General features: G+C 70.6%; 45 protein-coding genes and 1 pseudogene (2 of these 46 only partly in view). 28 read left to right on the top strand and 18 right to left on the bottom strand.

Features of this window, described 5'->3' with window-relative positions; all coding sequences use genetic code 11:
* Together ACFVJQ_RS11070 and ACFVJQ_RS11065 are read right to left on the bottom strand one after the other, a co-directional pair.
* A protein-coding gene (locus ACFVJQ_RS11070) for a 4'-phosphopantetheinyl transferase (protein ID WP_385509991.1) crosses the window boundary here: on the bottom strand, positions 1–148 show its 5' end (the start). Its footprint begins 530 nt before the window's first position; 148 of the gene's 678 nt are visible here — the first part of the coding sequence; it begins with the start codon at positions 146–148; its stop codon lies beyond the left edge, outside the window.
* Positions 145–1005, bottom strand: a complete 861-nt coding sequence (locus ACFVJQ_RS11065) for a metallophosphoesterase family protein (RefSeq protein ID WP_385509990.1) — start codon at positions 1003–1005, stop codon at positions 145–147. The genes ACFVJQ_RS11070 and ACFVJQ_RS11065 overlap by 4 nt, the downstream gene beginning before the upstream one ends.
* A gap of 294 nt (positions 1006–1299) precedes the next feature.
* On the opposite strand from ACFVJQ_RS11065, the gene ACFVJQ_RS11060 reads away from it, so the two are divergent.
* The gene (locus ACFVJQ_RS11060; protein WP_385782752.1) at positions 1300–2424 is read left to right on the top strand and encodes an ATP-grasp domain-containing protein; all 1125 of its coding nucleotides are present in this window, start codon (positions 1300–1302) and stop codon (positions 2422–2424) included.
* A gap of 104 nt (positions 2425–2528) precedes the next feature.
* Here ACFVJQ_RS11060 and ACFVJQ_RS11055 read toward each other — a convergent pair whose 3' ends face one another.
* The 5 genes from ACFVJQ_RS11055 to ACFVJQ_RS11035 all read right to left on the bottom strand — a co-directional run bounded on the left by ACFVJQ_RS11055 (position 2529) and on the right by ACFVJQ_RS11035 (position 9986).
* Positions 2529–3401 (bottom strand): sulfotransferase family protein, encoded by an 873-nt coding sequence (locus tag ACFVJQ_RS11055; protein ID WP_385782749.1) that lies wholly within the window; start codon positions 3399–3401, stop codon positions 2529–2531.
* A gap of 163 nt (positions 3402–3564) precedes the next feature.
* Positions 3565–4815, bottom strand: coding sequence for an alpha-L-fucosidase (locus tag ACFVJQ_RS11050; RefSeq protein ID WP_385509987.1), 1251 nt, complete (start codon positions 4813–4815; stop codon positions 3565–3567).
* 3 nt (positions 4816–4818) lie between these two features.
* On the bottom strand, positions 4819–7863 hold the full coding sequence (locus ACFVJQ_RS11045; RefSeq protein WP_385509986.1) for an alpha-mannosidase: 3045 nt from the start codon (positions 7861–7863) through the stop codon (positions 4819–4821).
* 21 nt (positions 7864–7884) lie between these two features.
* A complete protein-coding gene (locus ACFVJQ_RS11040) occupies positions 7885–9225 on the bottom strand; it encodes a 6-phospho-beta-glucosidase (RefSeq protein ID WP_385782745.1) in 1341 nt (446 codons plus the stop codon).
* The gene (locus ACFVJQ_RS11035; RefSeq protein ID WP_385510089.1) at positions 9222–9986 is read right to left on the bottom strand and encodes a DeoR/GlpR family DNA-binding transcription regulator; all 765 of its coding nucleotides are present in this window, start codon (positions 9984–9986) and stop codon (positions 9222–9224) included. Before ACFVJQ_RS11035 ends, ACFVJQ_RS11040 begins: the two co-directional genes overlap by 4 nt.
* Positions 9987–10114: 128 nt before the next feature.
* On the opposite strand from ACFVJQ_RS11035, the gene ACFVJQ_RS11030 reads away from it, so the two are divergent.
* From ACFVJQ_RS11030 to ACFVJQ_RS10990, 9 genes and pseudogenes are all read left to right on the top strand, one after another.
* Positions 10115–11137: a carbohydrate kinase family protein gene (locus ACFVJQ_RS11030; protein ID WP_385509984.1), complete on the top strand. Its 1023-nt coding sequence runs from the start codon at positions 10115–10117 to the stop codon at positions 11135–11137.
* 40 nt (positions 11138–11177) lie between these two features.
* Positions 11178–12464, top strand: a complete 1287-nt coding sequence (locus ACFVJQ_RS11025; protein WP_385509983.1) for an extracellular solute-binding protein — start codon at positions 11178–11180, stop codon at positions 12462–12464.
* Positions 12464–13429 (top strand): carbohydrate ABC transporter permease, encoded by a 966-nt coding sequence (locus tag ACFVJQ_RS11020; RefSeq protein ID WP_385509982.1) that lies wholly within the window; start codon positions 12464–12466, stop codon positions 13427–13429. The genes ACFVJQ_RS11025 and ACFVJQ_RS11020 overlap by 1 nt, the downstream gene beginning before the upstream one ends.
* Positions 13430–13443: 14 nt before the next feature.
* Complete coding sequence (locus tag ACFVJQ_RS11015; protein WP_385259088.1) at positions 13444–14283, top strand: carbohydrate ABC transporter permease; 840 nt, start codon at positions 13444–13446, stop codon at positions 14281–14283.
* Entirely contained in the window at positions 14283–17201 is a 2919-nt protein-coding gene (locus ACFVJQ_RS11010; RefSeq protein ID WP_385509980.1) for a glycoside hydrolase family 2 TIM barrel-domain containing protein, read from the top strand. Before ACFVJQ_RS11015 ends, ACFVJQ_RS11010 begins: the two co-directional genes overlap by 1 nt.
* A gap of 39 nt (positions 17202–17240) precedes the next feature.
* The gene (locus tag ACFVJQ_RS11005; RefSeq protein ID WP_385509979.1) at positions 17241–19082 is read left to right on the top strand and encodes a LamG-like jellyroll fold domain-containing protein; all 1842 of its coding nucleotides are present in this window, start codon (positions 17241–17243) and stop codon (positions 19080–19082) included.
* Positions 19083–19098: 16 nt separating this feature from the next.
* Positions 19099–20763 (top strand): histidinol-phosphatase, encoded by a 1665-nt coding sequence (locus tag ACFVJQ_RS11000; RefSeq protein WP_385782739.1) that lies wholly within the window; start codon positions 19099–19101, stop codon positions 20761–20763.
* A 79-nt stretch (positions 20764–20842) separates the two neighbouring features.
* A pseudogene (locus tag ACFVJQ_RS10995) lies at positions 20843–21214 on the top strand (hypothetical protein); the annotation flags it as partial.
* Between the two features lie 33 nt (positions 21215–21247).
* A complete protein-coding gene (locus ACFVJQ_RS10990; RefSeq protein ID WP_385509976.1) occupies positions 21248–22078 on the top strand; it encodes a PaaX family transcriptional regulator C-terminal domain-containing protein in 831 nt (276 codons plus the stop codon).
* Here ACFVJQ_RS10990 and ACFVJQ_RS10985 read toward each other — a convergent pair.
* The 4 genes from ACFVJQ_RS10985 to ACFVJQ_RS10970 are packed head-to-tail and all read right to left on the bottom strand — an operon-like array spanning position 22069 to position 25850.
* A complete protein-coding gene (locus tag ACFVJQ_RS10985; protein ID WP_385509975.1) occupies positions 22069–22524 on the bottom strand; it encodes a MaoC family dehydratase in 456 nt (151 codons plus the stop codon). The two genes, ACFVJQ_RS10990 and ACFVJQ_RS10985, sit on opposite strands and share 10 nt — an antisense overlap.
* A 13-nt stretch (positions 22525–22537) precedes the next feature.
* Positions 22538–24046 carry an o-succinylbenzoate--CoA ligase gene (gene menE / locus ACFVJQ_RS10980; RefSeq protein ID WP_385509974.1) on the bottom strand — a complete coding sequence of 503 codons (1509 nt, stop codon included), beginning with the start codon at positions 24044–24046 and terminating at the stop codon, positions 22538–22540.
* 11 nt (positions 24047–24057) lie between these two features.
* On the bottom strand, positions 24058–24933 hold the full coding sequence (locus tag ACFVJQ_RS10975; RefSeq protein WP_385509973.1) for an amidohydrolase family protein: 876 nt from the start codon (positions 24931–24933) through the stop codon (positions 24058–24060).
* Positions 24933–25850 carry an SDR family NAD(P)-dependent oxidoreductase gene (locus tag ACFVJQ_RS10970; RefSeq protein ID WP_385509972.1) on the bottom strand — a complete coding sequence of 306 codons (918 nt, stop codon included), beginning with the start codon at positions 25848–25850 and terminating at the stop codon, positions 24933–24935. The genes ACFVJQ_RS10975 and ACFVJQ_RS10970 overlap by 1 nt, the downstream gene beginning before the upstream one ends.
* Before the next feature lie 220 nt (positions 25851–26070).
* On the opposite strand from ACFVJQ_RS10970, the gene ACFVJQ_RS10965 reads away from it, so the two are divergent.
* From ACFVJQ_RS10965 to ACFVJQ_RS10940, 6 genes are all read left to right on the top strand, one after another.
* Positions 26071–26499: a MarR family winged helix-turn-helix transcriptional regulator gene (locus ACFVJQ_RS10965; protein WP_385509971.1), complete on the top strand. Its 429-nt coding sequence runs from the start codon at positions 26071–26073 to the stop codon at positions 26497–26499.
* Between the two features lie 158 nt (positions 26500–26657).
* Positions 26658–27965, top strand: coding sequence for an MFS transporter (locus ACFVJQ_RS10960; protein ID WP_385509970.1), 1308 nt, complete (start codon positions 26658–26660; stop codon positions 27963–27965).
* The gene (locus ACFVJQ_RS10955; RefSeq protein ID WP_385782732.1) at positions 27962–29320 is read left to right on the top strand and encodes an alpha/beta hydrolase family protein; all 1359 of its coding nucleotides are present in this window, start codon (positions 27962–27964) and stop codon (positions 29318–29320) included. Before ACFVJQ_RS10960 ends, ACFVJQ_RS10955 begins: the two co-directional genes overlap by 4 nt.
* Before the next feature lie 90 nt (positions 29321–29410).
* Positions 29411–30598 (top strand): sensor histidine kinase, encoded by a 1188-nt coding sequence (locus ACFVJQ_RS10950; RefSeq protein WP_385782729.1) that lies wholly within the window; start codon positions 29411–29413, stop codon positions 30596–30598.
* On the top strand, positions 30595–31263 hold the full coding sequence (locus ACFVJQ_RS10945) for a response regulator (RefSeq protein WP_385782726.1): 669 nt from the start codon (positions 30595–30597) through the stop codon (positions 31261–31263). Before ACFVJQ_RS10950 ends, ACFVJQ_RS10945 begins: the two co-directional genes overlap by 4 nt.
* A 129-nt stretch (positions 31264–31392) precedes the next feature.
* Positions 31393–33495 (top strand): MMPL family transporter, encoded by a 2103-nt coding sequence (locus ACFVJQ_RS10940; RefSeq protein WP_385782723.1) that lies wholly within the window; start codon positions 31393–31395, stop codon positions 33493–33495.
* A 183-nt stretch (positions 33496–33678) separates the two neighbouring features.
* Here ACFVJQ_RS10940 and ACFVJQ_RS10935 read toward each other — a convergent pair whose 3' ends face one another.
* From ACFVJQ_RS10935 to ACFVJQ_RS10920, 4 genes are all read right to left on the bottom strand, one after another.
* Positions 33679–34551 (bottom strand): geranyl diphosphate 2-C-methyltransferase, encoded by an 873-nt coding sequence (locus ACFVJQ_RS10935; protein ID WP_385782720.1) that lies wholly within the window; start codon positions 34549–34551, stop codon positions 33679–33681.
* A 35-nt stretch (positions 34552–34586) separates the two neighbouring features.
* A complete protein-coding gene (locus tag ACFVJQ_RS10930; protein WP_385782717.1) occupies positions 34587–35915 on the bottom strand; it encodes a family 2 encapsulin nanocompartment cargo protein terpene cyclase in 1329 nt (442 codons plus the stop codon).
* The gene (locus ACFVJQ_RS10925) at positions 35872–37179 is read right to left on the bottom strand and encodes a family 2B encapsulin nanocompartment shell protein (protein ID WP_385782714.1); all 1308 of its coding nucleotides are present in this window, start codon (positions 37177–37179) and stop codon (positions 35872–35874) included. Before ACFVJQ_RS10925 ends, ACFVJQ_RS10930 begins: the two co-directional genes overlap by 44 nt.
* A gap of 436 nt (positions 37180–37615) precedes the next feature.
* Complete coding sequence (locus tag ACFVJQ_RS10920; RefSeq protein ID WP_385782711.1) at positions 37616–38419, bottom strand: aminoglycoside phosphotransferase family protein; 804 nt, start codon at positions 38417–38419, stop codon at positions 37616–37618.
* A gap of 171 nt (positions 38420–38590) precedes the next feature.
* Between ACFVJQ_RS10920 and ACFVJQ_RS10915 the strand changes: the two genes are divergently transcribed.
* Positions 38591–39988, top strand: a complete 1398-nt coding sequence (locus tag ACFVJQ_RS10915; RefSeq protein WP_385782708.1) for a glycoside hydrolase family 16 protein — start codon at positions 38591–38593, stop codon at positions 39986–39988.
* Positions 39989–40041: 53 nt separating this feature from the next.
* Here ACFVJQ_RS10915 and ACFVJQ_RS10910 read toward each other — a convergent pair whose 3' ends face one another.
* Complete coding sequence (locus ACFVJQ_RS10910) at positions 40042–40935, bottom strand: helix-turn-helix domain-containing protein (protein WP_385509960.1); 894 nt, start codon at positions 40933–40935, stop codon at positions 40042–40044.
* A gap of 170 nt (positions 40936–41105) precedes the next feature.
* Between ACFVJQ_RS10910 and tkt the strand changes: the two genes are divergently transcribed.
* Genes tkt through ACFVJQ_RS10870 form a run of 8 tightly spaced genes read left to right on the top strand, consistent with a single transcriptional unit; the run spans position 41106 to position 51540 of the window.
* Positions 41106–43181: a transketolase gene (gene tkt, locus ACFVJQ_RS10905; RefSeq protein WP_385782705.1), complete on the top strand. Its 2076-nt coding sequence runs from the start codon at positions 41106–41108 to the stop codon at positions 43179–43181.
* Positions 43182–43200: 19 nt separating this feature from the next.
* Positions 43201–44346 (top strand): transaldolase, encoded by a 1146-nt coding sequence (tal, locus tag ACFVJQ_RS10900; RefSeq protein ID WP_385782702.1) that lies wholly within the window; start codon positions 43201–43203, stop codon positions 44344–44346.
* On the top strand, positions 44343–45977 hold the full coding sequence (gene zwf / locus ACFVJQ_RS10895) for a glucose-6-phosphate dehydrogenase (RefSeq protein WP_385509957.1): 1635 nt from the start codon (positions 44343–44345) through the stop codon (positions 45975–45977). Before tal ends, zwf begins: the two co-directional genes overlap by 4 nt.
* Positions 45974–46912, top strand: a complete 939-nt coding sequence (opcA, locus tag ACFVJQ_RS10890; protein WP_224735448.1) for a glucose-6-phosphate dehydrogenase assembly protein OpcA — start codon at positions 45974–45976, stop codon at positions 46910–46912. Before zwf ends, opcA begins: the two co-directional genes overlap by 4 nt.
* Positions 46905–48551, top strand: coding sequence for a glucose-6-phosphate isomerase (gene pgi / locus ACFVJQ_RS10885; RefSeq protein ID WP_385782699.1), 1647 nt, complete (start codon positions 46905–46907; stop codon positions 48549–48551). The genes opcA and pgi overlap by 8 nt, the downstream gene beginning before the upstream one ends.
* 6 nt (positions 48552–48557) lie before the next feature.
* Positions 48558–49436 carry a phosphogluconate dehydrogenase (NAD(+)-dependent, decarboxylating) gene (gene gnd / locus ACFVJQ_RS10880; protein WP_385509955.1) on the top strand — a complete coding sequence of 293 codons (879 nt, stop codon included), beginning with the start codon at positions 48558–48560 and terminating at the stop codon, positions 49434–49436.
* 6 nt (positions 49437–49442) lie between these two features.
* On the top strand, positions 49443–50030 hold the full coding sequence (locus ACFVJQ_RS10875) for a histidine phosphatase family protein (RefSeq protein ID WP_385509953.1): 588 nt from the start codon (positions 49443–49445) through the stop codon (positions 50028–50030).
* Between the two features lie 46 nt (positions 50031–50076).
* Complete coding sequence (locus ACFVJQ_RS10870; RefSeq protein WP_385782694.1) at positions 50077–51540, top strand: membrane-associated oxidoreductase; 1464 nt, start codon at positions 50077–50079, stop codon at positions 51538–51540.
* Here the strand turns inward: ACFVJQ_RS10870 and ACFVJQ_RS10865 are convergent.
* Together ACFVJQ_RS10865 and ACFVJQ_RS10860 are read right to left on the bottom strand one after the other, a co-directional pair.
* On the bottom strand, positions 51527–53308 hold the full coding sequence (locus ACFVJQ_RS10865) for a bifunctional sugar phosphate isomerase/epimerase/4-hydroxyphenylpyruvate dioxygenase family protein (protein WP_385782692.1): 1782 nt from the start codon (positions 53306–53308) through the stop codon (positions 51527–51529). The two genes, ACFVJQ_RS10870 and ACFVJQ_RS10865, sit on opposite strands and share 14 nt — an antisense overlap.
* A gap of 14 nt (positions 53309–53322) precedes the next feature.
* Positions 53323–54198 carry a shikimate dehydrogenase gene (locus ACFVJQ_RS10860; protein ID WP_385782689.1) on the bottom strand — a complete coding sequence of 292 codons (876 nt, stop codon included), beginning with the start codon at positions 54196–54198 and terminating at the stop codon, positions 53323–53325.
* Positions 54199–54347: 149 nt separating this feature from the next.
* On the opposite strand from ACFVJQ_RS10860, the gene ACFVJQ_RS10855 reads away from it, so the two are divergent.
* The 3 genes from ACFVJQ_RS10855 to ACFVJQ_RS10845 all read left to right on the top strand — a co-directional run.
* Positions 54348–55013: a TetR family transcriptional regulator gene (locus ACFVJQ_RS10855; protein WP_385509949.1), complete on the top strand. Its 666-nt coding sequence runs from the start codon at positions 54348–54350 to the stop codon at positions 55011–55013.
* A 156-nt stretch (positions 55014–55169) separates the two neighbouring features.
* The gene (locus tag ACFVJQ_RS10850; RefSeq protein WP_385782686.1) at positions 55170–56516 is read left to right on the top strand and encodes an MFS transporter; all 1347 of its coding nucleotides are present in this window, start codon (positions 55170–55172) and stop codon (positions 56514–56516) included.
* A 124-nt stretch (positions 56517–56640) separates the two neighbouring features.
* A protein-coding gene (locus ACFVJQ_RS10845) for a hypothetical protein (protein WP_385782683.1) crosses the window boundary here: on the top strand, positions 56641–57671 show its 5' portion. Its footprint extends 739 nt past the window's final position; only the first 1031 of its 1770 coding nucleotides appear in the window; the start codon lies at positions 56641–56643; the stop codon falls past the right edge of the window.

The raw sequence follows: 57671 nt of genomic DNA, 5'->3' as shown, positions 1-57671 counted from the left end.
AGCCGCGTACGACGGCGAACTCACGCCGGCGCTTGGCGACGGCCCGCACGACCACCGCCGCCTCCTCCGGGTACAGCGGCGCCGGCTCGGTCCCGTCGTCGTGTGCCTCGACGGCCACCACGGAGTCGGGCAGCAGCTCCTCGATCACCGGGTCGCTTCCTCTCTCGGCAGGATGCGGCGCAGCCGGCCGGGCGGCTGCGGGCGCCCCCGCCATTCGCGCGGGTAGCCCACGGACACCTCTTCGAAGCGGACGCCCTCGTGCCAGGTGGTCCGCGGGATGTGCAGGTGCCCGTAGACCATGGTCTCCACCCGGAACCGGCGATGCCAGTCCGCGGTCAGCCGGGTGCCGCACCACATGGCGAACTCGGGGTACCAGAGGACCTCCGTCGGGTGCCGGTCCAGCGGATAGTGGTTGACCAGGACGGTCGGCAGGTCATCGGGGAGCTCGGCGAGCCTGCGCCCGCTCTCCGCGACCCGGGCCCGGCACCAGTCCTCACGTGTGGGATAGGGGTCGGGGTGCAGCAGGTACTCGTCGTTGCAGACGATGCCGGTCGAGTGCGCGTACGCCAGGCCCTCGTCCTTGGTCGTGCAGCCGGAGGGCAGGAAGCTGTAGTCGTACAGCAGGAACAGCGGCGCCACGGCCACCGGCCCGCCGGGGCCGTCCCAGACCGGGTACGGGTCCTCGGGCGTCGTCACGCCCAGCTCACGGCACACCTCGACCAGGTGCTCGTAGCGGGCGACCCCGCGCAGGGTGACGGGGTCCGACGGGTGGGTCCACAGTTCGTGGTTGCCGGGCGCCCAGATCACCTTGCGGAAGCGGCCCGCGAGGGTTTCCAGCGCCCAGCGGATGTCGGCCACGGTTTCGGCGACGTCACCGGCCACGAGCAGCCAGTCGTCGTCGGAGCCGGGGCGCATCTTCCTGACCAGATCGCGGTTCTCGGCGTACCCGATGTGCAGGTCGCTGATGGCCAGCAGCTGCCCGGCACCACCGGCCGTCGATGTCACTTGTCGCCCCCTTACGATCACACGGACGGGACCACGAGAACACAGCCGCGGCTCGTCAGGCAAGGGCGACCCGAGCGTACCGGCGGGGTATCAGGCACCCGCGCTGCGGGTGGGCACGACCGGAGAATCCGTAACACGCACGTTGCACGCAGCGGGTCCGCGAAGCCGTATGATCGCCCCAACACCACCGCCACGAAACTCCCTTCACGCAGGGGCGGTTCGGTGTCCCTCCAACCACCCCAGGCCGGGCCGGCCTCGCTCCGCCGTGCCCGCGAACCGTGAAAGGCGGCCTGCATGGTCTCTCGCGTACGCGTCTGGCTCAACCGCACGTACGCGGAGAACGTGTTCTTCATGGATCAGCTGCGGAGAAATCCCAGCGACCGGGCCGTCGAGATCCACGCCACGCACGGCGACCCCGACTCGCCCGTACTGGCCGCCGCCGACACGGCCGAGCTGGAGCCGGAGGGCCTGTCCCCGGCCGCGTACGTCGAGTTCGCCCTGGACCTGTGCGCCAGGCGCGGTATCGACGTGTTCGTGCCGCGGCTGCACCAGGCGGCGATCGTGGCGCACCGCGCCGAGTTCGAGGCGGTGGGTACGGCGCTGCTGGCGCCGCCGCCGGAGGCCGTGGCCGTCTTCCAGGACAAGGTGATCGCCTACGAGGCGGTCCAGGCGATCGGCGTGCCCGTGCCGCCGTGGTGGCGGGTGCGCAGCGCCGACGAACTGGTCGCGGCCGTCGAGGAGTTGGAGGCGGCCGGGCACAGGGCGTGCTTCAAGCCGGCGTCCGGGGCGGGCGGGGTGGGCTTCCGTGTGATCACACGCGCCCCTTTCTCGCTTCTGCACCTCAGCGGGTTCCCGAGCCCCTACGTGCCGCTCGACCTGGTGCTCGAGGCGGTGCGACAGGCCGACGAGCCCGTCGACTGGCTGGTGATGCCGCGGCTGGAGCAGCCGGAGGTGTCCGTGGACTGCCTCACCGGCACGGACAACCAGGTGCGGCTGATCGTCGGACGGACGAAGAACGGGCGCCGGCGCGGTTTCACGCTGCACGAACAGTGGCTGGAGCCGGCGCGGCGACTCGCGGAGGGTTTCGGGCTGCACTATCTGTCCAACATCCAGTTCCGGATGTTCGACGAGCAGCCGGTGCTGATGGATGTCAACGCGCGTCCGGCGGGTGGGTTGCACCAGCTGTCGCTGTGCGGGGTCAACGCGCCCTGGGCGGCTGTGCGGCTGGCTCTCGGGGATGATCCCGGGGAGATCGTGCCGCCGTTCCTCGGGCAGGACTACACGGTGGTGTCCGCTCCGCGGCCGCTCAGGCCGGTGGCGGTTCCGCAGCAGCGGGAGGCACCGGAGACGCTGCCGGCGGTTCCTTCTCCCACGCCGGTTGACTCCGTCGGTAGTGCGGCTCAGGTACTGCCGCTTTAGGGCTTCTGCCGGGTGCGGGTTGTTCGTGGCTTGTCGCGCCCACGCGGCGGAGCCGCATATTGACACGGCCCCGCGCCCCTTTACGTCGGCACGCCCTCCCGGTGTTAGACCCGGTAACCCCACGCCTTCGCCAGCTCCGCCAGTCGAGGCGGGAGTTCGGTGGAAGGGTCGGCCGGCCTGGCGGGCTGGATGCGGCCCGACTTGATGGTGCTGCTCCAGTCGCCGAGCTGGGGGCGGAACGTGCCGTGGTCCCGGCTGCCGTAGTCGAGCATGTCGCTCTCCCACTCGACGCCGAGGTACTCGCACAGGCCGCGCGTCGTCTGCTCCGGCTCGGCGGTGAGCTCCTCGTACGTGATCACGTGCGCGTCGAGGGTCCGGCGCGCCTGCTCCAGCTTCTCGGCGTACCCGAGGACCTCGGCGTGGATGGACCGAAGGTCGGGATCCCGGCGGCGCTCGGTGAGGGACGCGATGACCGCGCCCGGGTGACGCAGCAGGAGGATGTAGCGGGCGTTCGGCCAACATCGGTGCAGCCGGGGCCAGATGAGGGTGTTCGGCGGCGTCTTGTCAACGATGACGTCCTTGCCGCTGCGGGTGAGCTCCAGGTGCAGCACCCGGTCCCACAGCAGGTGCTCCAGCTCGGTCTTGTCGAGTTCCAGCGCCTTCATGGCCTCCGCGCTGAAGCTGCGGGTCAGCTGGACGTGGACGGTGCGCAGATGCATCTCGTGCGGGGCCCGGATGCGGCTGTGGCTGTTCAGCAGCACCCGCAGCAGGGTCGAGCCGGAGCGCACCGAGGACAGCACGAACACCGGCGAGTCCACGAGCCGCGGGGCGCGCGGGGCGACGTACGACGACTCACGGGGCCCCCGCGGGGCCGGCATGGCGTTCAACTGGCGGCGCGGCGGGCTCACCGCCTGGACCATCAGCCGGCCGCGGCGCTTCAGCCCTTTCCCGATCGCGGACATACGCGGGTCTCGCACAGTGCCACCTTTCTCTGCTCCTTGCTCCGGCATCCCAGGGGTGACAGGCAAACTTCAGATGTCCAGGAGGCAACGAGTCCGGTTCACGGCGGCTGCCAGAGCCGCCGTGACCAGGTGATCTACCACTTCCTTAATTCTTCATGGGAACGGCTTCGGTCCGCCCTCAGAACCGGCCCGAGCCCCGGTACAGCTCCAGCTCGCCGTCCAGTTCGACCGCGAGCACCGTGGCGTGCGGGTCGAGGTCCGCCGCGGCCGGCGGCTGGATCCAGAGCACGCCCGGTGCTTCGTGCAGACCGCCGATGACCCGGTGGGACAGTTCGGTCCCGCTGCCGAGCACGGTGACCCGGCGTACGGAGCTCAGCAGTCCGCGTACGCCGATCTCGGCGCGCGGAGCGTCGAAGAGGGTCAGATAGAGCGTGCGGCGGTCCTTCGAGAGGGTGCTGGGGCCGTAGTGATGGCCGGCGGGCAGGCCGCGCACGGTCCCGTACACGGCCTCCGCGTGTCGGGCGATCCAGGCGCCGAGGCCCTCGAGCCGTTCGGCGTGCTCGACGGGGATGGTGCCGTCCTCCCGCGGGCCGACGCTGAGCAGCAGATTGCCGCCGCCCCCGATGGTCTCGGTGAAGTAGCGGATCAGCTGGTCGACCGACTTGTGGTTGTGGTCGTGGTGTTGGTGACCCCAGGAGTCGTTGATGGTCAGGCAGAGTTCCCAGGGGCCCTCGGGCGGTACGACGGGTGCGCCCTGTTCGGGGGTCGCGTAGTCGCCCTCGCTGAGCATGCGGGCGTTGAAGACGACGTCCGGCACCTCGGAACGGATGAGCGCGGCGAGTTCCGGGATGCGCCACTGTTCCTCGCTGCGGTCCCACTCGCCGTCGAACCACATCAGGTCGGGCTTGTAGCGGCTGGTGAGTTCGCGGATCTGACCGTCGCGGTAGGCGATGAACCGCTCCCAGGCGGCCAGGTCCTCGAACTCGGCCGCGACCTCGGAGTAGCGGTTGTCCTCCAGTTCCGGCGGGCGGCCCGGCTTGCGCGTGGAGGCGTAGTCGGGGTGGTTCCAGTCGGAGTGCGAGTAGTACAGGCCGACCTTGAGGCCCTGCTCGCGCAGGGCGTCGGCGTAGCCGGCTATCAGGTCGCGGCCCACGTTCAGGTCGCCGTGGGCGGTGTCCCACAGGGCGACGCCGTCGTGGTGGCGGCTGGTGAGCACGGCGTACCGGGCGCCGGCGCGGGCGAAGAGCTTCGCCCACTCTCGCGGGTCGTACCGGGACGCGGTGAAACGGTCGAGCTGGGACATGTACTGGTCGTGCGGCACGATGTCGTCGTAGAACGACCAGGATTCCTGGACGCCGTCGACGGCGTAGATGCCCCAGTGGACGAAGATCCCCAGCTTGGCGTCGGTGAACCAGGGTTGTACGGGCACGCGTCAGCTCCTCTTCAGCCGCAGCGTCAGCACCTGGAAGGGTCGCAGCGTGACGGAGACCCCGCCGTCGCCGGTGACGTCCGCGTCGTGGAGCGGTCGTTCCAGCAGGTCGGTGACCTGGGCCCCCGCGAACGGGAAGCCGGTGCGCAACACGCCCTGGGCCCGGCCGCCGCGGGACTCGTAGAGGCGGACCACGACGTCGCCGGACCGGTCGTCCGCAAGCTTCACCGCCTCGACGGTCACGCCCTCGCCGGCCACGGACACGACCGGCTCCGGCGTGCCCGCCGCGTCGGCGACGCGCAGCGGCAGGTTGAGGGCGTAGCCTTCGGCGATCGCGTCCTCGATGCTCGCGCCGGGCAGCAGCGAGTACGTGAACCGGTGCCGGCCCTGGTCGGCCTCGGGGTCCGGGACGCGCGGGGCGCGGACCAGGCTGAGGCTGACCGTGGTGGTCGTACCTCCGTCCTCGCGGACTGTACGGGACACGTCGTGGCCGTACGTCGAGTCGTTGATCACCGCGACGCCGTAACCGGGTTCGCCGATGTGCACCCAGCGGTGGCCGGAGACCTCGAAACGGGCCGCCTCCCAGCTGGTGTTGGTGTGGGTGGGGCGCTGGACGTGGCCGAACTGGATCTCCGCGGAGGAGTGCTGGGCGCGGATGTCGACCGGGAAGCCCGCCTTGAGGATCTTCTCGGCCTCGTGCCAGTCGATCTCGGTCTCGATGTCGATGCGGGAGCTGCCGGAGCGGAGAGTGATCGTCTGGGTGATCCTCGATCCCCGGCCGAAGGAGCGCTCGACCTTGAGCGCCCCGAGCAGCGGGTCCCGCTCCACGACGGTGATGGACTCGGCGTCCAGCAGGTCCGTGTAGCGGTTCTTGTAGTGCTTGTCGATGTCCCAGGCGTCCCAGTAGTTGGGCAGGTCCGTGTGGAGGCGGAGCAGGTTGCCTTTGCCGGCGAGGACTTCACGCTGCGCGCGCAGGTCGCGTACGGAGGCGAGGGTTCCGTCGTCGGCCAGTTCGACCCGGACCAGGCCGTTGTCGATGACGCGGTCCGTCACCACAACCATGTCCTGGGTCAGGGCGTTGCCGAGCGGAGCGCTCCCGTTCGCCGGCACGTTCACGACGGTGGTCTCACCGTCGGCCCTCCGCACCACCTCGGCCCGGTCGAACGGACTGGTGTTGAAGGCCCGGGCCTCGCCGGTGCCCAGCGCAGCGAGGGCCTCCCCCGTCACCGCCTCCAACTCCCCTGCCACCCGCGCATACTCTGCCTCCGCCTCCCGGTGCACCCATGCGATCGACGACCCCGGCAGGATGTCGTGGAACTGGTGGAGGAGGACCGTCTTCCACAGGCGGTCGAGCTGCTCGTACGGGTAGGAGTAGCCCGGCGCGTGCAGCGCGGCGGTCGTCGCCCACAGCTCGGCCTCGCGCAGCCGGTGTTCGCTGCGGCGGTTGCCCTGCTTGGTGCGGGCCTGGGTGGTGTAGGTGGCGCGGTGCAGCTCCAGGTAGAGCTCGCCCGCCCACACCGGCGCGTCCGGGTACTCCTCGCGGGCAGCGGCGAAGAAGGCGTCCGGGTGCTCGATCCGGACCTTCGCCGAGCCCTCCAGGTCGGCGAGGCGCCGGGCCCGCTCCAGCATCTCGCGGGTGGGGCCGCCGCCGCCGTCGCCGTGGCCGAAGGGCGCCAGGGACGTCGTACCGCGGCCCTTGTCCTGGTAGTTGCGGACGGCGTGGGCCATCTCCTTGCCGGAGAACTCGGCGTTGTAGGTGTCGACGGGCGGGAAGTGGGTGAAGATGCGGGTGCCGTCGATGCCCTCCCACCAGAACGTGTGGTGGGGGAACTTGTTGGTCTGGTTCCAGGAGATCTTCTGGGTCAGGAACCAGTCGTTGCCGGCGAGCTTGGCGAGCTGCGGGTAGGCCGCGGTGTATCCGAAGGAGTCGGGCAGCCACACGCCCTTGGTCTCGATGCCGAAGTGCTCCATGAAGAAGCGCTTGCCGTGGATCAGCTGCCGGGCCATCGCCTCGCCACCGGGCAGGTTGCCGTCGGCCTCCACCCACATGCCGCCGACCGGCGCCCAACTACCGTCGACGACCGCCTTCTTGATCCGCTCCCACACCTTCGGGTAGTTGTCGCGCACCCACTCGTACTGCTGGGCCTGGGAGCAGGCGAAGACGAACTCCTCGTACTCCTCGGCGAGTGCGGTGACGTTGGAGAAGGTGCGGGAGGTCTTGCGCTTGGTCTCGCGGATCGGCCACAGCCACGCGGAGTCGATGTGTGCGTGGCCGACGGCGGAGAGGGTGTGCGCGCTGGCGTGCGCGGGCTTGGCGAGGACGGGCTGGAGAACGGCGCGGGCGTCGGCCGCCGTGCCCGGGATGTCGTCCAGGTCGAGGGCGTCGAGGGAGCGGTCCAGGGCGTGCGCGATCTCGTGGCGGCGCGGCTCGTGCTCGCCGAGCTCCAGCATCAGCTCGCGCAGCACCTGGACGTCGAGCGAGAGGTGCCAGACCTCCTCGTCGAGGACGGCGAGGTCGGCGCGGCGGAACGTGTAGAGGGGCCTGTCGCCGGCGGTGAGGACGTCGCCGAGCGGGGTCGGGGCGGCGAAGTCATTGGCGAGGATGTCAGGGTTGGAAGCCGCCTCCACCAGATAGTGGATCTCCTCGCCGCCCGCTGCCGAGCGCGCGATCGGCACGTACTGGTTCTGCGGGTTGACCGCTTTCAAGGGCGTCCCGTCGGGCAGGTGGACCAGCGCCTCGGCCTGGTTGCCCGGCCAGTCGCCGACGAAGCCGAGGTCGATGACCGCCTCGACGCGCCGGCCGGCCCAGTCGGCGGGCACCTGGCCTTGCATACGGAACCAGGTGGTGCCCCAGGGCGGGCCCCACGGGGTGTCCATCGCGAAGGGCTCGTACGTGGCCGCGGCGGCGTCCTCGAACGGGACCGGCTCCCCCGGCGCCTGCCAGGCCGCCACCTGAAGGGGGACGGTGGCCGCGTACACCGCGGGCTTGATGCGCTGGTTGTGGACGCGTTCGACGCGCTCCTCGATCCGGCGGCGTTCGTCGTGCATGGGACAGCTCTCCTCAGGGCTCTACTTGAGGTACGAGAGGCCGGGGTGGACGGCCGTGTAGCCGTCGACGAGCCGCCGGGCCACGTTGACCGAGTCGACAAGCGGGTGCAGGGCGAAGGCCTTCACGGCCGTCGTACGGGAGCCGGAGTCGGCGGCGGCGAGCACCTCGCGCTCGACCGCCTTCACCGCGCAGACCAGGCCGGTGGCGTGGTCGGGCAGCGGATCGACGGCGACCGGGTGCGCGCCGTTCGCGTCGACCAGGCACGGGACCTCGATCACCGCCTCGGAGTCCAGCACCGAGAGCGTGCTGCGGTTGCGGACGTTGAGGATCAGGGTGGTGCGTTCGTCGCGGGCGATGGCCCGCATCAACGCCAGCGCCACCTTCTCGTAGCCGCCGGACAGGTCGTCGGCGTCGCGCTCACCGGCGCCGGCGGTCTCGCGGTTCTCGGCCATGTAGGTGGCCTCGCGCTCGGCACGGGTGGCGTCCCAGGCCTTCAGCGCCGAGGCGTCCGGGTTCCTCATCTCGGCGTAGAAGCGGGCCTGTTGGTCGCGCAGGAAGGCACCGCGGGTCTGCTCGGCCTCCTGGTAGGCGCGTACGGCTTCCCGGTTGAAGTAGTAGTAGTGCAGGTACTCGTTGGGGATCGCGCCCAGCGACCGCAGCCAGTCGGCGCCGAAGAGCTTGCCCTCCTCGAAGGAGCCGAGCAGGCCGGGGTCGGCGAGCAGCCGCGGGAGTTCGTCGCGGCCCGCAACGCGCAGGCCGCGCACCCAGCCGAGGTGGTTCAGGCCGACGTAGTCGATCCATGCCTCGGCCGGGTTCTGCACGCCGAGCACACGGGCGATACGGCGGCCGAGTCCGACCGGCGAGTCGCAGATGCCGATGACGCGGTCGCCGAGGTGGCGGGACATGGCCTCGGTGACGAGGCCGGCCGGGTTGGTGAAGTTGATGACCCAGGCGTCGGGCGCCAGGCGGGCCACGCGCTGCGCGATGTCGACGGCGACGGGCACGGTCCGCAGGCCGTAGGCGATGCCGCCCGCGCCGACCGTCTCCTGGCCGAGGACGCCCTCCGCGAGCGCCACCCGCTCGTCGTTCGCCCGTCCCTCCAGCCCGCCGACGCGGATCGCGGAGAAGACGAAGTCGGCACCGCGCAGAGCCTCGTCGAGGTCCGTCGTGGCGGCCACCTCGGGCGCGTCGGGCACGCCGGCCGCCTGCTCGGCGAGGACGCGGGTCACCGCGGAGAGCCGCTGGGCGTCCAGGTCGTGCAGCACGACCTGGGTGACCCGGCCCTCGGCGTGGTCCCCGAGGAGCGCCCCGTACACGAGCGGCACCCGGAATCCGCCGCCGCCCAGAATCGTCAGCTTCACGCCTGCACCCTTCCCACCACGATGACCTCGACGCCCGCTTCCCGCAGCGCGGTCCGGGTCGCCGGCTCCACGGCCGCGTCCGTCACCACCACGTCCAGCTCCTCGGGGCCGCAGACCTTTGCCATACCCGTACCCGGGAACTTCGCCGAGTCGGCGAGCAGCACGACCCGGTCACTGGCCTTGATCATGGCCCGCTTGACCGGCACCTCGACGACCGTCGTGTCCATCACCTGCCCGCCGGGCCGCACTCCACTGGTGCCGAGGAAGAGCCAGTCGGCGTGCAGCTGGCGCAGGTTGTCCTCGGTGAGGAAGCCGACCAGGGAGCGGTACTCGCGGCGGACCATGCCGCCGAGCAGCACCAGCTCGATGCCCTCGTCGTCGGCGAGTTCCTCGTACACCACCAGGTTGCTGGTGATCACGGTGAGCCGGCGGCCGTGCAGCTGCCGGGCCAGCCGGTAGGCGGTGGTGCCGATGTCGAGCAGCACCGACTGACCGTCCGCGATCATCGCCGCCGCCCGCGCGGCTATCGCGTCCTTCTGGGGCACGCGCACCTCGGCGACCTCGGCGAAGGGCTGGTCGCCCTCCTCGACGACGGCGCCGCCGTGCACCCGGGTGAGCAGCCCGTCCTCCTCGAGTTTGAGCAGGTCACGCCGGATCGTGGCGGGGCTCACCCCCAGCTGCTCGGAGAGATCGGTCACGGCCGCGGGGCCGCCCGAGCGCAGGGCCCGCAGGATGAGTTGGTGTCGTCGTTCTGCCAGCACGCCGTGAACACTACTCGTCATCTTCAATCATTTCTATGCTCACTTCTGCTCGGGTATTGACCAAACTCCCGGAGCGGCGCACGATTCCGGTCACTGAAATGAAGAGTTTTGACGGAGAGGATGTCCGCGTGGACGACGACCGGCCCGATGTGCTGCTGACCGGGCTGCTCTTCTACGACCTCGTCCTCACGGGTCTGGGCAGGCCCCCGACGCCGGGCGAGGAGATCTGGACGGCCGGCATGGGCAGCAGTCCCGGCGGCATCGCCAACCTCGCGGTCGCCGCATCGCGGTTCGGCCTGAAGACGTCCCTGGCGACGGTCTTCGGCGACGACTTCTACGGCATGTACTGCCGGGACGTCCTCGCCGGCCAGGAGGGCGTCGACCTGTCCCTCTCCCGCACGGCGGACGGCTGGCACACCCCGGTCACCGTCTCCATCGCGCACGGCTCCGACCGGGCCCTCGTCACCCACGGCCAGGACCCCCCGTACTCGCAGGACGCGCTCATGGGCGACCCGCCCGAGGCGCGCACCGCCCTCGTGCACCTCGAGGCCGAACCCCACGCGTGGCTCGCCAAGGCGGCCGCGAACGGCACACAGATCTACGCCGACGTGGGCTGGGACCCCACCCAGCAGTGGTCCACCGACCTCCTCGACCAGCTCTCCCTGTGCCACGCGTTCCTGCCCAACGAGGTCGAGGCGATGGCGTACACCCGCACGGACAGCGCGGTCGCGGCGCTCGGCGCACTCAGTGAGCTGGTGCCGGTGGCCGTGGTCACCCGCGGCGGCGAGGGCGCGGTCGCCGTCGACCAGACCACCGGCGAGTACGCGGACGTCCCCGCTCTCGACCTCGACGTGCTGGACGCGACGGGCGCCGGGGACGTCTTCGGCGCGAGTTTCGTCGCGGCTTCGCTGGGCGGCTGGCCGCTGGCGGAACGGCTGCGGTTCGCGGTGCTGGCGGCCGGGCTGTCCGTGCGGCACCACGGCGGGGCGCTGGCCGCACCCGGCTGGTACGGCATCGACCGGTGGTGGCGCGCGCTGAACGACCCCGAACTCAGGAGCGCGTACGGCTTCCTCGACGACCGCATCCCGGCGGACCCGGGCCCGCCCGTCCACCACGCCCCCGTCACACCCCCGAACGGCATCCCCGACTGACCACTCGCACACGTCATACATCCGAAAGGCGGTGGGAGCTGTGCGGCTCTCACGAAGAGGCCTGCTGCGCGCGGGCCTGGCCGGTACGGCCGCCACGGCGCTCGGCGGCCTCACATCCGGCTGCGCCGTCCCGACCGGTTCGACCGGCCGGAACATGGTCCTGTGGTACTGGAGCGGCGGCCTGAGCGACACCGTCGTCAAGGAGGCCACGGCCCGCTATGACAACGTCGTCAGCCTCAAGGCCCAGCAGATCGGCGGCTACTACCGGTCCAAGCTGATCACCACGATGGCCGGCGGCGCCCACATACCCGACATCGCGGGGCTCAAGGGCGAGGACATGGCCTCCTACCTGCCGAACGCCGACCAGTTCGTGGACCTGCGCACGCTCGGCGCCGACAAGCTCAAGAGCCAGTACCTGGACTGGAAGTGGCAGCAGGGCGTCGCCCCGGACGGCAGCCTAATCGGCTTCCCGATCGACGTGGGTCCGGTCGTGCACTACTACCAGAACGCCGTCTTCGAGAAGGCGGGGCTGCCGTACGAACCGGAGGACGTCTCCAGGGAGCTGGACACCTGGGAGAAGTTCTTCGCGGCGGGCGAGCAGTTGAAGAAGCGGATCCCGGGGGCGTACCTCCTGATCGACGTCGGCAGCGTCTTCGAGATGTCGATCGGCCAGGGGACCACCCGGTTCGTGGACGAGGACCGCAACTTCATCGGCGACGGCGAGCACGTCCGTATGTGCTGGGACCGGGCCGTGGAGGCGAAACGGCGCGGGATCGTGTCGAGCATCGTGTCGGGCACGCCCGACTCGATCTCGGCCAAGGAGAGGGGCCTGCTGCCCAGCGCGCTCAACGCCTCCTGGGCCGCGGGCGACCTCAAGCTGGAGGTGCCCAAGACCGAGGGCGAGTGGCGGGTGGCCGACTGCCCCGGCGGTCCCTCGAACGTAGGTGGCTCGTTCCTGTCGATCACCAAGGCGTGCCGGGAGCCGGAGCAGGCGTTCGAGATCATCACCTGGATCCTCAACGCCGACAACCAGGCCCAGGGGTTCGTCGAGGCCGGGCTCTTCCCGTCCACCCCCGCCTCGTACGAGATGAAGAAGCTGCGCGAGCCGGACCCGTTCTTCGGCGACCAGATCACGATGGACGTCTACGGCCCGGCGGCCGAGAAGATCCCGGTCGCCTACAACAGCCCGTACGACGTCGCACTCGGGCAGCCGATCCGCGACGAGATCAAGAACGTCGGCGTCCTCGGCAAGGACCCGGAGAAGGCCTGGAGGGACGCCATGAGGAAGTGCCGGCGTATCGCGGACCACCTGGGGGTGAGTCACTGATGGCTACCGTGCCCGTCGTCGAGCAACCCCCGCCGACAGCCGTGGCCGAGAAACCGGCCGTCCACCCCAGGAAGGGCATCCTCAGCTACTGGCGGCTGTACGCCGCGATCTCCCCCTTCTATCTCCTCTTCCTCGCCTTCGGCCTGATCCCCGTCGGCTTCTCGCTCTACCTCTCCTTCCACCGCTGGGACGGCCTGGGCTCGATGGAGTGGGCGGGCCTGGCGCAGTACCAGTACCTGCTGACCGACAGCGACTTCTGGCAGTCGATCGGGAACACGATCGTCATCTGGGCGCTGGCCACCTTCCCCATGATCTTCCTGGCGATGGTGACGGCCGTGATGCTCAACTCGGCGGTGCGCTTCAAAAACGTCTACCGCTTCGCGTACTTCCTGCCGAACGTCACCTCGATCGTCGCCGTCGCGATCATCTTCGGCTCGGTGTTCTCCACCAACTTCGGCCTGATGAACGCCCTGTTGCAGGCCGTCGGCCTGGACCAGGTGGCCTGGCTGAACACGCCGTGGGGCATCAAGGTCGCCATCGCCACGCTGATGACCTGGCAGTGGACCGGCTACAACGCGATCATCTTCCTCGCCGGGCTCCAGACGATCCCGAGCGATCTGTACGAGGCCGCCCGCATCGACGGCGCCGGGCCGGTGCAGACCTTCTTCCGGGTCACGCTTCCCCTGATGCGGCCGGTACTGCTGTTCGTGCTCGTCGTCTCGACGGTCACCGGACTGCAGAGCTTCGCCGAGCCCCAGGTACTGCTGCAGACCACCGCGAACGAGTCCACGTTCTCGGGCGGCCCCGACCACGCCGGCCGGACCATGGTCCTCTACTTCTTCCAGCAGACCTTCGACAACAACGACTTCGGCTACGGCGCCGCCGTGGCATGGGGCATCTTCCTCGTCGTCGTCCTCTTCTCGATCATCAACTGGCGCCTGGTGCAGCGCCGGGGCGAAGAATAGGCAGGCCGGTCACCATGGCATCCACCATCAAGGGCTCCCGACGCCGGGGCATCGCCCTGCACGCCGTTCTGGTCCTCGGCCTGCTGCTGTCGGCCTTCCCCTTCTACTGGGCCGTGATCATGTCGACGCACACGTCGACCGAGATCTTCTCCTACCCGCCGAAGCTGCTGCCCGGCCCGCACTTCCTGGAGAACGTCCGCAACCTCTTCGACAACATCGACTTCTTCGGGTCGATGCTCAACTCGCTGCTGGTCGCGACCTCGGTGACCGTGCTGGTGCTGTTCTTCGACTCACTGGCGGCCTTCGTCTTCGCCAAGTTCGAGTTCCCGGGGCGGAGGCTGCTGTTCGCGCTGCTCATGGCCATCTTCATGGTGCCGGCGCAGCTGGCGGCCATCCCCCAGTTCGTGATCATGGCGAAGCTCGGCTGGATCGGCTCGATGACGGCGCTGATCGTCCCGGCGGCGGCCAACGCCTTCGGCATCTTCTGGATGCGCCAGTACATGAAGGGCGCCATCCACGACGAGCTGCTCGACGCCTCCAAGCTCGACGGTGCCGGTTTCCTGCGCCAGTACTGGCACGTGGCGCTCCCCGTGGTCCGCCCCGGCCTGGCCTTCCTCGGCATCTTCACCTTCATGGGCCAGTGGAACGACTACGCCTGGCCCCTGATCGCCCTCACCAACCCGGACAACGTCACCCTCCAGGTGGCCCTCTCCCAGCTCAACGGCACCCATGGCACGACCGACTACGGAATGGTCATGACCGGCGCCCTGCTCGCCCTCGTCCCCCTGCTGATCGTCTTCGCGATCGGCGCCCGGCAGATCATCGGCGACCTCGGCAAGGGGGCCATCCGCTGATGGATCCCCTGCTGGGGCTCCGCCCCTGGGAGGCACCCGAGGTGACCTCCTGGGGGCGATTGCCCATGTGTGCCGTCGACCGGCGTGACCAGGCCGTCTCCCTGGACGGCGACTGGCGTTTCCAGCTGCTGCCGGCGCCGGACGCGCCGGTGCGGGACACCTGGTCCTTCTCGTACGTCCCCGGCGCCTGGACCCTCCAGGGCACGGACGACCTGCCGCAGTACACCAATGTCCGTATGCCGTTCGACGAGTTCCCGCCGTTCGTCCCGTCGGCGAACCCGACGGGCGTGTACGAGCGCGAGGTCGACGTGCCCGCCGAGTGGGCCGGGCGGCGGATCGTGCTCCAGGTCGGCGCGGCCGAGAGCCTGCTGCTGGTGCATGTGGACGGGCGGCCCGTCGGGATCTCCAAGGACTCCCATCTGGCCGCCGAGTTCGATCTGACGGATGTCGTACGCGCCGGGGAGCGGGCCGTCGTACGCCTGACCGTCGTCAAGTGGTCGGACTCCTCGCACATCGAGGACCAGGACCAGTGGTGGCACGGTGGGATCACCCGTTCGGTACTGCTGTACGCGACGGACCCGCTGCATCTGGCGGACGTGACCGTGCGGGCGCGTCGCAACGGTGAGCTGCTGGTGGACTGCCGGGTGCGGGACGCGGGCGGTGCGCTGCCCGAGGGGTGGTACGTCAGCGGGGAGCTGGACGGTCGGCCCCTCGCGCAGGACACCGAGTTCGACCGGGCCAACGCACAGGACGAGCGGGTCTCCGACTTCCTGGGCGAGGCGCGGCTGCTGACCACCGTCCCCGACGTGCGCACCTGGACCGCCGAGACGCCCGAGCTGTACGACCTGACGGTCCGGCTGCACCGCGCCGACGGAACGGTCGCCGACACCTCGCGGCACCGCACCGGCTTCCGCGACGTCGAGATCGTCGGCCGGGACCTGCTGGTCAACGGCGAGCGGGTGTTCATCCGGGGCGTGAACCGGCACGACTTCCATCCGCTGACGGGCCGGACCGTGTCGTACGACGACATGCGCGCGGACCTGGTGCTGCTCAAGCGCTTCGGCTTCAACGCGATCCGCACCGCCCACTACCCGAACGACCCGTCCCTGTACGACCTCGCCGACGAACTCGGCTTCTACGTGGTCGACGAGGCGGACATCGAGAGCCACGACCACGCCCACGAGATCGCCGACGACCCGCGCTATCTGAACGCCTTCGTGGACCGGGTCTCCCGGATGGTGCTGCGGGACAAGAACCATCCGTCGGTCATCATCTGGTCGCTGGGCAACGAGTCCGACTACGGGGCGAACCACGACGCGGCGGCGGGCTGGGTGCGGCGGCACGATCCGACGCGGCCGGTGCAGTACGAGGGCGCGGCCAAGCGCGGCTGGGCGGATCCGGACGTCGCCTCCGACATCGCCTGCCCGATGTACGCGCCGATCGAGGAGTGCGTGGCCCACGCGCTGTCCGGGAAGCAGACCAAGCCGCTCATCCAGTGCGAGTACTCGCACGCCATGGGCAACAGCAACGGCACGCTCGCCGACCACTGGTCCGCCATCGAGGCCACCCCGGGTCTTCAGGGCGGCTTCATCTGGGAGTTCTGGGACCACGGCATTCTCCAGCACGTGAGTGACGGAAGACCGGCCGGGCGCGCGGGCGCCGGGCTGTACGAGGGCGGCGTCGCCGCGCCCGGCCACCGCTGGGCGTACGGCGGCGACTTCGGCGAGGCGCTGCACGACGGCGCGTTCATCGCCGACGGGGTGGTGTTCCCGGACCGCACGCCCAAGCCGGTGCTGTACGAGCACCGGGAGATCGCGGCGCCGGTGCGGCTGGAGTGCCTGAAGCACGAGGGGCCGGTCATCGGCAACCACCAGCACTTCCGCGGCCTGGACTGGCTGACCGCCGAGTGGCGGCTGTCCCTCGCCGACGGTCGCACGCTGACGGCGCCGGCCGAGCTGCCCGATCTGCGCCCGGGAGAGACGGCGGCGGTGCCGCTGCCGTTCGATCTGCCGGCCGACGGGGGCGAGGCCTGGCTGACGCTGAAGGTCACGACCGCACGGGACGAACCGTGGGCGCCGCGTGGCACGGTGGTGTGTCTGCCACAGGTGCGGCTGCGGCCCGCACCCGTACCGCGGGCCGTCCCGGTGGCGGACCGAACGGTAGAGATCGATGCGGACGGGCTTCTGGTCCATCCCCTCCTCCTCGCCGCCCCCACGCTGTCGCTGTGGCGGGCGCCCACCGACAACGACGAACTGGGCGGGACGGCGGCCCGCTGGCGGGAGTGGGGGCTGGACTCGCTCGTGCGCAAGCTGGTCGCCGTGCGCCGGGACCGGGAGAGCGTCGGCGTCCTCGCGGAGTACGCCTGCGCGGCCGGAGTCGTCCGGCACGAGCAGGTCTTCACGGCCGTCGAGGGCGGGATCCGCGTCGAGGAGTCGGCTCAGCTGCCCGAGGCACTGGACGACGTGGCCCGGGTCGGGTCGGTGTTCGAGACGGTGGCCGGGCTGAACCTTCTGGAGTGGTTCGGGCAGGGTCCGTGGGAGTCGTACCCGGACCGCAGCGCCGGCGCGCCCGTCGGGCACCACTCGCTCCCCGTGGACGAACTGTTCACCCCCTATCTGCGGCCGCAGGAGAGCGGCGGGAGGCACGGCGTACGGCACTTCACCCTCTCCGCGCCGGACGCGACGGGGCTGTTCGTGCAGCTGGACCGGCCGAGCCAGATCTCCGTCACCCGGCACCGCGCCGCGGACCTCGCGGCGGCCGCCCACCATGACGAACTCGTGCCGCGCGACGGCTGCGTCGTACACATCGACGCCGCCCACCGCGGCCTGGGGACCGCCTCGTGCGGGCCCGACACCTCACCGGCGTACCTCCTCCCGACCGGCACCCACCGCTGGGGCTGGATCCTGCGCGTTCTCTGATCTGCTCTCCCTTCACCAGTCGCCACTGACGGAGCTGACGTGTGCACCGAGCATGACCACGACCGGGGCGAGGCCGCGCAGGCCGACGCCGGCAGACGCAACTTCCTGCGGGCCACCGCACTGATCGGCGCCGCCGCCACGGCCGGGGTCGCGTTGCCGACCGCCGCCGAGGCGGCACCGGCGGGCAGGTGGCGGCCCGACCCGGACAGCCGGCGCTTCACGCTGGCCGTCATGCCCGACACGCAGTACCTGTTCGACGGGCCGAGCATCGACCCCGCGCCGATCGAGGCCTCGCTGCGCTACCTCCTGGAGCAGGGCCGGGAGGAGAACATCGTCTTCCTGTCGCACCTGGGCGACCTCACGGAGAACGGCACCGAGGCCGAGATCGCTGCGGCGAGCAGGGCGTTCCGGATCCTGGACCGGCAGGGCGTCGGCTACAGCATGGTGGCCGGCAACCACGACGTCCGCTCGTCCACCGACGACCAGCGCGGCCCGACGCCGTACCTGGCGGCCTTCGGCCCGGAGCGCTTCGAGGGCAGGCGCACCTTCGGCGGAGCCTCCCCCGACGGCTACAACTCCTTCCACGTGTTCCGGGCGGCCGGGCGCGAGTGGCTCGTGCTGGCCCTCGACTGGCGGCTGTCGCCGAAGGGTTTCGCCTGGGCGAAGGACGTCATCGCACAGCACCCGAAGGCGCCCGTCATCCTCACCACGCACGAACTGGTGTCCGGCGACGACGCCCTCTCCTCGTACGGGCAGAAGCTCTGGGACCAGCTGATCGCGGACCACGACCAGATCTTCCTCACCCTCAACGGCCACTACTGGCCCGCCGCGCGCGCCGTGAAGAAGAACGCCGCCGGGAACGACGTACACCTGCACCTGACGAACTACCAGAACCGGTACTACGGCGGCGCGGCGATGATCCGCCTCTACCGCTTCGACCTCGACCGCAACACCATCGACGTCGAGACGGTCTCGCCGTGGATCCTGGGCCGGGCGGCCGAGGGGCTCAACGAGCTGGAGCGGCAGGAGATCGAACTGACGGGTCCGGAGGACCGGTTCTCCGTGCCGATCGACTTCGAGCAGCGTTTCTCCGCCTTCGCCCCCGTACCCGCCCGCCCGGCACGGCCGGCCGCCGGGATGCTGGTACGCGGCACGCTCGCCTACTGGCGTTTCGACGGACACGAGGAGGGCGCGGGCGTGGACGGCACGGTCCGTGACCTGTCCGGCCGCGGCAACGACCTGACCGTCGTCCGGGTCGGGGACGGCACCCTCACCTGGTCGGCCGACCACCACCCGGACCAGCCGGGGCACGGCAGCCTGCGCCTCTACGGGGACAAGTCGCCGCTGCGGGGCGCGTATCTGCGGACGGTAGCGGGCGCTCCGCTCAACTCGGCGACGTTCGAGCGCGGTTACACCGTCGAGGCCTTCTACAAGGTGCCTGGCACCTGGGCCGCGTCCCGCAACGCCTGGGGCGGGCTGGTGAGCCGGACCGGCACGGGCGGCGCCGCGGGCAAGACCGAGGGGGATCCGGACGAGCCGCTCGCCACGCTGTCGCTGTCCGACGGGCCCGGACCGCAGTGGGCGGTGCGGCCGCTCGACCAGCAGGGCATCGCCACCAACTGGGGCCACGAGACGGCCCGGGAGACCTGGTGGCATGTCGCCGTCGTCAACGACGGCAGCCACACCACGATGTACGTCGAGGGCTGCCCGGTCGTACGCAACCCCACCGCCCGCTCCGTCGGACTGACCTCGCTCGGACTGCCGTGGCTGCTCGGCGGCTACGAGTACGCGGGCCGGATCGACCAGATCCACCACGGCTGGCTCGGCGACGTGCGGATCGTCGACCGGGCGCTGCCCGTCTCCCAGTTCATGAACCACTGACCTGTTGAGGAACGTCATGACCGAGCAGCAGCTGCCCGAGTGGGCCGACCCCTCCGTCCCGCCCGCCGACCTGGATCCGCAGGGCCTGTCCAGACGCCAACTCCTCGCCGGTGCAGGCCTGTTCGGGACCGCCTTCGCCCTGGGGCCACTGCCCGCTGCCGCCGGGGAGCGGCACCTCGGCGGCAGCGACCCCCGCCTCGCCTATCTCGTCGGTGACCACCACATCCACACCGTCTACAGCCACGACGCGAAGTACACGTTCTCCCAGCTGGCCGGCGAGGGCGCCAAGTACGGCCTGGACTGGATGGTGTTCACCGAGCACTCCAACGTCGGGCACGCCGACCTCGGTGCCGCGCTGCAGCGCCAGGAGATCCTCAGGGCGCGCGCCGAGAACCCGCGCCGGCTGATCTTCCAGGGCCTGGAGTGGTACATCCCGGCCGCCGAACACTGCACGGTCTTCACCGCGCCCGGCCCGAACGAGGTCGACCTGCTCACCCGCTTCGAGCGGGCCTACGACGGCAAGCTGCTCGGCTACACCGAGGGCTCTCCGGGTCACGCCGACACCGCCCGCAACGAGGAGCACGCGGTCAAGGCCATCCAGTGGCTGGCAGAACAGCGCCGCACCGGCTACGTCGACGACGTGCTCGTCCTCGCCAACCACCCGATGCGCCTGGGCATCGACTCCCCGCACGAGCTGCGCGCGTGGCGGGACGCGGCCCCCGAGATCATGATCGGCATGGAGGGCGCGCCCGGCGCCCAGGGCGCGGCGATACCCGGCTGGCGCGGTACGAACTCGATCCGCGGCGAGTACGAGAACAAGCCGTCCGCCCAGTCCTGGCCGGGTTACCCGGCGGACGCCTACCTCACGTACGGCGGCTTCGACTGGGCGACGGCGACGGTCGGCGGCCTGTGGGACGCGATGCTCGCCGAGGGCAGGCTGTTCTCCATCACCACCAACTCCGACGCCCACCGGATCGTCTTCGACACCTGGCGGAACGGCGACTGGCAGCCGGGCCAGAACTTCGACAACACCGGCCGGCTGCCCGACCCGGTGAACACCGACACCCCGCAGCCCGGCAGCGACTTCTGGCCCGGTCAGTTCAGCCGCACCCATGTCGGCGTCACCCGCTACGGCTACCGCTCGGTGATGTCCGGCCTGCGCGCGGGCCGGGTCTGGGTCGACCACGGACATCTGCTCGACGGGCTGGAGGTCCGCCTCAAGCGGGACCGGGACCTCGGCCGAGGCGTCACACTGGGCGGACGGCTGCGGGTCCGCAGGGGCGAGCGGCTCACGCTCCATGTGACGGTGACGTCCGCCTCACGCCCCAACCCGTCCGGAATCCTGCCCGAGTTGGCGCATGTGGACGTCATCCGCGGCGCGGTGCGCGGCCCGGTCACCGACCGGGACAGCCGGCGGGCGCCCGACACCAGGGTCGTGCACACGAGGGACGTCGGCGGCCGGAAGGGCACGTACACCCTGCGCATTCCGCTCACCGCCGGCGACGAGTCGTTCTACGTCCGGCTCCGCGGCAGCGACGGCAACCGGCACGGCACGGGCTACTTCGGCGCCTCGGTCGACCCACACGGGCCGATCACTCATGCGCCCGGAAACGGTGACCCGTGGGCCGACACATGGTTCTATTCCAACCCCATCTTCGTCGATGTGACAGGAGGCCGATGAAGCGTCAACTCCTCACCCTCGCCGCGTCACTGGGTGCTCTCGCGCTCGGCGCGTCCACCGCGTCGACCGCCGGCGCGCCGCAATGGGCGGATCGCTGGCGGTGGCCGGGCAGATCATCCTCGACCGGCCGGTGCGGGACGTCCAGGGCTGCGACTTCGTGACGGACACCCGTCTGGTGTGCGCCTCGAACGACGCCACGGGCACACTGTTCCCGCAGATCCGGCCGCTGCTCCAGGTCGACCTGCCGCACCGGCTGGACGGCCGGCCGGTCACTGGCGCGGTGACGAGCCTGCTTGCGCTGCCGCAGCGCAGCATCTGCACGGACGGCACCTACGAGACGGAGGGCGTCGACCACGACGTGCACAGCGGCACCCTGCGCGCCCAGGTGATCCAGCCCGGCGTCTGCGCACTGTCGACGAGCGTGTACGCGTACCAGCAGGTCACGGGCTGACGCACTGATCGACCAGGGCGTACGGTGGGCCGCGTGACCACGGAAGAGTCGCTGCGGCCCCAGTCCCTGATGCTGACGTTCCTGGGCGACCAGGTGCTCGGGCGGGACGTCTGCGTGTACTCGGGCAGCATCATCGATGTCTTCGCCCGTGTCGGCGTCGGCGAGCAGGCGACGCGCTCGACGCTGACCCGCATGGTGCACCGGGGCCTGCTGCGCCGCCGGCGCGAGGGCCGCCGGATGTACTTCGGCCTGACCGAGCACTCGGCCGCCGTACTGCGCGACGGCGAGCGGCGCATCTGGCAGACCGGCGCGGTCAACCGGCAGTGGGACGGCACCTGGACCCTGCTCGGCTTCTCACTGCCCGAGTCCTGGCAGCGCCAGCGGCACGACCTGCGCTCCAAGCTCACCTGGAGCGGCTTCGGCCCGCTGTTCAACGGCCTGTGGATCGCGCCCGGCGAGGTCGATGTGTCGGAGCTGGTGGCCGAGCTGGGCCTCGCCGCCCATGTGAAGGTCTTCCGCGCGCACGCCGATGCCGGCATGGACATCGGCGCGATGATCGAGGAGACCTGGGAGCTGTCCGAACTGGCGGCGCGCTACGAGGCGTTCGTACGGCGCTGGCAGCCATGGGAGACGGAGCTGCCGGACGCCGACGACGCCCTCGGGCTGCGGCTGCTGTTGCAGGCCGAGTGGCTGCGGATCATCCGCCGCGATCCGCGGCTGCCGGTCAAGCATCTGCCGGACGACTGGCCGGCCGAGCAGGCCGAGAAGACGTTCCGGAGGGTGCACGAGCGGTTCAGCCCGCTTGCGCTGGACGCGTCGGAACGCCTTCTCGACCTCGTACCCGCACGCGACGATCAGGCGTAGAACCTCGACAGGCTCTGCAGGACGGCCGCGGGCTTGGCGCCGCCCTCGATCTCGATCGTGCCGTCGACGGTGATCTGCACCCCGCCCGGCACATCCTCGACCTCAGCCAGCCTCCCGACCAGCCGGATCTTCGACCCGACCTGCACCGGCGAGGGGAAGCGCACCTTGTTCAGGCCGTAGTTGACCTTCGTGGTGACGCCCTGGACGTCGAGCAGCTCGGTGAACAAGGGGATGAAGAGCGAGAGGGTGAGGTATCCGTGGGCGATCGGGGCGCCGAACGGACCCTCCGCAGCCTTCTGCGGATCCACATGGATCCACTGGTGATCGCCCGTGGCGTCGGCGAAGGTGTTGATCCGCTCCTGCGTGATCTCGATCCACTCGCTGGTGCCCAGGTCGCTGCCCGCGAGCTTCTTGAGTTCGTCGAGGCCGTTGACGGTGACGCTCATAGATGCTTTTTCCTTAAGGGAGTTGGTTGCCGAAGCGCTTGCGCACCCGGGCCTTGAGAAGCTTCCCGGAGGCGGTGCGCGGGAGTTCGTCCGCGAGCACCACCGACTTCGGGATCTTGTACTTGGCGAGGCGGCCGGACAGCGAGGCGAGCACCTCGTCCGGGTCGAGGTCGGCGCCCTCGCGCGGCACCACGACCGCGCGCGGCACCTCGCCCCACTTGTCGTCCGGCACACCGATGACCGCGCACTCGACGATGTCGGGGTGGGCGAGGAGGAGGTCCTCGATCTCGGCGGGGTAGATGTTCTCCCCACCCGAGATGATCATGTCCTTGATGCGGTCGACGATGAAGACATAGCCGTCCTCGTCGATCCGGGCCGCGTCCCCGCTGCGGAACCAGCCGTCCACGAAGGAAGCGGCCGTCTCCTCGGGCAGCCCCCAGTAGCCGGGCATGACGTGCGGCCCGCGCACCACGACCTCGCCGGTCTCGCCGACGTCGACCGGCGTGAGGTCCGGCCCTACCACCCGTACGTCGCTGAAGAAGTGCGGTACGCCCGCCGAACCGGCCTTGCCGACCGCGTGCTCGGCGTCCAGGAACAGTGTCCCGGGCGCGGCCTCCGTCATGCCGTAGCCCTGGAGGAAGGTGAGCCCGCGCTCCTGGTAGGCGGCGATCAGCGGTGTCGGCACCGGCGAGCCGCCGCAGGTCAGTATCCGCAGCGAGGACAGGTCGGCGTCCCGCCAGCGCGGATGCCGGGCGATCTGGTCGAACATCGTCGGCACCCCGAACATGAAGGTGATCCGGTGCCGTTCGACCAGGTCGAAGGTGGCGTCCGGATCGAAGGCCTCGACCAGGACGCAGGTGCCGCCCTTGAGCAGCACCGGCAGGGTGAGCATGTTCAGGCCGGCCGTGTGGAACAACGGGGCGGAGACCAGGGCGCGTTCGTCGGCGATCAGGTCGGTGTCGACGAGAACGTTGACGGCGTTCCAGGTCAGGTTGCCGTGCGTGAGCATCGCGCCCTTGGGGCGGCCGGTCGTCCCCGAGGTGTACATGATGATGCAGGTGTCGTCGGCGCCGACCGGTTCGTCGATGGGCTCGTACGCGGCGGCGGCCACCGCTTCCTCGTACTCGGCGCCGACTTCGATGTACGTACGGACGTCCGTGCTGCCGGGCAGCCCGGCCACGAGCCCGGCGTGCGAGGGGCCGTAGACCAGGGCCTTGGCGCCCGAGTCGGCGAGCTGGTAGGCGATCTCGGGCCCGGCGAGGCGGGTGTTGAGCGGGACGAAGACCGCGCCGAGCGTGCCCGCCGCGAACAGAGTCTCCAGGTAGGAGGGATGGTTGGGGCCGAGGTAGGCGATCCGGTCGCCGCGGCGTACGCCCCGGGCACGCAGGGCGTGGGCGAGGCGGGTGGTGCGCGCGTACAGGTCGGCGTACGTGAACGTCGTCTCGCCGTGGATCAGGGCGGTGCGGTGCGGAGTCTTGCGGGCCCGGCGTGCGGGCCATGACCCCAGTCCCTCGTTGCGCATCGTTGCGCCCCTTACGGTTTGGTCAGCCCGAGCAGGCGGGCGGCGTTCTCCTTGAGGATCTTCGGCTTGACCTCGTCCTTGATCGTCAGCTTCGCGAAGTCGGCGAGCCAGCGGTCGGGGGTGAGGACGGGGAAGTCGGAGCCGAACAGGACCTTGTCCTTCAGCAGCGTGTTGGCGTACTGCACCAGCTGCGGCGGGAAGTACTTGGGCGACCAGCCGGACAGATCGATGTGCACACCCGGTTTGTGGGTGGCGACCGCGAGGGCCTCGTCCTGCCAGGGGAAGGACGGGTGCGCCAGGATGATCTTCAGATGCGGGAAGTCGGCAGCCACGTCGTCGACGTGCAGCGGGTTGGAGTACTTCAGCCGGATGCCGCCTCCGCCGGGCACCCCCGCGCCGATGCCGGTCTGACCGGTGTGGAACAGCGCGATGGTGCCGGTCTCCTCGATCACCTCGTAGAGGTCGTACGCCACCGCCCGGTCGTTGGGGAAGAAGCCCTGGATGCTGGGGTGGAACTTGAAGCCCTTCACCCCGTACTCCTCCACCAGCCGGCGGGCTTGCCTGACCCCCGCCCTGCCCCGGAAGGGGTCGATGGAGGCGAAGGGGATCAGCACGTCCGGGTTGGCGGCGGCGGCCTCGGCGACCTCCTCGTTCGGGACGGGCGCGGTGCCGGTCGCGGATTCGGCGTCCACCGTGAAGATCACGGCGGCCATCTTCCGCTCGCGGTAGTAGGCGGCGGTCTCCTCCAGAGTCGGCTTCCGCTTGCCCTCGACCTTGAAGTAGGCGGAGGAGGCGTCGTGCAGGTCGTCGTCCAGGGAAGAGTGGCCCTTGGAGGAGACCTCGGCGTGGGTGTGGACGTCGATCGCGACGAGTTCGCTGATGTCCATCACGCCTCCGGCAGCTTGGGCGCGGGGATGCCCACCGACTGGAGTTCGGCGCCGACCGAGGTGGGCCAGGCGTCGGCCAGGGTCTCGGGGGTCCAGCCGCCATCGGCGTACGCCGCCCTGAGCTCCTGCGGATGCGACCAGAGTGCCACCTTGTCGCCGCCGATGCCGATGGCCTGCCCGGTGATGCCGCGCGCGGCCTCGGAGGCGAGGAACGGGACGAGGGCCGCGCAGTCCTCGGGAGTGCCGAAGCCCTCGCCCTTGCGCAGGAAGTCCGGCAGCGGCTCGCCGTTCTTCATGGCCTCGATGTACGGGGCGAAGGCGGGGATGGTCTCGGTCATCGCGGTGGCGGCGACCGGCACGATCGCGTTGACGGTGATGTTCGCGCGGCCCAGCTCCATGGACCAGGTGCGGGCCATGGCGGCGATGCCGGCCTTGGCGGCGGCGTAGTTGGTCTGCCCGAAGTTGCCGCGCTGCCCGGCCGGGGAGCCGACCAGGATCAGGGAGCCGCCCTCGCCCTGCTCGCGCATCCGGACCGCGGCGGCACGGGCGCAGGTGAAGGTGCCCTTGAGGTGGGTGCTGATCACCGCGTCGAAGTCGTCGTCGGTCATCTTCCACAGCACCTTGTCGCGCAGGATGCCCGCGTTGGTGACCAGGACGTCGAGCCGGCCGAACTCCTCGACGGCCCGCCCCACCAGCCGGTCGGCGGCCTCGGTGGTGCCGACCGCGACCACCTCGGCAACGGCGGTGCCGCCGGCCTCGGTGATGGACTTGACGGCCTGCTCGGCCACGGTCTCGTCGACGTCGTTGACGACCACGGACGCGCCATGGGCGGCGAGGGCGTGGGCGTAGGCGAGGCCGAGGCCCCGGCCACTGCCGGTGACGACGGCGACCTTGCCGGTGAGATCGATGCTGGGCACGGGCGAGTCCCTTCGCAAGTGATGCGTGTGATGCGGCTACGAGACAGAAGCTAAGAGCAATAATTGTTGACGTCAATAGTTGTTGCCGACCGGAAGGCGCGAGAGACTGGGATCGACCCGCAGAAGACCGCCCCCACCCGGGGCCTCGACCAGGGAGCCCGCCATCGCCCGCCAGCAGCACACCCCGAACGCAGCCCCGATCGACGCGCACGAACCATGGATGCGCGGACTGCACGCGGACACCGGCTACCTCCTGTACCGACTGGGCCTGCGCTCGGGGCAGTTGTTCAACGCGTTCCTCCAGGAGTCGGGCCTGCGCCTGCGCCACTACGCGGTGCTGCGCTTCCTCGCCACCTCTCAGGGCGCCCTCCAGCGCGAACTGAGCGAACGGCTGGGCTACGACCCGAGCGCGATCGTCGGACTCGTCGACGACCTGGGGAAGCTGGGCTTCGCGGAGCGCCGCCCCGCGCCCGAGGACCGCCGCAGCCGGATCGTCGTCCTCACCGAGGCCGGCCGCGCGTTTCTGCGCGACACCGACGAGGCGGGCCTGCGCGTCACGAACGACCTGCTGGAGCCGCTCGACCCGGCCGAGCGGGAGACCCTGCACGCACTGCTGCTGCGGATCGCGGAGCCCGACTCCCGGAGCTGATGTTGTGCAAATGATTGACGGCCGCATGATATCTGCCTAACTTCAGCCGGGCATCGGCGCGGTCCCCCGCCGGTGCACTTCCACGGCATCGGCCCAGGGAGCTCACCGTGCAGCCATCCCGCTCATCCGCCCGTCAATCGTCCCCGGAATCACGGCAGTTGCGCCGCGTCGCACTGTCCGGACTGCTCGGCACGGCAGTGGAGTTCTACGACTTCCTCGTGTACGGCACCGTCGCCGCGCTCGTCTTCGGCGATCTGTTCTTCCCCGACGCCGACCCCGCGGTCGGCACCATCGCGGCCTTCGGCACCTTCGCCGCGGGCTATGTGGCCCGCCCGCTGGGCGGCATCGTCTTCGGCCACTTCGGCGACCGGCTCGGCCGCAAGTCGATGATGCTGCTGACCATGGTCCTGATGGGCTGCGGCAGTTTCCTCATCGGCCTGCTGCCGACCTACGACGCGATCGGCGTGTGGGCACCCGTCCTGCTGGTCACCCTGCGGGTGGTGCAGGGCATCGCGATCGGCGGCGAGTGGGGCGGCGCGACCCTGATGGTCGTCGAGCACGCCGAGCGTGCCCACGGGTCCCGGCGCGGCCTGTGGTCCAGCTTCACCATGCTCGGCGCCCCGCTCGGCTCCGTGCTCTCCGCGGGAGTGGTCACCCTGGTCTCCGCACTGCCCGACGAGCAGTTCCGCTCCTGGGGCTGGCGAGTGCCGTTCCTGCTCAGCATCGCGCTGCTGGCCGTCGGCCTGTTCGTCCGGCTGAAGGTCGCGGAGAGTCCGCTGTTCGCCGCGGCCAAGCGCGCGCCGGTGGACAAGCCACCGGTCGTGGAGGTGCTGCGCCGCCCGAAGCCGGTGCTGCTCGCGGCGGGCGTCGGCATCGGCGCGTTCACGGCCCAGTCGCTGCTGACCGGGTTCATGATCTCGTACGCTGTCCAGCAGGGCTACAGCCGACCGCAGGTGCTCACTGCGGTGACCATCGCCTCCTGCGTGGCCCTGCTGGTGCTGCCCGCCGCCTCCGCGCTGTCCGACCGGGTCGGCCGCCGCCCGGTGGTGCTGGCCGGCGCCGTCGCCTCAGCCGCGCTCGCCTTCCCGGTGCTCGCCCTGGTGAACTCCGGCTCCCCCGGCCTACTGATCCTCGCCCTGGCGCTCGGTCACGGTGTCGCCCAGTCCACGATGTACGGCCCGCTGGGCGCCCTGCTCACCGAGATGTTCGGCACCCGCGTGCGCTACACCGGCGCCTCCCTCGGATACCAGGCCGCGACCCTGGTGGGCGCCGGGTTCTCCCCGCTGATCGCGAGCAGTCTGCTCGCCTCGTCCGGCGGCAGCAGCGCCCCCGTCTCCCTGCTGCTGTGCGGCGGCGCGGCAATCACCGCGCTCACCGTGTGGCGGGTACGCGAGACACACACCAACGCCCTGGAATCCCCCGCGGCCCGAGCCGCCGCCCCCACCCCGGAAGGGACGCCCCGTTGAGAGCCCGTATCGCACTGCTGGCCGTGTCCTTGTGCGCCGTGACGGCGCTGCCGGCGCAGGCCGCCACCGACTCGCACATCGAGGGCCGACTTCCCTCCGGCGCCACCTACTTGATGGACGTCCCCACCGCCTGGAACGGCACCGTCCTGCTCTACAGCCACGGCTACCGTGCCGCGGGCTGGCCCAACCCCGCGCAGAACGCGCCCAGTTCACAGACCCGGGACGAACTCCTCGCCGACGGCTACGCGCTGATCGGCTCCTCGTACGCCACGAACGGCTGGGCCGTCACCGACGCCGTCCCCGACCAGCTCGCCACCCTCGACCTGTTCACGACGCGGTTCGGCACGGCCCGGCGAACGCTCGCCTGGGGCACCTCCTACGGCGGGCTCGTCACGACCACCCTGGCCGAGCGGCACGCGGACCGCTTCGACGGCTCGCTGTCCATGTGCGGGCTGGTGCAGGGCGGGGTCGCCAACTGGAACAGCACGCTCGATCCGGTGTTCGCGCTGAAGGCGCTGCTTGCTCCCGGGGAAAGCATCCCGCTCACCGGGTTCGCCGACCAGGCGGCCGCGCAGAGCGCCGCGAGCGCGCTCACCGCGAAGGTAACCGCCGCCCAGCAGACCGACGAGGGGCGGGCCCGTATCGCTCTCGCTGCCGCCCTGCACAACATCCCCGGGTACAACGACGCCGCGCAACCGAAACCCGGGCCGACCGACTGGGACGCCCAGCAGGCCAACCAGTACGCGGCCGTCACCGGGCTGCTCCAGCTGCCCGCCTTCAGCTGGCGGCAGGAGGCCGAGCGGCGGGCCGGCGGGAACCCGTCGTGGAACACCGGCGTCGACTACACGGCGATGCTGCACCGCTCGCCCGGGTACAAGGAGGTCACCGAGCTCTACAAGAAGGCGGGACTGTCACTGCGGGCCGACCTCACAGCCCTGAACCGGGCGCCCCGGATCTCCGCCGACCCGGCGGCCGTACGGTGGATGCGGGACACCAGCGTGTTCAAGGGCCGGCTCACCGACCCCCAGCTCAACATCCACACGACCGGCGACGCGCTGATCCCCGTCCAGGCCGAGAGCGCCTATCGGCGGGCCGCGGCCGGCAGCGGCCGACTCCTCGCCCAGGCCTACGTCGACGGCCCCGGGCACTGCACCTTCACCCCGGGCGAGACCCTCGCCGCCCTGCACACCCTGGAGCACCGCCTGACAACGGGCCACTGGGACGCCTCCGCCGACGCCCTCAACACCCGCGCGCGCCAGGAGGAGCCGACGGCCGAGCCCCGGTACGTGACCTACCGCCCGGCGCCGTATCCCCGCCCGTACGACCTCGCCCATCCGGGGGACGCCCGGCCATGAGATCACCTCGTGCCGATATCCCTCTCACCGGTGAGGCCTGCCCCCGGCCACCTCGGGATACTGGAACGGCCCTTGCCCCGAGGAGCCGCCATGTCCGCTCGGTCCTGGATCACGCCTGCCGTCGCCCGACTGCGGACGACGCATCCGTACGTCGTCGACGCGGCGCTCGCCGCCCTGGTGCTGTTCGCGACCTCCCTGCAGTGGATCTTCCCCGGCGGGAAGGACGAGCCGCTGTCCTGGCAGGGCTACCTGCTCGGGGCGGCGACCGCGGTGCCGTTGGTGTGGCGGCGGCGGGCACCGTTCGGGACGGCGTGCGCCGTGTCGGTCGCGACCCCCGCGATGGCGGTCTACCACGCGCCGCCGCCGGATGTCGAATACGGCGGCCTCGTCGTCCTGTACACCGTCGCAGCCCTGTGTCCGCCCTGGCAGCGGCGGGTGATGCTGGTGGGCTGGCTGGCGGGGGTCGCGCTCACCATGGTGCACACGGACAAGACCGAGCCCTTCGAGTACGCCTTCCACCTGATGGGCGTCGTCTGCGCCTACGCGCTCGGGATGCTCGAACGCGTCCAGCGCGCCTACACCGCGGAGTTGGAGGACCGGGCCCGGCGGCTGGAACGGGAACGCGCCGCCGACGCCGAGCGGGCCCGGACGCAGGAGCGCGCCCGGATCGCCCGGGACATGCACGACATTCTCGCCCACGCGGTCAGCCTGATGGTAGTGCAGGCCGAGGCCGGTCCGGTCGTCGTCCGCAGTGATCCGGCCCGCGCCGAGGCCGCGTTCGATGCGATCGCCGCGAGCGGGCGGGACGCCATGGCCCAACTGCGCCGCATCCTCGGCGTCCTGAAGGAGGAGGCCAGGGGCGGTTCGCGGCGGCTGCCGCAGCCCGGCGTCTCGGCGCTCGTGGAGCTGGTCCGCCAGGTCGGGGAGTCCACCGGACTGCGGGTGGAGCTGCGGACCTCCGGCGAGCCCCGTCCACTGCCCCCGGACACCGAGGTAGCCGCGTACCGCGTGGTCCAGGAGGCGCTCACCAACACCGTGAAGCACGCGTACGCTTCCACCGCGACGGTCGAACTCGGGTGGACGGAGGAGGCGTTGACACTGGCGGTCACGGATGACGGACGCGGGCCCTCGGGCGCGGGTGGCGGGCACGGGCTGATCGGCATCCGGGAGCGGGCCGCCGCCTGCGGGGGCAGCGCCGAGGCCGGGCGCGGTCCGCACGGCGGCTTCCGGGTCGTCGTACGGCTGCCGGACGACGACCGACAGGCGGCCCTGGGGTGAGCATCCGCGTGGTCGTCGCCGACGACCAGGAGCTGGTCCGCAGCGGCTTCAGCATGATCCTCGAGGCGCAGCCGGACATCGAGGTGGTCGCCGAGGCCGGCGACGGCGCCGAGGCGGTCGACGCCGTGCGGCGGCACACGCCGGACGTGTTGCTCCTCGACATCCGGATGCCGGTCATGGACGGCCTGGAGGCGGCCCGGCAGGTGTGCACGCAGTCCGGCTGCAAGGTCGTCATGCTGACCACGTTCGACCTGGACGAGTACGTGTACGAGGCGCTGTGTGCGGGTGCCAGCGGGTTCCTGTTGAAGGATGTGCGCCGGGACGACCTCGTGCACGCGGTGCGGGTGGTCGCGGCCGGCGACTCGCTGCTCGCGCCGGCGGTCACCCGGCGGCTGGTCGCGGACATCGTGCGGCGCCGCCGGGAGGAGGCCGCCGCCGAGGTGACGCCGCAACAGCTGGACCTGCTGACGGCGCGCGAGGTGGAGACGCTCCGGATGCTCGCCCGCGGACTGTCCAACGCGGAGATCGCCACGACCCTGTTCGTCAGCGAACACACCGTCAAGACCCACGTCAGCAACGTACTGAGCAAGCTGGGCCTCAGGGACCGGGTACAGGCCGTGATCTGCGCGTACGAGACCGGACTGGTGACCCCCGGCTCCCCCTAGCGAGGGAGCGCCGGCCGCGTCTCCCCCGTACGGCGGAGGCCTCGAAACCGCTCCCGTCGGCGATCCGTTGGCATCCCCCTCGGCAGGAGTCTGAGGGCGTTCGAAGCCTACGATCCGCCGGGAGGGACCGTGCTCTCCACGCTCGCCCGGGCGGCGACCCGCCGCCCGCTGACCGTCATCCTGCTATGGGTGCTCTTTCTGCTGCTCGGGTTCGGGCTCGGGACGGGCGTCTTCGCGCGGCTCTCCGACGAGGTGCCGAACGTTCCGGGCACCGAGTCGGAGCGGGCCGCGCAGTATCTCGACCGCGTCGACCCGACCGGCGAGTCGATCACCGCCGTCGTCGAAGGCGGCGCGATCTCCGATCCCGCGCTGCGCGGCGAGGTCGGCCGGGCCGTCGCCGAGGTGCGCGATGTGCCCGGCGTCGCCGCCGTGCCCGACCCCTTCACCACGCCGGGCCTGGTCTCCGAGGACGGACGCGCTGTGCTCATCCCGGTCACCCTTGAGGGCGGACTCGACGACGACGCCGAGGAACGGGCGGTGGACGACGCGTCCGCCCGCATCCACCAGATCGACGCGCCGGACGTCCATGTGAGCGGCGGCCCGCTGCTCGGACAGCAACTCGGCGAACGCGCCCAGGAGGACGTGGCGAACGCGGAGCTGATCTCCCTGCCGGTCGTCCTCGTTCTGCTGGTGGTGATCTTCGGTGGGCTGCGCGCGGCGGGGCTGCCGCTGCTCGTCGCGGTCAGCGGGATCGCGGGAGCGTTCCTGGCGCTGTTCGGGTTCAGCCAGGTCACCGACATCTCGGTGTACGCGGTCCAGGTCACCACCATGCTGGGGCTCGGGCTCGCCGTGGACTACGCCCTGCTGATGCTGCTCCGCTTCCGCGAGGAGCGGCGGCACACCGACGACGTGGTCGAGGCCGTGCACCGGACGGTCGCGGCGGCGGGCCGGACGGTGCTCTTCTCCGGGCTCACCGTGGCGATCAGCCTGACCGGACTGCTGGTCTTCCCGAGCGTGTTCCTGCGCAGCATGGGCCTCGCCGTGGCCGCGGTGGTGGTGATCGACATGCTGGCCGCGCTCACCCTGCTGCCGGCGCTGCTCACCCGGTTCGGCGGGAGGATCGCCCCGGCCAAGGCCCGGCCGAAGGGCGGAGAGGGCCGTGTCTTCGCACGCCTGGCACGCTTCTCGGCGCGCAACCGCGTCGCCGTCCTCGCCGTGGTCGTCCCGGCCCTGCTGGTGCTGGCGCTGCCGGTCACCGGGATGCGGATCAGCATCGGTGACGCCCGGCAGCTGCCGACGGGCACCGAGGCACGGCAGTTGTACGACACCGTGGAGGCGCACTTCCCGCCGGGCGCCGGGGTCGATCCGGTCACCGTGGTCCTGAGGCCGGGGACGGACGCGGCGACCGCCGAGCGGATCCGGACCCTGGCCCCGGGCGCCCAGTCCCGTGAACTGCCCGGCGGCACGACCGTCGTCGAACTGCCGCCGTCGGGCAGTGTGGACGGCGACGCGGCGACCGACCTGGTCCGCGAGGTGCGGGAGGTCCGCGGGGACGAACCCGTCGAGGTGGCCGGTGTCGCGGCCCGGCTGGTCGACTTCCGCGAGATGCTCGCCGACCGGGCGCCCTGGTCTGCGGCGACCGTTCTCGCCGGCATCTTCGCGCTGCTGTTCGCGTTCACCGGCTCGGTGCTGATCCCGCTGCGCACCATCGCGACCACGCTGCTCAGCCTGGCCGCCGCGCTCGGCGTGGTGGTGTGGGTGTTCCAGGACGGGCATCTGGCCGGGCTGCTGGGCGCCGAGGGCCTGGGCGCGCTGAGCCTGACCGCGCCACCGCTGATCATCGCGATCGCCTTCGGACTCGCCATGGACTACGAGCTGTTCATCCTCGCCCGGATGCGCGAGGCCCGGCGGCTGGGCGAGGCCGACCAGGAGGCCGTGGTGACCGGGCTGCGCCGCTCCGGCCGCGTGGTGACCTGCGCCGCGCTGCTGCTCGCGGTGGTCTTCGGCGCCTTCATGACCGGCGGCTTCTCACCCATCCTGCAGATCGGCCTGGGCCTCACCCTCGCCGTGCTGATCGACGCGACGGTCGTACGGATGCTGCTCGTCCCGGCGACGATGGCGCTGCTCGGACGGCACGCATGGTGGGCGCCGAAGCCCCTGCGCAAGGCGCACGACCGGTTCGGGCCGCAGGAGGAGGCACCGCAGCGCATCCGGGTGACGGAACCGGTCTGAGCCACGGAGGGAGACGGGGGCCGGACGCATCGGCGCGCCCGGCCCCCGCGCTCACCGGGCGCCGACCAGCCGGCCCCGCTCGTGGCACAACGCCCCGCTCTCGCACATCCGGGGCCTGTTGAGCCGTCCTCCCGTCCGGGTCCCGGCCCGGTCGCAGGAGTGTGCAGGGCCGGGACGCAGGATTCAGATGCGGTCGGCGACGATCAGGAGGTAGTGGAAGCTGCCTTCCTTGTAGGCGGTGAGGAAGGGCTCCTCGATACCGGTGGCCACCGAGGACTTGGCGCGCAGTTCCCAGTACGGGATGGTGTCCGCGGTCAGATCGACGACCTGGATGGGGACGAGGTCGTTGGTGGCCAGCGCCTTGAAGTACTCGCTGCGCGGGTGGATGTTGCAGGTGTAGTGCTCGTCGATGCGGCTCACGGCCTTGGAGCGCAGGCCCGTGACGTCGTTGGAGCAGCCGGTGATGCAGACGTAGCGGCCGCCGTACTCCAGCAGGCGTGAGAACTCGGCGAAGAGGTCGAACAGGTCGACGTACATGGTGGTCTCGTTGGTCCAGATCGCGCGGCGGGATCCGGTGTCGAGACGGGTGTCGAGCATGTTGCGGAAGTGGAAGCGGACCTTGTCGGCCACGCCCCGTTCGGCGGCTTGGTCGTTGGCGAAGGCGACTTGCTGCTCCGAGATGCTCACACCGTCCACATGGCAGCCGAAGCGGGCGTTGGCCATGATGCTGGTGCCGCCGCGGCCGGAACCGGCGTCGAGCAGACGGTCGGCGCGGGTGATGTCGCCGAGGTGGTCAAGGAGGACGTCGGCCTGGGCGGTCTCCAGGCGGTGCAGTTCCTCGATGATGCGCTGGTCTCGGGTCTCGGCGGGGCCTTCCAGGACGGACGGGTCGTAGTCGCCGAGGCCGTAGTGGTGGTGGTAGAGGCCGTCGACCTCGCCGAGGCGCAGGTTGACGGGGTCCTTTTCGCTGTTCCAGTAGGCGGCGACCGACTTCTGGTAATCGGTGCGCAGGACGTCGCGCATGGCGAGGTCTTCCATCTGGGAGCTCTTGGGCATGGAGATCCTTCTCAGGTAGCGGTAGGTCGGGGAGTTCAGGCGGCGTCGGCGCCGTGGTAGCGGGCGCTGCCGGCGTGCCACTCACGGCTGCCGCCCAGCCAGGCCCAGGTGCCGGCCAGGAAGCGGCGCAGCTCGCAGGAGCCGGTGGCGGTGAGGGCTGCCGCCTCGGTCTCGAAGGTGTGCATGAGTTCGTTGTGGATGTCGACGGTGCGGTCGACGGCTGCTTCCAGGGAACAGTGGTCCTCGGCGGCGATCAGCCTCGGCAGACTGAAGTCCGTCGGGTCCTCCTTGCCCATGGAGTACAGGTCGTTGACGATCACGCTGGCCGAGCCGGCCATGGTGAACGCGCGGCGCACCCGGGGGTCGGCGAACTCACCTTGCGGCAGCTCGTATCCGGCAACCGCGTCGATGAGCACCATGCACGGCACGAAGCTGTTCTCGTGCCGGTGCATCAGGAACTCCCAGACGGGCGGGGTCTGTTGTGCGGTGTGCCAGACGCCTTCCTGGTTGTAGGCGACGAACATGATGGCCAGTTCGTGGCGGAGTCGCCGCACCTGGGTGGTGGTGGCGTAGGCGGTGAGGCCGGCGAGGCTCGACCGCAGGGCCCGCATCACCGGATCCGCCCGTACCACCTGCTCGAGCTGGGGTGCGTAGCCGAGTGGGAGGTGGGCCTGGTCGATCACGGAGTGGGCGATCGCCAGGCGTTGGCCGAGCAGGTCGTGGTGGGCCTCCTCGACCTCGCCGTCGACATAGTGGTCGTCGACGGCCCACTCGGCGAGCGCGCACTTGGCGGCCGCGAGCAGCCGGTCGGGGTCGTCCGACTCGGGGTGGGCGAGCATGATGAGCCGGCCGAATTCGGCCTTGCGGACCTTGTCCAGCTGGCCGGGATAGATCCCGACCTCCTCGGCCCACTCGACCAGCCGCTCGTTGACGGTCTCGCCCAGGGCGGGGTCGTCGCGGACGGCGGGCGGGCAGTACAGCCCCCGACCGGGTCCGCCGGGGCCGGCTCCCGGCGAGGTGGCGGAGCGGTGCGAAGGTGGGCGGCCGAGGTGCCCGGTCCGGTGGGACCGGTGGGCAGCCGGGGGGCTGGGGGGTGCGGTGTCGCTGGTGGCGGTGGTGCGGGTGAGGGCATGGTGATCCGCGCCGCGGTGGTGCCCAGCCCTGTCGGGGCGGACGGCAGGAGTGGCCCGCGCGTCGCCTCGGGGGCGGCCGACAGCCGCGGTGACGCCGACGCCTGCGCTGTCAGCAGCGCCCGCACCAGCCCCGCCACGTCGTGGTCCGTCGCGGGCGCGACGGACCTGGAGATCAACGACACGCGCGTCAGCTCCCGTTCGTGCGGGTGACCTGAACGTTCTCCAGAACACCGAGCGCGTCCGGCACCAGCACGGCTGCCGAGTAATAGGTGCTGACCAGGTAGGAGATGATCGCCTTCTCGTCGATGCCCATGAACCGTACGTTCAGGCCGGGCTCGACCTCGTCCGGGATCCCAGTCTGGTAGAGGCCGATCACTCCCTGGTCGTCCTCGCCGGTACGCATCGCGATGATCGACGAGGTGCCCTGCTTGCTGACCGGGATCTTGCTGCACGGCAGCAGCGGCACCCCGCGCCAGGCGGGCAGCATGTTTCCGTGCAGTTCCACGCCGCCGAAGTAGATGCCCCGCTTGTTGCACTCGCGGCCGAACGCGGCGATCGCCTTGGGATGGGCGAACATACAGCGAGTCTTGCGCCGCATGCTCAGCAGCTCGTCGAGGTCGTCGGGGGACGGCGGCCCGGAGAACGTGGAGATCCGCTGGTCGAAGTCGGCGTTGTGGAGCATGCCGAAGTCCTTGTTGTTGACCAGCTCGTACTCCTGCCGCTCGCGCAACGCCTCGATCGTCAGGCGCAGCTGCTGCTGCGTCTGGTTCATCGGCTCGTTGTAGAGGTCGGCGACCCGGCTGTGCACCCGCAGCACGGTCTGTGCCACGCTCAACTCGTATTCGCGAGGCCTCAGCTCGTAGTCGGCGAAGGTCTGCGGCAGGGTCTCCTCACCGATGTGGCCCGAGCTCAGACTGATCTCCGCCTCGCCGGACCGGTTCAGCTTCTGATGACCGTCGGAGCTGATCCGCTGCACATGCTCGCGCAGCTTCTCGTGCCGGTCGGCAACCGCCTTGTACGCCGTCAGCGGCAGCGCGAGGACCGTGGTGGGCGTGGCCGCACGCGCCGTGAACTCCCACTTCTTGCCCGGCCCGGCGATGACCTGGCCGCCGAAGGTGTCGCCGTCGGCCATCAGCCCGAGGACCACCTCGTCGCCGTACGGCCCCTCGCCGATCTTCTCCACCTTGCCGTGCGCGACCAGGTAGACGTGATCCGCCTTCCGGCCCGCCTCCACGATGACCTGGCCCGGCTCGAACTCCTTCTGCACGAACTTCTCCGCGAGCGCACCGAGCGCATCGCCGTCCGTGAAGCCACGCAGCGGTGGCAGCTCGCCCAGCTCCTCCGGCACGACCTGGACCTTCGCACCGGTCTTCACGAACGACACCCGTCCGTCGCCGAGCGTGTAGGCGAGGCGGCGGTTGACCCGGTAGGTCGCGCCCGGCACGTTCACCCACGGCAGCATCCGGGTCAGCCAGCGCGAGCTGATGCCCTGCATCTGCGGCTCGGACTTCGTCGTTGTGGCCAGATTCCTGGCCGCCTCGGTGCCGAGGCTCTGCCTCTGCTCCTCCTCGGCCGGCGCCGGGGACGCACTCGTCTCGACCGACGTCTCACACCTCTTCCTGTTTGCACAATGGCACAGATGATCGACATGACAACACCTGCACGTCGTCACGTTCCGCACACAGACCTATCAGGACATTGATCACAGTGAGTAATTGATTTGTGGGCGCACAGAAACACTTGGACATCGACTGAACGCGCCCTTCACGCTCCCAACCGATGGGGATGTGCTGGTCAGCACCACACCAAGTCAATGAAGAGACGACACGAGCAGCTCCGACAAAGGACTCCCGGCATCACGGAAAGTGACCACACGGATGACAGGGTTGCGAGGCGCGACCCCAGGCGTCTCTGCATCTCATGTCGACTTCCTACTCCGTCAGCGCGGCCGTGAACATGTCGCGGTGCGCCACCAGCCAGGCCTGGATGCGATCCCAGCGTTCCCAGCCACCGCGCTCGGCCAGTGCATCGACGTACACGGGATCGCCGTGGGCCACGCGGTCGGCCACGAAAGCGCGGCAGGTCTCGGTGGCCTGTTCGATGACTGCGGGCAGCTCGGCGCGTTCCCGGCGCGCGAGGCGGTAGCCGTCGGCGAGGATCCGTAGCCGTGCGCAGGCTTCCGACCCGACGGGATAGAGAGCGGCAGCAGACGCGGGATCGAGCATGGGGACCCAGTAGCGGGCCGTCATGGCAACGTCCCACAGGGGGCGGCCGGGTGCAGCCAGGTCGAAGTCGATCAGTGCAGCAGCACGGCCGTCGCGGAAGACGACGTTCTCGGGACAGACGTCGTTGTGGCACAACATCGTTCCGCCCTGCGGGTCCGCCAAGTCCCGCGGCCACTCGACCGAGGTGTCGACCGGAACGGCCGCGGCGGCCTCGTGCAGGCGCCGCAGCAGGACTCCCACCGATCTCAGTGCGGTCGATGTCATCATCCAGCTGGGAAACGGCGGCAGGGCCACCTCGCCGGGAATGAAGGTCAGCTGCTCGCGGCCGTCCGTGCCGAGGTGGACGGGGGTCGGAGCCGCGTCGAACCCGTGCTCCTTCAGCGCGCGGAGGTGGGCGTGGAGGGCGCGCGCGGTGGGCGGTGCCGGGCGTTCCACCACTGCACCCCAGCGCAGGACCCCGCCCGCGTTCATCATGCCGCCGGCCAGCGCCTCGCGGCGCCTCCCCTTCATCCCTTGAACCCCCTTACCTCGCAAGGACTTTCTCGACTGCACCTCTTGACGACTGGAGTACCCGAGAGGACATTGTCCGCGCAGCCATTGTCTGAGAGCGCTCTCAGAACTCCCCTCGGGCGCTCCCGGACAGGCACCCGCGCACCCCCACTCCGTACCGAGAGGCACCCCATGAGCGAAACCTCCGGCACACCCGGCAGACGCCGGACCTTCCGACGGGCTCTCGTCGCCGGCCTGAGCACGCTGGGCCTCGCGGCGCTGGTCGCCACGGCCGTGACGCCGTCCGCGACCGCTGCCGCGCCGCCGCCCCCGTCTGGCTGGACGCAGGTCTTCGTCGACGACTTCAACGGCGCCGCGGGCACCGGCGTCAACACAGCCAACTGGCAGTATGCGACCGGGACTTCGTACCCGGGCGGCCCCGCCAACTGGGGCACCGGCGAGATCGAGACGATGACCTCCAGCACCAACAACGTCGCCCTCGACGGCAGCGGCAACCTCCGCATCACCCCGCGCCGCGACGCCGCCGGCAACTGGACCTCCGGCCGTATCGAGACCAACCGCACCGACTTCCAGCCACCGGCCGGCGGCAGACTCCGGGTGGAGGCCCGGATCCAGATGCCCAACGTCACCGGCGCCGCCGCCCGCGGCTACTGGCCCGCCTTCTGGATGCTGGGCGCACCCTTCCGCGGCAACTACTGGAACTGGCCGGGCGTCGGCGAGCTGGACATCATGGAGAACGTCCAGGGCCTCAACACCGTCTGGGCGACCATGCACTGCGGCACCTCACCCGGCGGCCCCTGCAACGAGACCACCGGCATCGGCGGTTCCACCACCTGCCCCGGCGCCAGCTGCCAGTCCGGCTTCCACACGTATCGCATGGAGTGGGACCGCTCGACGAGCGTCGAGGAGATCCGCTTCTACGTCGACGGCACCAACTACCACACCGTGCGCGAGAACCAGGTCGACGCGACGACGTGGGCGAACGCCACGGAGCACGGCTTCTTCATCATCCTGAACGTGGCGATGGGCGGCGGCTTCGTGGACGCCTTCGGCGGCGGGCCGGACGCTGCCACGGTGCCGGGCCACTCGATGGTCGTCGACTACGTCCAGGTGCTGTCGGCCGGTGGGAGCGGTACCACGCCGCCTCCGACCGGCAACCGGGACGCCTACAGCGCCATCCAGGCCGAGTCCTACGACGGCCAGTCCGGCACGATGACCGAGGGGACCTCCGACACGGGCGGGGGCCAGAACATCGGCGCGCTGGCCAACGGCGACTGGGCCCTTTACCGAGGCGTCAACTTCGGCTCCACGGCGGCCACACAGTTCAACGCCCGGGTCGCGAGCGGTGCGGGCTCCGGCGTGAGCGGCCTGGTCGAGGTGCGCCTGGACAGCCGCAGCAGCGCGCCCGTCGGGAGCTTCGCCGTCGGCAACACCGGCGGCTGGCAGTCATGGCGTACGGTCCCGGCGAACATCAGCTCCGTCACGGGCACGCACGACGTGTATCTGACCTTCACCAGCGGTCAGCCGGCGGACTTCGTGAACGTGAACTGGTTCACCTTCGGGCGCTGACCCGCCCCTCCATGAAAGGGGGCTCCACGCGCGCGTGGAGCCCCCTTTCAGCGTCACCGCAACTCCGCCCGGAACACCGCCGGCGTCACATCCGTGTGCTGATGGAAGAACTTGGAGAAGTTCGCCGCGTCGGGGAAGCCGACCGCCGCGCCGACGCGGCCGATGGGCAGGTCGGTGTGGGCGAGGAGGCGTTTGGCCTCGAGGATCACCCGCTTGTCGATGAAGGCCTTCGGCGTCTCGCCGGTGGCGGCGCGGACCGCGCGGACGAGGGTGCGGCGGGAGTAGCCGAGGGCGTCGGCGTAGGCGCTGACGCTGTGGTTGGTGGCGAAGCCCTGCTCGACCGCGTCGCGGAAGAGGGTGAAGGTGGTGTCCGCCTGCTGCCGGGCCGCCTCCGCGGAGCTGGCCGCGAGGTGCGCGAGGCGCAGCAGGAACGCGGTCAGGGTGTGGCGCAGGACGGCGGTGTGCAGGCTGAGCGGGAGGGTCTCGGTGTCCTCGTACTCGCGTTGCAGCTGGCCGAGGGCCGCGCGCAGGGCGGCGAGCTGGGCCTCGTCGGGGTGCAGCAGGGGCGGCAGGTCGTAGCGGTACAGGCCGGTGGCCTCGACGGTGGCGCGCGGCAGGAAGCCGGGTTGCATGGCCAGGACGATTCCGCGGTACTCGCTCATGTCCGTGAAGCGGTGCACCTGTCCCGGGCGGATCCACAGCACGTCGCCGGCCGTCGCCCCGTACTCGGCGAAGTCGATCATGTGGCGTACGGGTCCGTCGCTGAAGATCATCACGATGTGGAAGTCGATGCGGTGGATGCGCTCCAGCGGCGCCTCGGCGTGCCAGGTACGGCCCTCGCCCATCGGACCGACCTGTACGCCCACACCGGAGACGCTCCGCTCCACCGGGAAGGGGAACGTTCTGATCCCGCCGTCGTCTCCGTCTTGGATGGTTATGCCCGCCATGCCCTGCTCACGCCGCCTTGGTCTCGCGCTGCACCGGTCTCCGTGTCCCACTTTCACCACAGGCTGGCACACCCGGACCTTCCCGCGAAAAAGTCAGACTTTTAAAGTCGAACGCGTCCGACCAGCCGAAACGCTGGTTCCGATGACCTTTTGAAGAGGACTGCCTACAGATGAGCACGCAGACACCCGACAGTTTCGAGTGGACCGACCTCGACCGGCGTGCCGTCGACACCGCCCGCCTGCTGGCGGCCGATGCCGTGCAGCAGGTCGGGAACGGCCACCCCGGCACCGCGATGAGCCTCGCCCCGGCGGCGTACACGATCTTTCAGAAGGTGATGCGACACGACCCCGCCGACCCGGAGTGGACGGGCCGTGACCGCTTCGTCCTCTCCCCCGGCCACACCTCGCTCACCCTCTACACGCAGCTCTTCCTCGCCGGGTACGAGCTGGAGCTCGACGACCTGAGGGCGTTCCGCACGCACGGGTCGAAGACCCCCGGTCACCCCGAGTACGGGCACACCGCGGGCGTGGAGACAACCACCGGCCCGCTCGGCCAGGGCGTCGCCAACGCCGTCGGCATGGCGATGGCCGCTCGCTACGAGCGCGGCCTGTTCGACCCCGACGCGCCGGCCGGCGAGTCCCCGTTCGACCACACCATCTGGGCCATCGTCTCCGACGGCGATCTGGAGGAGGGTGTCTCCGCCGAGGCCTCCTCCCTGGCCGGCCACCAGAAGCTCGGCAACCTCGTTTTCCTCTACGACGACAACCACATCTCGATCGAGGGCGACACCGCCACCGCGTTCTCCGAGGACGTGCTGAAGCGGTACGAGGCCTACGGCTGGCACACGCAACGCGTGGAGCCCGCCGAGAGCGGCGACATCGACGTGGCCGCGCTGTACGCGGCGCTCAGGACGGCGCAGGCCGAGACCGAGCGCCCCTCCATCATCGCGCTGCGCACGATCATCGCCTGGCCGGCGCCGAACGCCCAGAACACCGAGGCCTCGCACGGCTCCGCCCTCGGCGAGGACGAGGTCGCGGCCACCAAGCGCGTGCTGGGCTTCGATCCGACGAAGACCTTCGAGGTCACCGACGAGGTCCTCGCCCACACGCGTCGGGCCCTCGACCGGGGCGCCGACGCGCACGCCGCCTGGGACAAGCGGATCGCCGCGTGGCGGGACGCCAACCCCGAGCGCGCCGCCGAGTTCGACCGGATCAGCAAGGGCGAGCTGCCCACCGGCTGGGAGGAGAAGGTCCCGGTCTTCGAGGCGGACAAGGCGGTCGCCACGCGTGCCGCGTCCGGCAAGGTGCTGCAGGCGCTCGGCGCCGTGATCCCCGAGCTGTGGGGCGGCTCCGCCGACCTGGCCGGCTCGAACAACACCACGATCGACAAGACCTCGTCCTTCCTGCCGAAGGGCAATCCGCTGCCGGAGGCCGACCCGTACGGCCGTACGATCCACTTCGGCATCCGCGAGTTCTCGATGGCCGCCGAGATGAACGGCATCGCCCTGCACGGCAACACCCGTATCTATGGCGGCACGTTCCTGGTGTTCTCCGACTACATGCGCAATGCGGTGCGCATGTCCGCGCTGATGCAGCTTCCGGTGACGTACGTCTGGACGCACGACTCCATCGGCCTCGGCGAGGACGGCCCCACCCACCAGCCCGTCGAGCACCTGGCCGCCCTGCGCGCCATCCCGGGCCTGAACATCGTGCGCCCGGCGGACGCCAACGAGACGGCGATCGCCTGGACCGAGATCCTCAAGCGGCACGCCACCCACCCCGCCCCGCACGGCCTCGCGCTCACCCGGCAGGGCGTACCGACGTACGAGCCGAACGAGGACGCGGCGCGCGGCGGTTACGTGCTCTTCGAGTCCTCGACCGGAACTCCGGACGTGATCCTGATCGCCACCGGCTCCGAGGTGCAGCTCGCCGTTGCCGCGCGGGAGCAGTTGGAGGCCGAGGGGACCGGCGCCCGGGTGGTGTCGATGCCATCCGTGGAGTGGTTCGAGGAGCAGCCCCGCGAGTACCGCGAGAGCGTCCTTCCGCCGTCCGTGAAGGCGCGTGTCGCTGTCGAGGCGGGGGTGGGCCTGACGTGGTACCGCTTCGTAGGTGACGCAGGACGCATCGTCTCCCTCGAACACTTCGGCGCCTCCGCCGACGCGAAGACCCTGTTCACCGAGTTCGGCTTCACCGCCGAGAACGTCGCCGCAGCCGCCAGGGAATCGCTGGCTGCCGCGCGTGGTTGATCCGATCGCCAGAAAGAAGATGATCACTGTGACCGAAGCATCCGCCACCGCGGGAGCACTCAAGCGCCTCTCCGACGAGGGCGTGTCGATCTGGCTGGACGACCTGTCGCGCAGGCGCATCACGTCCGGCAACCTCGCCGAACTCATCGACACCCAGCACGTCGTGGGCGTCACCACCAACCCGTCCATCTTCCAGGCCGCCATCGGCTCCGGTGAGGGCTACGAGGAACAGCTCACCGACCTCGCCGTGCGCGGCGTCACCGTCGACGAGGCCGTCCGCATGATGACCACCGCCGACGTCCGCGCCGCCGCCGACATCCTGCGACCGGTGTACGACGCGACCGGCGGCCGGGACGGCCGGGTCTCCATCGAGGTCGACCCGCGCCTCGCCCACAACACGGCGGCCACCATCGCCGAGGCCCGCCAGCTCGCCTGGCTGGTCGACCGCCCTAACGTCATGATCAAGATCCCGGCGACCAAGGCCGGCCTCCCGGCGATCACCGAGGTCATCGGCGCCGGCATCAGCGTCAACGTCACGCTGATCTTCTCGCTGGAGCGCTACCGCGAGGTCATGGACGCCTACCTGGCCGGCCTGGAGAAGGCGCAGGCGGCGGGCCTGGACCTGTCCGCCATCCACTCCGTGGCGTCCTTCTTCGTCTCCCGGGTCGACAGCGAGATCGACAAGCGCCTGACGCTGCTGGGCACGGACGAGGCCCTCGCGCTCAAGGGCCGGGCGGCACTCGCCAACGCGCGGCTGGCCTACGAGGCCTACGAGGAGGTGTTCGCCGGTGAGCGCTGGCTCGCCCTGACCGGCTCCCGCGCCAACAAGCAGCGCCCGCTGTGGGCCTCGACCGGCGTGAAGGACCCCGCGTACAAGGACACCCTGTACGTCGAGGACCTGGTCGCCCCCGGCACGGTCAACACGATGCCGGAAGCCACGCTGAACGCCACCGCCGACCACGGCAACATCCACGGCGACACGGTGACCGGCGGCTACGCGCAGGCCCGCGCCGACCTCGCCGCCGTCGAACGGCTCGGCATCTCCTACGACGAGGTCGTCCAGCAGCTGGAGGACGAGGGCGTCGCCAAGTTCGAGGTGGCCTGGCAGGACCTGCTGGACGCCGTCACGAAGTCACTGACCGGCAAGGAGGTTGACGGGGAATGACCGAGAAGCTTTCCGAAACGTCGGCTGCGGAGAACGAGGTGACCGAGCCTCAGGAGCCCGGAGCTCAGCAGCCCGAGGCGTCCCCTCGGGGGATCGCCGCCCTCGCCTCCGACTGGTCGAACCCCCTCCGCGACCCCCGGGACCGCCGCCTCCCCCGGATCGCCGGCCCGTCCGGCCTCGTCATCTTCGGCGTCACCGGCGATCTGTCCCGCAAGAAGCTGATGCCGGCCGTCTACGACCTGGCGAACCGCGGCCTCCTGCCGCCGGGCTTCTCGCTCGTCGGGTTCGCCCGCCGGGACTGGGAGGACCAGGACTTCGCGCAGGTGGTGCACGACGCGGTGCGCGAGTACGCCCGTACGGAGTTCCGTGAGGAGGTCTGGCAGCAGCTGGCCGAGGGCATGCGGTTCGTCCCGGGCGACTTCGACGACGACGATGCGTTCAAGCAACTGCGCAGCTCCATCGAGGAGTTGGATGCCTCCCGGGGCACCAGCGGCAACTACGCCTTCTACCTCTCCGTGCCGCCGAAGTTCTTCCCGAAGGTCGTCCAGCAGCTGAAGAAGCACGGGCTGGCGGGCGCGCCGGAGGGCTCCTGGCGCCGCGCGGTCATCGAGAAGCCCTTCGGCCACGACCTGAGGTCGGCCGAGGAGCTGAACAGGATCGTGCACGACGTGTTCGAGCCGGATCAGGTGTTCCGCATCGACCACTACCTCGGCAAGGAGACGGTCCAGAACATTCTGGCGCTCCGCTTCGCCAACCAGATGTTCGAGCCGATCTGGAACCGCAGTTACGTCGACCATGTGCAGATCACGATGGCCGAGGACATCGGCATCGGCGGCCGCGCCGGCTACTACGACGGCATCGGCTCGGCGCGTGACGTGATCCAGAACCACCTGCTCCAGCTGATGGCGCTGACCGCGATGGAGGAGCCCGCCTCCTTCGACGCCGCCTCGCTGCTCATGGAGAAGCTGAAGGTGCTGAAGGCGGTGAAGCTGCCGGGAGACCTCGGCAAACACACCGTGCGCGCCCAGTACGCGGCCGCCTGGCAGGGCGGCGAGAAGGTGCGCGGCTACCTCGAGGAGGACGGTATCGACCCGGCCTCCATGACCGACACGTACGCCGCGATCAAGCTGAACGTCGACAACCGCCGCTGGGCGGGCGTCCCGTTCTACCTGCGCACCGGCAAGCGGCTCGGGCGCCGGGTGACCGAGATCGCGGTCGTCTTCCAGCGCGCCCCGCACTCCCCCTTCGACTCCACGGCCACCGAGGAGCTGGGCCAGAACGCCATCGTCATCCGGGTTCAGCCGGACGAGGGCATGACGGTCCGGTTCGGTTCGAAGGTGCCGGGCACGTCGATGGAGATCCGGGACGTGACGATGGACTTCGCCTACGGCGAGTCGTTCACGGAGTCCAGCCCTGAGGCGTACGAGCGGCTCATCCTGGACGTCCTCCTGGGGGATGCCAACTTGTTCCCCCGTCATCAGGAAGTGGAAGAGTCCTGGAGGATCCTCGACCCGATCGAGGAGTACTGGGCGACGCACGGCAGGCCGGCGCAGTACACGTCGGGCAGCTGGGGCCCCGAGGAAGCCGACGAGATGCTCGCACGAGACGGACGGAGCTGGCGCAGGCCATGAAGATCGACCTGACCGACACCACGGCAAGCAAGATCAACAAGGCGCTGGTGCAGGGTCGCCGCGCCATCGGTACGCCCGCGGTGGGCATGGTCCTGACGATGGTCATCGTCACGGACGAGGAGAACGCCTACGACGCGATCAAGGCGGCCGAGGAGGCCTCGCACGAGCACCCCTCGCGCACCCTGGTCGTCATCAAGCGGCACGCCCGCACCCCCCGGGACCGCACCCAGTCCCGCCTCGACGCCGAGGTCCGGGTGGGCGCCGACGCCGGCACCGGCGAGACGGTCGTCCTGCGGACCTACGGCGAGGTGTCCGACCACGCCGACTCCGTCGTGCTGCCGCTGCTGCTGCCGGACGCGCCGGTCGTCGTGTGGTGGCCGGTGGATGCGCCCAAGGTGCCCGCCAAGGACCCGCTGGGGGCACTCGCCCAGCGCCGGATCACCGACATGTACGCCGTCGAGACGCCGCTGGCCGCACTGGAGGACCGCCTCCACTCGTACGCGCCTGGCGACACCGACCTCGCGTGGACCCGGCTCACGCCCTGGCGTTCGATGCTGGCTGCCGCTCTGGACCAGGCCAAGCTGCGGATCACCTCGGCGGCCGTGGAGAGCGAGGCGGACAACCCCAGTGCCGAGCTGCTGGCCCGCTGGCTGGAGGCCCGGCTGCACGTCCGGGTCGACCGTGTGGAGACCGCAGGTCCGGTCGTCACCGGCGTACGGCTGGGCACCGAGACCGGCGAGATCGTCATCGACCGGCCCGAGGGCCCGCTGGCCACGCTCACCCTGCCGGGCCAGCCGTCGCGCACGCTCGCGCTGAAGGTGCGCCCCACCTCCGAACTCATCGCCGAGGAGCTGCGGCGCCTCGACGCCGACGAGATGTACGCCGTCGCCCTGCGGGGCGAGGGCACCACCAAGGAGACCCCCTCCCATGTCTGACCAGCCCTTGCTGACGCGGCGGCCCGAGTGGACCGCCCTGGAGGACCACCGCGCGGACGCACTGCAACGCCCGCGGCTGCGCGAGCTGTTCGCGGCGGATCCCGGGCGCGCGGAGCGGTACGTCGTGCGCATCGGCGATCTGCGCATCGACTACTCCAAGCACCTCATCACCGACGAGACGCTCGCCCTGCTCCAGGAACTCGCCACCGCCACCGATGTGTTCGGGCTGCGCGACGCCATGTTCCGCGGTGAGCGGATCAACATCACCGAGGACCGCGCCGTGCTCCACACCGCGCTGCGCGCCCCGCGGGACGCGGTGATCGAGGTCGACGGCGAGAACGTGGTCCCCCAGGTCCACGCGGTGCTCGACAAGATGAGCGCCTTCGCCGACCGGGTCCGCTCCGGGAAGTGGACCGGCCACACCGGCAGGCGGATCAGGAACGTCGTCAACATCGGCATCGGCGGCTCGGACCTGGGCCCGGCGATGGCGTACGAGGCGCTGCGCGCGTACACCGACCGCTCGCTGACGTTCCGGTTCGTGTCGAATGTGGACGGTGCCGACCTGCACGAGGCGGTGCGGGACCTGGACCCGGCCGAGACGCTGTTCATCGTCGCGTCCAAGACGTTCACCACGATCGAGACGATCACCAACGCGACCTCCGCCCGCTCCTGGCTGCTGGCCGGGCTCGGCGGCGAGGAGAAGGCGGTTGCGAAGCACTTCGTCGCCCTGTCCACGAACGCCGGGAAGGTCACCGAGTTCGGCATCGACCCGGACAACATGTTCGAGTTCTGGGACTGGGTCGGCGGCCGCTACTCGTACGACTCGGCGATCGGCCTGTCCCTGATGATCGCGATCGGCCCGGAACGCTTCCGGGAGATGCTCGACGGGTTCAGGATCGTCGACGAGCACTTCCGCAGCGCGCCCGCCGAGGCCAACGCCCCGCTGATCCTGGGCCTGCTGGGCGTCTGGTACGGCAACTTCTTCGAGGCCCAGTCGCACGCGGTGCTGCCGTACAGCCACTACCTGTCCAAGTTCACGGCCTACCTGCAGCAGCTCGACATGGAGTCCAACGGCAAGTCGGTGGACCGGGACGGGCGCGCCGTGGGCTGGGAGACCGGCCCGGTGGTGTGGGGCACGCCCGGCACCAACGGACAGCACGCCTACTACCAGTTGATCCACCAGGGTACGAAGCTCATCCCGGCCGATCTGATCGGGTTCGCCCGACCGGTCGCCGAGCTGAGCGACGAACTCAGGGAGCAGCACGACCTGTTGATGGCGAACCTGTTCGCCCAGGGACAGGCGCTCGCCTTCGGCAAGACCGCCGAGGAGGTGCGCGCGGAGGGCGTGCCCGAGGAGCAGGTGCCGCACCGCACCTTCAAGGGCAACCACCCGACCACCACGATCCTGGCCGCGGAGCTGACCCCGTCGGTCCTCGGCCAGCTGGTCGCGCTGTACGAGCACAAGGTGTTCGTCCAGGGCGCGATCTGGAGCATCGACTCCTTCGACCAGTGGGGCGTCGAACTCGGCAAGGTGCTCGCCAAGCGCGTCGAGCCGGCGCTCACCGAGGGCGCCGAGGTCCCCGGTCTCGACCCGTCCACGGCCGCGCTGGTGGCCGCTTACCGCGAACTGAGGAAGTGAGCTGACATGCAGATCGGTCTTGTTGGTCTCGGCAAGATGGGCGGCAACATGCGCGAGCGCCTGCGCAACGCCGGCCACGAGGTCGTCGGCTACGACACCAATCCCGAGCTCTCCGACGTGAAGAACCTGGTCGAACTCGCCGACCGGCTCCGGGCGCCGCGCGCGGTCTGGGTCATGGTCCCGGCCGGCGCCATCACCCAGGGCGTCATAGACCAGCTGGCGAGCGTGCTCAAGCCCGGCGACACCGTCATCGACGGCGGCAACTCCCGCTGGACGGACGACGAGAAGCACGCCGAGGAACTCGGCAAGCGCGGCATCGGCTTTGTCGACGCGGGGGTCTCGGGTGGTGTGTGGGGCCTGGAGAACGGCTACGCGCTCATGGTCGGCGGAGACAAGGAGCACGTCGACCGCCTGAAGCCGATCTTCGACGCGCTCAAGCCGGAGGGCCCGTACGGGTACGTCCACGCGGGCAAGGTGGGCGCCGGCCACTTCGCGAAGATGGTCCACAACGGCATCGAGTACGCCATGATGCAGGCGTATGCGGAGGGCTGGGAACTCCTGGAGAAGGTCGACTCCGTGACCGACGTCCGGGAGGTCTTCCGCTCTTGGCAGGAGGGCACCGTCATCCGCTCCTGGCTCCTCGACCTCGCCGTCAACGCCCTCGACGAGGACGAGCACCTGCACAAGCTGCGCGGCTACGCGGAGGACTCCGGCGAGGGCCGGTGGACGGTGGAGGCGGCGATCGACAACGCCGTGCCGCTGCCCGCGATCACGGCGTCGCTGTTCGCACGGTTCGCCTCCCGGCAGGACGACTCCCCGCAGATGAAGATGATCGCGGCCCTGCGCAACCAGTTCGGCGGGCACGCCGTCGAGTCGAAGGAGTAGCCGGCCGTGGGGGATCTCCTGCTGGTCCGCCACGGTGAGACGGAGTGGAGCGTCACGGGACAGCACACCAGCTGGACCGACCTGCCCCTCACCGGGCACGGCGAGGAACAGGCCAAGTCCCTCGCTCCCTCCCTCTCCGGCCGGACCTTCGCTCTCGCGCTGACCAGCCCGCTGGGCCGCGCGATACGCACCGCCGAACTGGCAGGCCTGACCGGGGCCGTACCCCACCCGGACCTGCACGAGTGGGACTACGGCGGCTACGAGGGTGTCACCACCCGCGAGATCCACCGCACCCGTCCCGACTGGTACCTGTGGACGGACGGCGTGCCGCCCGGCCCCCAGGGGCATCCGGGCGAGTCCCCGGCCGAGGTGGGCGCCCGTGCCGACCGTGTTCTGTCCCGGGTCGGCGACGCGCTCGCCGAGGGCGACGTGGTCCTCGTGGCCCACGCCCACTTCCTGCGCGTCCTGGCGGCCCGCCGGCTCGGGCTGCCGCCCGGGGACGGGCGGCTGTTCCAGCTGGCGACGGGGACGGTGAGCCGGCTGTCGACGGAGCACGGACGGCCGGTCGTCGCGGAGTGGAACACCCGGCCGTAGGTGCTGTGTTGACACCCGTGGTTCGGTCGGGTCAGAGTCGCCGGCGATGGAGATCAACGATCTGACGGCGGCCGAACTACGGGTGTGGCGGGCCTTTCCGCGCGGGGAGTCCGTGGACTTCCGCACCGTCGACGACGAGGACCCGGCCACGGGGGTGGACTGGGGGCCCGAACGCACCGTGCGTGCGGCTGTGTTGAGGTCGCTGCTCCTCAACGGACCGCAGGAGGACGGCGAGACAGCCTCGCTCAGTCTGGCGGGTGCCCGCGTCACGGGGATGCTCGACCTGCAGTACGCGACGATCGACCACCCCGTCCGGCTGCGGCACTGTTACTTCGACGAGGTTCCGCGTTTCTACGGCTGCCGGCTGCGTGAGCTCAACCTGAGCGAGTCCGTCCTGCCGGGGCTGACCTCCCACGCCGTGCACGTGGAGGGCGTCCTGCGGATGACGCGCGCCCGGTTCCTGGGAGTGGTGCGGCTCGGCGGGGCCCAGATCGCCGGGAGCCTGTACATGGAGGGCGCGGAGATCAGCGCGCCGGACACCCAGGAACCGGCGCTCCAGCTCAACCAGGTGACCGTGGGCGACGACCTGTGGGCACCCGGGCTGCGTGTCCACGGGCAGATCAGGCTCAACGGCGCCGACGTCGGCGGGTCGGTCAACCTCAACGAGGCACAGCTCAGCCATCTCGGACACGGCGCCCTCGACGCGGAGACGCTCGGCGTGGGAGGCCACTTCCTGATGCGGCACGCGCGCGTGCAGGGGTGGATCGGTCTGCGCGGCGCCCGGATCGCGGGCCGGCTCGACCTGGCGTACTCACACCTGTCGAACCCCGGCGAGGCGGTGCTGCGAGCGAGCAGCAGCACGATCGGCGAACTCTGGCTGCGCAAGGGCCCGCCCATGGAAGGCACGCTCAATCTGCGGCGCGCCCAGATCGAAGTCCTGTTCCTGGAGCCGGAGATGCTGCCGGACCGCGTCCTCCTCAACAGCCTCACCTACACCTCCCTCACCCCGCACGAGCCCGCCGAACGCCGCCTGCCCATGCTGGAGCGCGACGGCGACGGCTATGTCCCGCACGCCTACGAGCAGTTGACCGCCGCCTTTCAGCGCATCGGCGACGACCACGCGGCCCGGCTGGTCCAGCTCGCCAAGCAGCGCCGGCATCGCGGCACCCTCCCCTGGTACGGCCGCCTGTGGGGCCACGTCCAGGACGCCACCGTCGGCTACGGCTTCCGTCCGCTGCGCGCGGCCGGCTGGCTGCTGTCGTTGCTCGCGGTCGGCTCCGTCGCCTTCGCCCTGCACCGTCCCCAGCCGCTGAAGGCCGACGAGGCACCGCCCTTCAACCCGGTGTTCTACACGCTGGACCTGCTGCTGCCGGTGATCTCCTTCGGCCAGGAACCCGCGTTCGCCCCCAAGGACGGGTACCAGGTGCTGGCCTACGTCCTCGTCCTCACCGGCTGGATCCTGGCCACGACGGTCGCGGCGGGCCTGACCCGGACCATCAGCCGCCAGTGACGGCCTTCATCGCGTGCTGGGCGGCCAGGCGCACCGGAGCGTTCTGGGCGCCGTAGCCGCGGTAGCCGTCGTCGCGCTGGACCAGCTCGAAGAAGACGCGGCCCACGGTCTGTGTGTAGCAGTGGCGGAAGACGCCGTACGCGTCACGGTCGTAGAGGATGCCGAGGTCGCGGTACGTCGTCAGCTCCTCGTCGGTGAGGTCGTAGCGGGCCGCGAGGTCGTCGTGGTAGTTCGCGGGGACGGGCAGCAGGCGGCCGCCTGCCTCGCGGAAGCGGCGGGCCGCGGCGACCACGTCGTCGGTGGCGAGGGCGATGTGCTGGGCACGGACGGTGTCGTCGGTGGGCGCGGCGCCGACGGTCAGGGCGATGCGGACACTGCCGTCGGCGTTGGTGACGGCGCGGCTGCGCAGCAGGCCGTAGGGGTCGGCGACGTCGACGCTCTCCTGAGCGTGCAGTCCGAGGACGCTGCGGTGGAAGAGGGTCGCCTCGTCGAAGTGGTGCCAGGGCTGGGTGAGGGCGAGGTGGTCGATGCGGTGGACGTTCGTGGCGGCGGGGGTGTGGGCGAGGTGCTCGAAGTCGGTGCGCCAGCGGTCGGCGCCGCAGAAGAAGAGTTCCGTGCCGTCGGGGGCGGCCACGGCATCCAGCGGTGCGTCCTCAGGGGCGCGGCGGCGGGGCAGCACGGGGGCGAGGAGCGCCTCGGCACGGTCGGCCGCGGCTGCCGGGTCCGGTGACTGAAGGCCGATGGCGGCGAGTTGGGTACCGCCGCGGGGTACGGCCGGTCCTGTGTTGACCAGGATGCGGGCCTCACCCTGCTGCCACAGGTCGACCGGCTTGGTGCGGTGCCGTGCGGTGCGGGCGAAGCCGAGGGCGGTGAGCAGGGCGGAGACGGGTGCGGTGTCGGGGGTGACCAGTTCCGCGAAGGCGACCCCGGTGGGGACGACGGGTCGGGGCAGGGCCGCGGCGCCGACGGCTTCCTGGAGCACCAGCAGCGAGCGGTGGGCGTCCACGGCGGTCGGGCCGGCCTCGGCCTGCCGGAAGACGTCGTTGAAGACCTCGAGGGAGAGCGGGCCGGCGTAACCGGTGCGCAGGACGTGCTGGACGAGACCGGCGACGTCGAAGCCGCCCTGGCCGGGGAAGCAGCGGTAGTGGCGGCTCCACTGCAGGACGTCCATGGCGAGCAGCGGGGCGTCGGCGAGCTGGAGGAAGAAGATCTTCTCGCCGGGGATGTCCGCGATGCCCTTGGGATCGGAGCCGCGGGAGAGGATGTGGAAGCTGTCGAGGCAGGTGCCGAGCGCGGGATGGCCGGCCGCGTCGACGATGCGCCAGGCGTGGTCGTAGGTGTTGACATGGCGGCCCCAGGCGAGCGCCTCGTAGGCGACGCGGATGCCGAAGTCCTGGGCGAGGTCGGCGAGTTGGTGCAGCTGCTCGGCGGCGAGCGGGTCGTCGTCCACGGCGAGCGGGGAGACGCTGGAGCAGACGAGGACGGTGTCGGCGCCGAGCCTGTGCATCAGCTCGAACTTGTGCCGGGCCCGACGCAGGTTGCGGGCGAACTCGTCGGCGGGCACGGCCTCGATGTCGCGCATCGGCTGGTAGAGGTCGATGGTCAGGTCGAGGTCGGCGCAGCGGGCGCGGATCTCCTCGGGCGTGAGGGGGCTGGCGAGCAGGTCGTTCTCGAAGATCTCGACGCCGTCGAAGCCGGCCCGGGAGGCGGCCGTGAGTTTCTCGGTGAGGGATCCGCTGAGGGAGACGGTGGCGATGGACGTACGCATGGCGGTACCTCTCTCTACCTGGGAGTTCCCACGGCGCCGGCCAGTTCGGCGATGTCCGCGAGCATCCGGGCACTGTCGGGTTCGCGCCCGGTGAACAGCCGGAACGCGTCCGCGGCCTGGAAGACGGCCATCCCGCCCCCGTCCAAAGCGGCGCAGCCGATCGCGCGGGCGGTGCGCAGCAGTTCGGTCTCCAGCGGGCGGTAGACCACCTCGGCGATCCACAGGCCGGGGTGCAGCAGGCCGGCGGGGAAGGGCAGGCCGGGGTGGGCGGCCATGCCGGTGGGGGTGGCGTGGACGATGCCGTCGGCGCGCTCGAGCAGGCCGGCCAGCTCCTCGGGGGCCGCCGTGACCGCCCGGCCGCTGCCGAAGTGCCGGTTCAGGGAGCCGGCGAGGGCTGCGGCCCGCTCGGGCAGGGCGTCGACGACGGTGACCTGCCCGGCGCCGAGGGTGAGCGTGGCGTGCGCGACGGCCGCGCCCGCGCCGCCCGCGCCGAGCTGTACGACCCGCTCCATCGGGGCGTCGGGCAGTCCCCGGGCGAAGGAGGCCGCGAAGCCGGTGACGTCGGTGTTGTGGCCGATGGCGCGGCCGTCCTCGAAGACGACGGTGTTGACCGCGCCCAGCGCCTCGGCCTGCGGGGCGAGCGCGTCCAGGTGGTCGATGACGAGCTGCTTGCACGGGTGGGTGATGTTCAGCCCGTCGAAGCCGAGGTCGCGGGCGGCCCGCAGCAGTTCGCCGACCGCCTCGGGCGGCACGCCGAGGGTGTCGATGTCGATCAGCCGGTACAGGTAGCGCAGGCCCTGACGGTCGGCCTCCTGCTCGTGCAGGGCCGGACTGAGCGAGGGTCCGATACCGGAACCGATCAGACCGACGAGATACGAGTCCTTGGCCACCGAGGACCTCCTGAGCACCTGGAAACCAGTAATGTACGAACCAGTACGTTAGTCATAGCAGCAGTCCTCGGACAGGGGAAGACTTCCGGACCGACTTCCGACGGCGAGCTCTACAATCTCGACACCTGCCCATCGCCCGAAGGAACCCGATGACCAGCGTCGACGAAACGGCACGACCAGGCGGGCGCATCCGTGACGCCGCCCGCACCAAGGCCGAGATCCTCGACGTCGCCACCCAGGAGTTCGCCCGGGCCGGCTACGACGGCGCCCGGGTCGACGAGATCGCCGCCCGCACCCGCACCACCAAGCGGATGATCTACTACTACTTCGGCGGCAAGGAGCAGCTCTTCACGGCCGTCCTGGAGCGGGCGTACGGCGTGATCCGCGAGGCCGAGCAGGAGCTGGACGTCGAGCACCTCGACCCGGTCGCGGCCATCCGGCGCCTGGTGGAGGTGACCTTCGACCACCACGAGGCACACCCCGACTTCATTCGCCTGGTCAGTATCGAGAACATCCACGGCGCCGAGCACATCGCCGCCTCCGAGAAGCTCGGCAGGATCGGCTCACCGGCACTGGACGTGATTCGCCGCATCCTGGCGTCGGGACAGGAATCCGGCCTGTTCACGGCCGACGTCGACGCCGTCGACCTGCACGCGATGATCAGCTCGTTCTGCTTCTTCCGGGTGTCCAACCGGGCCACCTTCGGCGCCCTGTTCGGCCGCGACCTGGTCGACCCCGCACAGCGTGAGCACTACCGGACCATGCTCGGCGACATGGTGATCGCCTACCTGACGGCGGAGCGCGCGACCGACTGAACGCCGCACGGCACAACCCCTTGACAGCAGGGAAACGCGGGCGCAACATCCCTACCCACCGGGACTAACTATCCAGTGGGTTAATTAGCCGAAGATCCGGCCCTTCTCCCCCGCCGCTCACTCCGCCTAAGTTGGAGTTCCCTCAAAGGAGCCGCCGTGTCCGTCCCCACTCCCGCCGCCCCGCCCGGGCAGCCGAAGAAAGCCGCGACTGCGGCCTGGATCGGCAGCGCCTTGGAGTACTACGACTTCTTCATCTACGGCAGCGCTGCCGCCCTGATCTTCCCGGAGGTCTTCTTCGACGAGTCCGACCCGGCCACGGCGACCCTGCTGTCGCTGGCCACCTTCGGAGTGGCATACGCCGCCCGGCCGGTCGGCGCACTCTTCCTGGGCCACTTCGGCGACCGGGTGGGCCGCAAGAAGATCATGGTCTTCACGCTGATGCTGATGGGCATCTCCACGTTCCTCATCGGCTGTCTGCCCACGCGCGCCCAGGTGGGGACCCTCGCACCCGTCCTGCTGGTCCTGTGCCGCGTGCTGCAGGGCATATCGGCGGCCGGCGAGCAGGCCAGTGCCAACTCCATGACGCTGGAACACGCGCCAGCGAACCGGCGCGGCTTCTTCACCAGCTTCACCCTCAGCGGCACCCAGGGCGGCCAGCTGCTGGCCACCCTTGTCTTCATCCCGGTCGCCGCGCTCCCCGAGGAGCATCTGATGTCCTGGGGCTGGCGCGTGCCGTTCTGGCTGAGCGTCGCCGTCGCGGTCGTCGGCTACGTCATCCGCCGCAAGCTGGACGAGACCCCGGCGTTCGAGCAGCAGACCGCCACCGAGGGCGTCGTGAAACTGCCGCTGGCAGTGCTGCTGCGCGAACACTGGGCGGACGTGCTCCGGGTGATCGCGGGTGCACTGATCGCCTCCGTCAGCACGATCTTCACGGTCTGGGCGCTGTCGTACGCCACCAGCGACTCGGTCGGCATGAGCCGCTCCTCCATGCTGTGGGTGGGCGCCCTCGCCAACGTCGTCGCGCTCGCCGCGATCCCGCTGTGGGCCACGCTGTCGGACCGTATCGGCCGCCGCCCGGTGTACCTGGTCGGCGCCGTCGGCAGCGCGATCACAATGTTCCTCTACCTCTGGGCGATCTCCACCGGCTCGTACCCGCTGACCCTGCTGCTGGGCATCGTCGCCTTCGGTGTCGTCTACAGCGCCGCGAACGGGGTGTGGCCCTCCTTCTACGGCGAGATGTTCTCCACCCGGGTGCGCCTGTCCGGCATGGCGATCGGCACACAGATCGGCTTCGCGGTCGCCGGTTTCGCGGTCACCTTCGCCGCGCAGATCGCCGGCCCCGACGGCGACGACTGGTCCTCCGTGGCCCTGTTCACCGCGGCCCTGTGCGTCCCGCCGGTGATCGCCGCGCTCTCCGCCCGCGAGACCCACAAGGTGCCCACGGAACACCTCGGCGTGCGGACCTCCCGCGAGGCCGCGCAGCCGGAGACGGTGACGGCCTGACCCATAACGCCCGAGCCCCCGGAGCCGTGACGGCATCCGGGGGCTCGGGCGTTATGGGCGGTCCCGGCGGGCGGCAAGCACCAGCAGCGCTCTCGACGTCCTTTGACTATCGTTGCCCGATCACATGAGCGGGCGAAGAGAGGCGGGCGAGGACGTGGCGGGGGCCGGGTGGATACGGGTGCCGGTCGGGGACGACGCGGCGCGGTGGGCGACGCGGGGGCACAGCCGCAAGGTGCTGCTCGTCGTGCACAACGTGACCTCGGCGACCCGGCTCCTCGACATCCTGCCCCTCTTCCACGACGACTTCCGGGTGCAGCTGCTGGCGACGAGCCCGGGGTCGTCGGCGTTCCGAGCGGGCCTCGCCGAGCTGCTGGCGGACACGGAGGTTCCCGTGCTGCCCTGGGAACAGGCGGTTGCCACTCCGGTCGACCTCGCGATATCGGCGAGCTTCGGCGGTCAACTCCGAGCACTTTCCGGCGTATTGACCGTGATGTCACATGGTGTCGGATACACTAAGAGGCTGGCGGCACCCAACACCCAACACCCAACACCCGGCAGCGGGCGAGCGCGGGAAGCCGGGGAAGCGCCCGTCTTCGGGATGTCGAGGGAGTGGCTGCTCACCGAGGACGGAGCGCCCGTCGCCGACTCGCTGGTGCTTTCCCATCCCGAGCAGTACGAGCGCCTGTGCACCGTCTGCCCCGAGGCCGCGCCCTCAGCCGTACTCGCCGGGGACCCCTGCTGGGACCGCATGCTGGCGGCCCGCACGTACCGCGACCGCTTCCGCCGGGCCCTCGGAGTGGGCCGGGGCCGACGTCTGATCGTCCTCACCTCCACCTGGAACCCCGAGTCACTCTTCGGTGACGACGGAGATGACGTACTGCCATCCCTCCTGCCACGTCTGACCTCGGAGTTGCCGACGGACGAGTACCGCCTCGCTGCCGTCCTGCACCCCAACATCTGGCACGGTCACGGCCCCGGCCAGATCCGCGCCTGGCTCCATCGCGCCCGGCGCGCCAGCCTGGCTCTGATCGACCCCCTGGAGGGCTGGCGGCAGGCCCTGATCGCCGCCGACGCGGTGATCGGCGACCACGGCTCGGTCACCTACTACGCCGCCGCCCTCGGTACACCGGTGCTCCTGGGCGCCGCCCCCCTCTC

This window comes from Streptomyces sp. NPDC127197, assembly GCF_042672405.1.
GTDB lineage: Bacteria > Actinomycetota > Actinomycetes > Streptomycetales > Streptomycetaceae > Streptomyces > Streptomyces flavusporus.
This window is presented reverse-complemented; position numbering and strand designations above follow the sequence as displayed.

Coding starts and splice junctions, on each gene's coding strand:
- ACFVJQ_RS11020 (WP_385509982.1), top strand. CDS start 12,464: ATGGCTACCGTGCCCGTCGTCGAGCAACCCCCGCCGACAGCCGTGGCC.
- ACFVJQ_RS10855 (WP_385509949.1), top strand. CDS start 54,348: ATGACCAGCGTCGACGAAACGGCACGACCAGGCGGGCGCATCCGTGAC.
- opcA (WP_224735448.1), top strand. CDS start 45,974: ATGAAGATCGACCTGACCGACACCACGGCAAGCAAGATCAACAAGGCG.
- ACFVJQ_RS10975 (WP_385509973.1), bottom strand. CDS start 24,933: ATGGACATCAGCGAACTCGTCGCGATCGACGTCCACACCCACGCCGAG.
- ACFVJQ_RS10870 (WP_385782694.1), top strand. CDS start 50,077: ATGGAGATCAACGATCTGACGGCGGCCGAACTACGGGTGTGGCGGGCC.
- pgi (WP_385782699.1), top strand. CDS start 46,905: ATGTCTGACCAGCCCTTGCTGACGCGGCGGCCCGAGTGGACCGCCCTG.
- ACFVJQ_RS11045 (WP_385509986.1), bottom strand. CDS start 7,863: ATGCACGACGAACGCCGCCGGATCGAGGAGCGCGTCGAACGCGTCCAC.
- gnd (WP_385509955.1), top strand. CDS start 48,558: ATGCAGATCGGTCTTGTTGGTCTCGGCAAGATGGGCGGCAACATGCGC.
- ACFVJQ_RS10920 (WP_385782711.1), bottom strand. CDS start 38,419: ATGAAGGGGAGGCGCCGCGAGGCGCTGGCCGGCGGCATGATGAACGCG.
- ACFVJQ_RS11010 (WP_385509980.1), top strand. CDS start 14,283: ATGGATCCCCTGCTGGGGCTCCGCCCCTGGGAGGCACCCGAGGTGACC.
- ACFVJQ_RS10925 (WP_385782714.1), bottom strand. CDS start 37,179: ATGCAGGGCATCAGCTCGCGCTGGCTGACCCGGATGCTGCCGTGGGTG.
- ACFVJQ_RS11000 (WP_385782739.1), top strand. CDS start 19,099: ATGACCGAGCAGCAGCTGCCCGAGTGGGCCGACCCCTCCGTCCCGCCC.
- ACFVJQ_RS11060 (WP_385782752.1), top strand. CDS start 1,300: ATGGTCTCTCGCGTACGCGTCTGGCTCAACCGCACGTACGCGGAGAAC.
- zwf (WP_385509957.1), top strand. CDS start 44,343: ATGACCGAGAAGCTTTCCGAAACGTCGGCTGCGGAGAACGAGGTGACC.
- ACFVJQ_RS10915 (WP_385782708.1), top strand. CDS start 38,591: ATGAGCGAAACCTCCGGCACACCCGGCAGACGCCGGACCTTCCGACGG.
- ACFVJQ_RS10865 (WP_385782692.1), bottom strand. CDS start 53,308: ATGCGTACGTCCATCGCCACCGTCTCCCTCAGCGGATCCCTCACCGAG.
- tal (WP_385782702.1), top strand. CDS start 43,201: ATGATCACTGTGACCGAAGCATCCGCCACCGCGGGAGCACTCAAGCGC.
- ACFVJQ_RS10950 (WP_385782729.1), top strand. CDS start 29,411: ATGTCCGCTCGGTCCTGGATCACGCCTGCCGTCGCCCGACTGCGGACG.
- ACFVJQ_RS10965 (WP_385509971.1), top strand. CDS start 26,071: ATGCGCGGACTGCACGCGGACACCGGCTACCTCCTGTACCGACTGGGC.
- ACFVJQ_RS10910 (WP_385509960.1), bottom strand. CDS start 40,935: ATGGCGGGCATAACCATCCAAGACGGAGACGACGGCGGGATCAGAACG.
- ACFVJQ_RS11015 (WP_385259088.1), top strand. CDS start 13,444: ATGGCATCCACCATCAAGGGCTCCCGACGCCGGGGCATCGCCCTGCAC.
- menE (WP_385509974.1), bottom strand. CDS start 24,046: ATGCGCAACGAGGGACTGGGGTCATGGCCCGCACGCCGGGCCCGCAAG.
- tkt (WP_385782705.1), top strand. CDS start 41,106: ATGAGCACGCAGACACCCGACAGTTTCGAGTGGACCGACCTCGACCGG.
- ACFVJQ_RS10985 (WP_385509975.1), bottom strand. CDS start 22,524: ATGAGCGTCACCGTCAACGGCCTCGACGAACTCAAGAAGCTCGCGGGC.
- ACFVJQ_RS10935 (WP_385782720.1), bottom strand. CDS start 34,551: ATGCCCAAGAGCTCCCAGATGGAAGACCTCGCCATGCGCGACGTCCTG.